We start from the raw sequence: 57671 nt of genomic DNA on the forward strand, positions 1-57671 counted from the left end.
TCAGAAAGAATAGTATGAGTATATCGCTAATGGGGAAGATGTGAAAGGATAAGAGCTATTTGTGAAAAGGTAAAAGCTAGACGGGGTTGTGAGAGTAGAATTTAACTTTACATTTCACATTCTTGAAAAATAATAGAAAAAAGTGTTGACATTTGTCCGAAGATATATTATACTACCGAAGTGCTGAGGCACAAAAGAGCAAACGGCCTATTGGTCAAGCGGTCAAGACGCCGCCCTCTCACGGCGGAAACCCGGGTTCGATTCCCGGATAGGTCACGAAAAAGGCTGTCGCAAAAGCAGGAGATTGCTGGAGCGGCGGCCATTTTGTTTTTGTGTCATGTCACAGGGCAAATCTGAAAGTCCAATATTACAATACCAGTATTTTTACATTTCAAAAAAATCCATTATAATCATCATAAAAGGAAATGAGGTGCATTCGTCAGTGTTTGCGGAGCGTTTAAAGCGACTGAGGCGTTCCAGGGAGCTGAATCAGGTACAGCTGGCCCAAAAGCTTGGTGTTCAGAAACAGAGCATCAGTAATTGGGAAAACGACAACATCATGCCATCGGTGGAGATGTTGGAGCGGGCAGCAGATTTTTTCGGAGTGACCACCGATTACCTGTTGGGCAGAGAGAAAAAAACGGAGAGCAGGTTTTTGCTGGACGTATCCGGACTGCGGCAGCGGGAGATCGACCATATCCGGCAGCTCATTGAGGATCTGCGGAGGCAGTGAGAAATTTTATCCATTCTGATTGATCTATTATTCTTTTATATCTATCTGATTTTATCATTTACAGGTCCGAGGATCGGGACCACAGTTCCAGGATGTGAGAAACGTAGGTTGCAAAGAGAAAAAGAGGTATTATGAGGCTGATTTTGTGGTTTGGAAAACTGGTTTCCGGGATCACGATGCTGGCTCTTTTGTTGGCATCCCTGTTTGTGGTTCCACGGCTATTTGGTGTGGAGCCCTATATTGTGATTTCCGGATCCATGGAGCCGGCCGTTCACACCGGCGCGGTGGCGTTTGTGAATACGGGAGACCGGGAGTGTCAGGTGGGAGACATCATCACCTACCGGCTGAATGGGGGCGATGGGGCGCCGGTGGTGACCCACCGCGTGGTTGGAGTGGAAAATGGGAGCTATATCACCAGGGGAGATGCCAATGAGGTGCCGGATCTGGCGCCGGTAGAGCCTTCGCAGGTGCTGGGCACATTTCTGTTTCAGATTCCGTGGATCGGGTATCTGGTGGCGTCTTGGCGGCCGTGGATGGCAGTGCCCGCATCCCTTTGGCTGATTTTTCTCAATGGGACAGCCATGGCGTTGGAGGCAGCGAGCTCCGGGGACGGGGCATCAGATAAAAAGAAAAAGGGAAAGGAGAGCGAAATGGAGGCTGCGGACGTTTCGCGGAAAAACATATGAAAACATACGGACGGAGGACGGCGGCGACAGCGGCTGTGTGCGCGATGATGGGAGCGCTGGCACTGGGAGGAACCATGGCTTATCTGACGGACAATGAGGCCCATGTCAACACATTTACGGTGGGAAAGGTGCAGATTGACCTCCAGGAGCCGGGCTGGGATCCGGGAGACGGCGAGGAGCTGGTTCCCAATGAACGCCTGGATAAAGATCCGAAGATCGAAAATACAGGGACGAATCTGGCCTATGTATTCGCGGAGGTGAAGATCCCGGCCAGGGATGTGGTGACGGCGGGCGCGGACGGGACCAAGAAGGCCAGCGCCGTCCAGGATCTGTTCACCTACGGCACAGTGAAACTGGAGGAGGAGAAGGAAATCTATACGGCGGGAGGCATCAATGAGGGCTGGAGCCTGCTGCGCTCCGACCAGGCAAAGACGGACGGGAGCTACAGCACCTATCTGTTTGGCTACAGCAGGCCGCTGGCGAAGGGGGAGGAGACTCCAGGAGTATTCGACCAGGTAAAGCTGATCAATCTGGTGGAAGGACAGCTGGACTCCCAGAGTTTGGAGATCCCGGTGAAGGGATATGCCATTCAGGCGGAGACCAATGGGGACGGACAGACCACCATTGAGGGCGTGGAGATTGAAAATCCAGAGCTCCTGACGGAGGAGGAGATGAAGGCGGTGTATGCCGTATTCGCTGGGCAGAACAGCACCTTTGCGGATCTGACGGACGTGGAGGACGGTCTGAAGGAGGCGGACACCAGCGGAGAAAAGGATCTGTCGGGAGGTTCCATCACCAGATGATCAGCATGAGGAGAGAGTATGAGGAAAACCGCAAAAGGGATGATGGCGGCCGGAGCCCTTCTGATGGCGGCGGCTCTCGGCTTTGAGGGGACGTACGCTTACTTTACGTATTTGCGGGAGGTTCGGAACCGTCTCTCGGTGGGGCACAATGAAATTACCATCACCGAGGACTACGATCCGCCGGAGGAGATCACGCCGGGGGAGGATACCTCCTTTTATAAGAAGGTTCAGGTGCGCAATACGGGGCCGGTGCCCTGCTATGTGCGGGTTCGGCTGGAATATTCCGATTCCCATATGAAACAGTTCTGCACCAATGTGCTGGAGGGAAACCGGGCGCCGGCGGAGGAGTGGGGAGCAGTCATAGAGGAGTTTTCCGGCGGTGCGTGGATTTTTGGGGACGATGGTTTTTACTACTGCCGGGATGTCCTGGAACCGGGAGAGACAACAGGGCTGTTGCTGGAGCAGGTGGAAGTCAGTGTTCCGGAGGAACAAAGCGATATGGTGACGGAATTTGAGATTCTGGTCTATGGCGAGTCGGTTCAGACTATGGTTCATGAATACGGGCCAAACGGGGAAGTGACGGCGGTGGAGGCTGCGGACTACCGGGAGGCGTGGGATCAGATTCTGGAGGGATTGGAGCAGAAAGGAGGGGCGTGATGGGAAAGAGAGAAGGAAGATGGCCGTTTTCTCTGGTGGTATCTGCGATGGCGGCGGTATCCGCGGCAGTTTGGTGCCCGATCCATCCCCTTTCTGCCGCGGCCGCCGTGCGCTCCTATTCCGTGGAGGCGGAAAACAGGATCGGAACGGGGGATGTGAATATCACCCTGGAGGAGTTTCAGCTGGACGAACAGGGAAGGGAGATTCCCTATGTGGACGGGAAACAGGTGGTACCCGGGCAAAAGGTGGACAAGCGCGTGCGGATCCGGAATGAGGCAGAACCAGCTTGGATTCGGGCGCGGGTGGAATACAGCACGGAGGATGGGCTGGAGGGGATGTCCGATGAGATGTTGGACGGAATGGATCCGGTCTGGAAAAAGTGCGGAGCCTACTTTTATTACAGGAAACCGGTGGAGACGGGAGAAGAAATTTCCCTGTTCCAAACCCTCACGGTACCGGCGGACTGGGATGAGAGTGCCGGCGGGAAAGGGTTTTCCGTGACGGTGACGGCCCAGGCTGTTCAGACGATCCATGTGTTTCCGGACTTTGAGACGGAAGATCCCTGGTTTGGGATCCCGGTGGAGGAATGTGTCCACAGCCCTTATGTCCTGGACGAGGAGGGAGAACGACAGGAATTTTCCGTAATTTTTGAAAATGGATCTGAGGGCTTTGTAAAGACGGGAGAGGATTTCTTCGACAATTTTTCCCGGCTGATGCCGGGAGATACGGTGCAGGATGAAGTGACAGTGGGGAGCCGCTACCGGGGAACGGTGGACATCTGGTTCCGGACGGAAACGCTGGAACAGTCAGAAGATGGGAAACGCCTGTTGGAACAGCTGCGGCTGACAGTCTGGAAGGGAGAAGATCTGCTCTATGACGGGCCTTTAGAGGGAAAGGAGCTGGAACCTGGGATTCTTCTGGCGGAGGGGTTGTCAGCGAATGAGCAGGAGGAGTTGGTTTACAGGATACATATGCCGGAGGAGCTGACCAATTCCTCGGCGGTAAAGCAGGCGAAGGTAAAATGGATATTCCGCGCGGAGTATGGAACTTCTTCCGGCGGAGGCGGAGGTTCTTCCGGTGGAAAGCCTTCCGGCGGGAACCAGGTTCCGAAACCGGGAAAAGAGGTGCCGGAGAGCGTTCCGGAGGTCATCCAGGAGTGGGTGGAGGCTCTGCTGCCGAAAATGGGCGACAGCAGCCGTCCGGAATTGTGGCTGTCTTTGTTGGCCGGCGGATTTCTGCTGCTGGCTGCCGCCATGCCGGGAAAGAAACGGTAGAAGGAGGGGAGAATGGGAAGAAAAGAGGAGAAAGGCCGGCGGAGCCTTCGGCTTTGCCGTCTGGGAAAACGGATCTTGGCGGGGGCATTGGCCCTCGCCCTGGCAGTGGTTCCGGTACCGGCGGTGAAGGCGGCGTCTGTGGCGGAGATTTCCGGCTTTAAAGTGTGGATTCAGTGGGCTAGCGGTTCTTCGGCAGATGTGCTGAACTGGAATGCCTCCAGAGAGGAAGAAAAGACGCTGGTTTTGCAGGTCCATTACCGGAGTGACGAAAACAGGAGCTTTGAGGGAATTCCCGCGAACAGCATCCGGATCCGCGTGCCGGGAATCGGTATGGCGTGTCGGGATTCCGTAAAAAGGGCGGAGAGCACGGCAGGCAGCGGGGAAGGGGAACGGATTTGGGGCTATACTTATGAGGCTACCACAGATACCTACGTATTTACCAATGAGAAGGCTGTGGAGGGAGAGACCAGTCTTGCGGGAGTATTCCAGCTGGTGTGGAATCTGAATTCCAGAGAGGTGACAGACGGCTACGGGCAGACCATACAGGCGGTGCTGGAGAGAGGAGGAGAGACGGCTCTCACCAATGGGATCCGTTTTTCGTTCACTTCCAGGGAGGACACCTTTGCGCTGGAGGCCCAGGCCAACGCCCTGGAAGGCCCGGATGGCCTTGGGGAAGATGCCAACAGCTACTATTGGGTACGCTACGGGGTAAAAGAAACCATTTCGGAGCGCTCCCGCGCCGCAAAGAACAAGTACTATACGGTAGAACTGCCGGAAGGGGCAGAGCTGAAACGGGTGGGAGACGGAACCTTTGAACGCTTGGGAGGGAATCGCTACCGGTTTTCCTACGGGGCTTATCAGAATGTGTATATTGCCTATCCCAAAGAAAAGTTTGGAGGAACAGAGGTGGAACAGACCTTCTCTCTGTACGGAACGTATCTGGACAGGGAAAAGGAGGTGCTGTTGGCGGAGGACAGGACGGCCGTCATTCCCAATGACTACGGCTTTGTCTATAACGGGAACCTCTACTGGGTAGGAAAAGGAGGGTGGGTTTTAGAAGGCGCCGATGCGGTGAAACGGGAGCGGCTGTATCAGGGTCAGGTTCTGGACTATACTTTGATGGCCATTGCCAGACATCCTGTCCAGACGGCGGCGTTTTCAAATGCTCTTTTCGCGACTGCCCCGGAGTGGGATCTGGAAGTGGCTAGCCCGTCGGAAAACAGGACGGCAGCCCTTTCGGAACGACTGGATGAGACGGAACCCCTGGGAAACATCTCACCGGTTCTGGAACTGTCCATGGCCAGTCCGTCACAGTGGGAGAGTTATGAGATTCCGGAGGAGGACGACGTACAGGGGGTGGAGCGGATGCTCTTTGCGGAGGGCCGGGCCCCGTCCATGGATCTGTACCTCTGCGACGATTTTATTGACATCACCGGGGCGGACGGATCCTTCCGCCAGCTGGGGGACGAGGAGTACGAGCTGGTGGATGTCACCATTCCCTCCCGAACGTCTTTCACCAATGCCAACGGATTTCCCGTGGAGAGCGGAAAGTACACAGTGGAGATCGTCCTGGGAACGGACCGCCACGCAGAGGCGGCAGCAGCGTTCCCCGTTGATGGAAATGCCCATACTTACCGTTTCCCCCAGGGGACTAACCGCTTTTTCATCCGCATCCGCGATGTGAAGGAGTCCCTCTATATCAACCAGTTCGACATCCGACTGAATGTGAAGTTTCACTTAAATCCCCGCAAACCGGTTATGGAGAGCGGCGTGATCCGCAACAATGATGGGCTGATCGTGGAATACGGAGGCGTTCATCATAATACGGTGTTTGATGATTCCTATCTGGGATCCGACGGGGAGCGAGTGCGGAAACGGGATCTGGACACCTATGGACTGCTGGTGCAACGGTGGTATTACGATTATCCCTACGAGTCTGACACCGTTTATCACGATGTGAAGGTTTCCGTGGGGGAGTTTGAAGGAGGCGAACAGGGGTATCAGGCCCAGGCCAGCTTTCGCTCGGAATTTTACCGGGCGGAGGATCTGAAGGGCTGGGAAGTGTATTCCCTTTTGCCTGCCGGAGTGACGGTGGACCGGACCCGGGACGGGACAGTGAGCCTGATCGGCGGGTTTTTCGACGAATTTGGCAGCCGCCTGGATCAGACGGCGTTAAAGGATGGATTTTCCCTTCAAATCACGGACAATTACAATCACACGGGGAGAACTCTGGTAAAAGGGCGGTTTGACTACGCTCATATACCGGTGAGCTGCCCGGATTCCACGGCTTACGCGGTGTTTCAGGTGCCGCTGCTGGTGGCCTTTGAGGATCTGGAGCAGTACGGAACCTCCTATGTGATCGGGGCAGAACAGCTGCTGGACAGCGACGGAAAAGGGAGCAGCGCTTACGGCACCGGCAAAAACGGCCTGGACGACGGTACCGCTTTCAGTGACGAGGCATGGAGCGACATCAACGGCGATGGAGAAACCGATCAGGCGCTTGTGTTTCACAGCTGTTCCGCGTCCATTGCCAAGGTAATGGCCACTCAGATCGAGCTGAAGAAGTTTGTGAGTACGCCCAGGACCTACGGAAACTATTGGACGAATATGGCGGAAAACGGGGAATACAGGGATCTTTGGGCGTATTTTCAGCACAGATATACCTACCGCCTGAATCTGAAAAATACGGGCACGCCGGCAGCCCATGTAGTGATTTATGACGAACTGGAGCGGGGAGTGGCCCAGGACGGGAGCCGCAGCCAGTGGAGAGGCGTTTTGGAAACGGTGGATACCTCCCGCGCGGAGGCGCTGGGATTGGGGCCGGTGGTCTGGTATTCCACGGCAGAGGTTCCCGGAACGCTGGACAGCGGAAACTGGAGCCGTGAGTTGCCTCCTGATCGGGCGGCGATTACGGCCGTTGCCGTGTCCTTTGAACAGGAGAGGATGAAACCTTCCCAGGATGTCTGGGTGGATCTGCACATGACGGCGCCGGAGGCGCAGGATGCCCTGGTGGGAAAACAGGCGGTGAACGGGTTTTCGATTACCTTTCAGGCTACGGGGCGGGAGGACGCCCTGGAATCCAATCCTGTCGCGGTGAAACTGGATCATCCCAAAGGGACGGCAGCCGTGGAAAAGGTGGACGAAGTGTCCGGGGAAAAACTGTCCGGATTTGAATTTGAGCTGCTGGAGAAAGATGGCAGCCGGGCGGCGGTCATCACGGAAAATGGAATGGCACCGGAAGATGTCAAGACGGGAACCTATACCCTGCGGGAGACAAAGGCGCCTCAGGGATATGAGAAAGCGCCGGATCAGGAAGTAACCCTGGAAGTGGGCCTGAACCGGATCACCGTGAAAGATCCCCGGATCCCAGGAGCCGTAAAGCTGATAAAAAAAGATGCCTCCGATTCTACGATCCGCTTGAGCGGAGGGGAATTTCGCCTTTGCAAAACCGACGGAACCCTTGTGGAGAAAGGGCTGAAAACGGATGAGAACGGGGAACTGACCGTAGAAAACCTGGAGTGGGGAGACTACTACCTGGAGGAGATAAAAGCTCCGGAAGGCCACTATCTCTACGGCAGCGCGAGACGGTATTTCACGGTGGGAGCAAAGTCTCTTGTTGTGAGGCTGGAGATGGAAAACAGAAGCTACGGAACGGTGACCTTGGAAAAGCGTGACGGGGATCAGCCGGAAAAGACTGTTTCAGGGGCTGTGTATGAGCTTTACGACAGCCTGGGAAACCTTCGGGGGACTTACACGACAGACAGGGACGGCAGGCTCACTGCGGAGAAACTGGAATGGGGATCCTACTACTTTCTGGAAAAAGAGCCAGCTCCCGGCTATGAGTTGAGGGAGGAGCGGATTGAGTTTACCGTATACGGCGGAAATGTCCTGGAGGAGATCCTGCTGGAGACCACAGACGAGGAGCAGACCGCGGCAGTCCGCCTCACAAAATCCGACCGGGAAAATGGCGAAAAGCTGGCTGGTGCCGTATACTCCCTGAAACGGGAAGGGCCGGATGGGGATGTGGACATGGGTATCTACAAGACGGACCGGACGGGAGAACTATTCATAGAAGACCTGAAATTTGGAGACTACAGACTGGAGGAGATCGGAGCGCCGGAAGGCTATCAGCTCCCGGAGGAGAACCAGGTGGAGTTTCGTCTGGATGCGGAGACTGCCGGGATGGTGCTGGAGCTGGAACACGAAAATGACCGAAAAAAAGGAGCCATTCTTCTGAAAAAGGTAGACGAGGAAGGGGTGCCGGTGGCAGGAGCTGTCTTTGATCTGTACAAGGACGGAGCCCTGTACATGGAAGGACTGGTGTCGGATGAATTTGGCTTGATTGAAGTGGGAAGTCTGCGAGAACCGGTTCTGGAGTGGGGAACCTATGAACTGCGGGAAACCGGAGCTCCGAAGGGCTATGAGCCGTCGGAGGAATCCCTTTCCTTTGTCATTGACGCCGGCCACGTGCGTGTCCCTGTGACGGTGACAGCAGTCAACTCCAGGGAAAAGGGAACGGTAAGACTGGTGAAATACAAAAAAGGCGACCGGGAGACGGTGATTCCCGGGGCGGTGTACGGGCTGTACAATGGGGAAGGCGTGTGCGTTCAGAAACAGACCACTGATGAAAAGGGAGAGGCGCTGTTTGAGGAAATTCCCTGGGGTTCCTATTATCTGCAGGAACTGTCTGCCCCGGAGCCCTATGGGGTTTCGGAGGAAAAACTGCGGTTTTCCGTGAACCGGGACAACTGCCACATTACGCAGCTGCTGGAGGGGGAGGACGAAGTCCGGCGGACTTCTCTGACCATTGTAAAGCAGATCGGAGCGGAGGATGTTTATCAGCCCTACGGAACCCCCACCTTTTTGTACCGCATTGAAGGAAAGGACGGGACTGGGGTCAAACATACCTGGTACCGGCAGATTGTCCTGGGAGAAGGGGAGCAGACCGGCTCTGTAACGCTCCAAAACATCGAGGCCTCTGACGAAAACGGATACCGGATCACGGAGCTGGATACGGTGCGCTATGAGCTGGAACATATATCGGGAACCCATATCCGGGATATAGACGTTGGCCAGGGAAGTGCCGTGGCAGATCTTTGCGGCTATACGGAGGCAGAGGCTGTGTTTGAGAACCATTTGACGGAGTGGCAGAAGGTTTCCCATACGGCAAATGCGGTGAATGTGGTGAAGAAAGAGCGAAGCCTCACCTATCTGGAGGTGGAGTACACCGGGCCGGAGGATGTGACGGAACTCTTTGCGGACGGCAGACTGCAGCTGGCGGGAAACCGGGATTTTCTGGAATCCTATCTGACTGTCACGGCATATTACGATGGAGAGGACTCTCAGGGGAACATTTCCAGAGTGCTTTCCTGGAAAGAATACCGCCTGGAGCCGGAATATCTGGAGGGGCAGGGAACGGCAGCTCCCTATGCCTATCAGGTACAGGTGTCCTACGAGGAAAAGGGGACGAGGCGGAGCGGCAGCTTTCAGGTGGAGGCCAGGGCGGACCGGGCCGTGTACACTATGGTGTATCACAATCCTTTTGGAAAGAATACGGAACCAGTGGAGGAACTGGTGCGGTATGGGACAACCTGGCTGTTGACGCCGGAGGAGCCGGCGGGGTACCAGTTTGACGGCTGGTACGAGACGGCAGATTTTGCGGGAACCGGTTATCAGCCGGGAGATTCCTATGAAAATCAGGACCGGCAGAAGGTGGATCTCTACGGGAAATGGACGCCCATTCCCTACCGTGTGACCTATCATTTGGAGGGAGGCACCCTGTCGGGTCAGAAAACCGAGTATACCGTGGAGACGGAGACCTTCTATCTTCCTCAGCCTCAGAGGGACGGCTATACCTTTGCCGGCTGGACAGGCTCCAACGGCGGGACGCCCCAGAAAACCGTGAGCGTTGAGCGGGGAAGTGTGGGAAATAAGGAGTTTACAGCCTGCTGGACCCCGGTCACCTATACCATTTCCTACCAATTAAACGGAGGAACCATAGCCGGGCAGAAAACGTCCTACACGGCGGAGACTGCCGATTTCCTGCTACCGACACCGGTGAGAGCGGGATACCGGTTCACTGGCTGGACAGGATCCAATGGCACGTATCCTCAGACGCAGGTCATAATCCGAAAAGGAAGTACGGGAAACCGCTCCTACACGGCCAACTGGCAGCAGCTCTACGGCGTGCTGATACCGGGGATGCAGTTTAACGAGACCGTAAAGGAACTGTCTACCGGAGTCTCCTGTTCCTTTGGTACGGCAAACACGGCGATCCGAAACATCGCCGTTGCAAATTCAGCCCCGGAAGGAGCCAAAACGGTACTGGTATCGGAGAGCGGCAGTCCGGCGGAGGTGCTGGCGTACTTCGAGGAGACATCGGGAACCCTCTATCTGGTATGTGAAAGTAATGACATTCGTCTGAATGCCAGAGCCAACTATGTGTTTAACAACATGGACGGCCTCACAAAGGTAGATCTGACCATGTTCAACACCTCTGAAATGACCAACACCGCCAGTATGTTCAACGGCTGTGAAAATCTGACGGAGATCCGGCTGACGGGAGTGGACACGTCAAATGTGACGATCATGTCCCGGATGTTCGCGGACTGCAAGAACCTGAAAACCTTGGATTTAAGCAGCTTTTCCACCCAAAAGGTCACCACCATGCAGGATATGTTTTCCAACAGCCAGAATCTTTCGGCCATCACTTACGGCAGCGGATTTGTGTATCCGGATTCCTGCAACACCGAGTTTATGTATTACAAGTGTCCGGCCAACAAACCTGCATGGAATGGCACATGGACTGCATACGGAAAGTTTACTCCTGCGTCATAAAATGGAGAAAAACCCCGTAAATACTGGATCAATTCCACTAAAACCCGTGAAAAATCTGTCAAGCTGTTTGCAAAAAAATGCAGAAAAATTGAATAAGCGCGGTTGCTGCCTCCTGCGAAATGTGCTATGATTGTAACAGAAACATATTGTATACAAAATACAAACAAAGTACAAGATTCAAGGAGGAGATCGCTATGGCAGTACACGTAATAGATGAGGCAAATCGCTGCTTGCAGTGTAAGAAACCACTGTGCCGGGAGGGATGTCCCGTTCATACCCCCATTCCGGATATGATCCGGGCTCTGCGGGAGGAACGGCTGGAAGAAGCAGCCTATATGCTGTTTGACAACAATCCCATGTCCCTGGTGTGTTCTCTGGTGTGCAATCATGAAAATCAGTGCGAAGGCCACTGCGTGTTGGGAAGAAAGGGTCACCCGGTTCACATCAGCAGCATTGAAAACTATATTTCCAACACCTACTTTGAGCGAATCCGCGTGGAATGCCAGCCCCGGAACGGAAAAAAGGTGGCGGTGATCGGCGCCGGCCCTGCCGGCATCACCATCGCCATCCTTTTAACCAAAAAGGGCTACAGCGTGACCATTTTTGACTCCAGGGAGCGGATCGGAGGAGTTCTTCAGTATGGAATCCCGGATTTCCGGCTGCCGAAAACCATTTTGGAGCGGTATCAGAAAAAATTGGAATCCATCGGCATCCGCATCCGCCCCAATACCACCATCGGCGGCGCCCTGGAAATCAGGGATCTGTTTCGGGACGGCTATGAGAGCATCTTTATCGGCACCGGAGTATGGCGTCCCAAAACTCTGGGGGTAAAAGGAGAGTCCCTGGGAAACGTCCACTTTGCCATCGACTACCTGGTAAATCCAGACGTCTACAGCTTAGGGGACCGTGTAGCCATCATCGGCATGGGAAATTCTGCCATGGATGTGGCCAGGACAGCCCTGCGCCACGGTTCCAGGGAGGTGACCTTATACGCCAGGGGAGAGGCCAGCAGCGCCAGCCAGCACGAAACGGACTACGCGAAACTGGAGGGGGCTATGTTCCGTTTCAACAAGGCGATACAGGAGATTAATGACGACGGTCCGGTGTTTCGGGAGATTTACCGGAACGAGGAGGGAAATATTGCGGGATACTCCCAGGAGACGGAGCAGGTGTACGCGGACTCTGTGATTATTTCCGTGAGTCAGGGACCAAAGGATAAGCTGGTAAACACCACGGAAGGTCTGAAGGCCACCTCAAACGGGCTGTTGGAAACTACGGAGAACGGCGAAACCACGGTAGAAGGAATTTTTGCCTCCGGAGATGTGGTTTTGGGGGCAAAGACGGTGGTGCAGGCTGTGGAATATTCCAAGAAAGTGGCAGATGCCATGGATTCCTATATGAAAGCCAAAAAACAGCAGAATCACAACTTTTAAGTTGTAGTTGATACAATTCCTTGACTTTAGCGTTTCTGTGTGATATAGTTTGGTCAATGGTTAGGAAAAGGTCGAAGGGGACGCTACTGGAGAAAGTGCGTCCTTTTTATTTAACAGGAAAGAGCGTTTCCTGTTAAATAAAAATGTTTCGCAAGGAGGCGCGCTCCGCGCAGCATGGAAATGGATTTCTTTACGGCTGCGGCTCAGTCCGAACGATATTTCCGGTGTATGGGAGATCTCGCCGGGGAGTGGACTTTTTCCAAATTCCAGCAAAATACTTCGTAAAACGGAGATCAATGAGGAGGAAAACGATTATGAAGAAATGGACAGCACTCACTTTAGCGGCAGTAATGGCAGCATCTATGGCAGGCTGTGGCGGCGGCACGGACGCCGGGACGACGGCAGCTCCGGCAGCGGACACCACAGCGGCAGATACGGCAGCAGAGAGCACGGAGGCTGCGGCAGATGATACCGAGGCAGCAGACGCCGCATCTGATAAAGTTTATCAGATCGCAACGGATATTACTTTCAAGCCTTTCGAGTTTGAGAATGAGAACGGAGAGATGGTGGGAATCGACCTGGATCTTTTAAAGGCAATCGCTGAGGATCAGGGTTTCACCTACGAGCTTCAGGTAGTAGGTTTTAACGCGGCAGTTATGGCTATGGAGACCGGCGCCGCTGACGCGGTGATCGCGGGAATGTCCATCACTCCTGAGAGAGAGGAGTTATACGATTTCTCTGATCCCTACTTTGAGTCCGGCGTAGGCTGCGCAGTTCTTTCCACCTCCGAGGCGACGGATTACAGCGATTTCGCAGGAATGCAGGTGGCTGCTAAGACCGGTACGGAGGGCTGCAAGTTTGCGGAGTCCATCGCAGAGGAGTACGGCTTTACGGTAGTACAGTTCGACACCTCCGCAATGATGTATCAGGATGTAATGGCAGGAAACTCTGTAGCCTGCTTTGAGGACTACCCGGTTATGGGCTACGAGATCAGCCAGGGCATGGATCTGAAACTGTTAGATAAGCTGGAGTCTGCCAATAACTACGGCATCGCAGTGATGAAGGGCCAGAACGCGGAGCTGATCGAGATGATCAACGCCGGCCTTGCGAACTTAAAAGAGAGCGGAAAGTACGACGAGATCATTGATACTTATATTAAGAAGTAATAAAAAGTGAATCTGAAGTCCGGCGGAGAGTTCGGGGGTACGGCCCCCGGACTTTCCGTGCGGTTTTCAAAAAATGGCCATGGGCAGCGGAGAGCGGAAACTGCGGATTTCGTTTTCCGGTGTTCACGGCAGAAAAACTGAGGAAAGCAGGTAAAGGACCATGATACAGATCGCAGATATTCTGGCGAAGAATTTCCCTGTGCTGCTGGCGGCGCTGGGAGAGACTCTGAAACTGACGGTGGTAAGCTTATTTTTTGCCACCATCATCGGTGTGATTTTTGGATTGCTTAAGGTGTCTGGAAAGAAACCGCTGAAGATCCTGGCAGATATTTACATCGACATTATCCGCGGCACGCCGCTGATGGTACAGACCATGATCATTTACTACGGCATCGGCCAGATGCTGCGTCCCATGGGATTTATGTGGGCGAACTACGGCGGCTCCTTTGCGGCGGCGGCAGTGACCCTGAGCCTGAACGCAGGCGCCTATATGGCGGAGATCATCCGCGGCGGAATCGAGTCCGTAGATAAAGGACAGATGGAGGCGGCCAGAAGCCTGGGAATGTCCTATGCGAAATCCATGCAGAAGATCATTCTTCCCCAGGCGTTCCGGACGATGCTCCCGTCCATTATCAACCAGTTTATCATCTCCCTGAAGGATACCTCCCTGGTATCTGTAATCGGAGTGTCCGAGCTTACGAAACGAGGAAATATCTTAACAGCGAATGCAGCGGCCCGCTCCATGGCAATCTGGGTGACGATCGCTCTGTTCTATCTGGTAATCTGCACCATTCTGTCCAGAGTGGCAAAAATCATGGAAAGGCGGGTGTCTTATGGCAAATAAGATCGTGGTAAAGAACCTGAAGAAAACCTTTGGCCATCTTGAGGTTTTAAAGGATATTAATATGGAAGTGGAAGAAGGAGAGGTGGTCTGCCTCATCGGTCCCTCCGGATCGGGAAAGAGTACCTTTCTGCGCTGTCTGAACCGTCTGGAGGACATCACGGACGGCGTGGTACTGGTGGATGGCCATGCCATGTCAGATAAAAAGATCAATTTAAATAAAATCCGGGAAAACATTGGAATGGTGTTTCAGCACTTCAATCTGTTTCCTCATCTGACGGTGCTGGATAATATCACCATCGCTCCGGTGGAGCTTAAGAAAATGACAAAGGCCGAGGCCAGGGACAAGGCCATGGAGCTTCTGGAAAAAGTAGGGCTGTCTGACAAGGCGTCCGCTTTCCCGGCCCAGCTTTCCGGCGGCCAGAAACAGCGTGTGGCCATTGCCAGGGCTCTCGCCATGAATCCGGACATCATGCTGTTTGACGAGCCCACCTCCGCTCTGGATCCGGAGATGGTGGGAGAGGTGCTGGAGGTAATGAAACAGCTGGCCGCGGACGGAATGACCATGGTGGTGGTGACCCATGAGATGGGCTTTGCCAGGGAAGTGGCGGACCGGGTAGTGTTTATGGACGGCGGTTATATTGTGGAGGAAGGCACCCCGGAGGAGGTATTCGGCCATCCCAAGGAGGAGCGGACCATCAGTTTCCTCAATAAGGTGTTGTAAGCAGCGGGACGAGGGCTGGTAAGGTTGGGAAGTTCCGGAGCAATTTCGGACATAGGGGCGTTTCGCGGGACTCCCGTGAAAGCGCCTGTCCCGAAACCTGGTGTGATAAAGGAAAAAGGCACAAAACGTCAAACCGAAAAATCCGGTTCCCGTAAAAGGTTTCGTAAAAATTGCCGCTGTAAAAAGCTAAGGTAAAAAGCTAAAGCTAAAAAAATCCGGCTCCCGTAAAATTCTGCTTGCCAAATCCGGATTTTATGGTATAATAAAAACTGTTCTTGAAACAGGCAGATGTAGTTCATCGGTAGAATATCAGCTTCCCAAGCTGAGGAGGCGGGTTCGATTCCCGTCATCTGCTTTCGAAATTATGAGAGGAACCCTTGAGCTATCAAGGGTTTTTTCTTCGTTTTACAGGAAGTTTTTGCCTTTTCCGGGTCTGTGGGAATGTCCGCAAGTCAGAGGGAATAGAGGAGATGTCTGCGAGCCAGAGGGAATCTTTGCAGACAAGAGGAAATCTCCGCAAGCCAGAGGGAATGCCGGCAAGTTAGAAGGGACCTTCGCAAACCAGAGAGAATCTCCGTCAACCGGAGAAAGCCTCTGTAAATTAGTAGAAGGAGCCTCCGCAAGCCAGAGGGAACCTTCGCCAACCAGAGGAAACCTCCGCAAGCGAGAAGGAATCCCGCAAGCTGGAGTGAACCTCCGCAAATAAGAAGAAGACTCCGCCAGCCAGTGGGAATGCCAGCCAGCCAGAGGGAACCTTCGCCAGCCAGAAGGAATCCCGCAAGCTAGAGGGAACCTTCGCCAGCCAGAAGGAATGCCCGCAAGCCAGAGGGAACCTTCGCCAGCCCATGCCCTCCCCCTTCGCCCCCTTCGCAGAAAAGCAGGAAAGAAAAGGCATCCTCCCTCCGCCCCCTCATCATCCCTACAAATTTCGCAGTACCCATTTGCTCTGCGGCATCCGTCGCAGCGTCAACCTCATACCTCAACCAAAGAAAGGAGGACAGCTCTTGCTGGCAGAAAATCGAAAGAAATGGAAAGAACGGTGGGATTCCTTCACCGCGGAATGTGGCCGCGGCCTCTGGCTGACGGTGTTTGCGGCAGTGTTTGTATACGGGATCCGGCTGGTGGAGGAAGACCTTTCCATCGACACGGAAATTATGCTCAATAACCAGCAGGAGATGCTGGACTCCTGGATCGGAATCGGGCGTTTTGGACTGGTATTTACGAAAAAACTGTTTGGTTTTCAGCGTCTGGTGCCCTTTACGGAAAATCTGATGATGTTGCTGGCGCTGATCGCCGCGGGAGTGGTGCTGTCCTTCGCCCTTTGGACCTGGTGCGGGGAAGACCGGCGTTACCGGACGTTTTGCGGGATTCTTCCCGCCCTTTTCCTCACTGGCCCCTGTTTTGCGGAGCAGTTTCACTTTACGCTGCAGGCGTTTCCAGTGGCCTTTGCCATGGGATTGGCGGCTGCGGCGGTATTCTCCATGGAACAGTGGGCCTGGGAGAGAAGGAAGGTCTGGTGGCTGGCGACAGGCGTTCTTTTAGGGGCGTGGGCGGCAGGCACGTATCAGGTGCTGGCCGCCATGGAGGTGGCCCTGTTTGCCATGGCGTATTTCCTGCGGGTGACAGAGGCGAAGGGAGAGAAAACATGGCTTGTTTCCGGGATTCGCTCGGCGGCGGCCTTCGGGCTCACCATGGCCCTCTATGCCGGTCTTTCCGCGGCGGTAAAGGCGGTGACCGGCTCCTACTCCGCCTATGTGGAGGGACAGATGCACTGGGGCGAGGGGATCCGGGTCTGCCTGCACTACATTTTAAATGACGTGACCAGGATCTTAAAGAGTACGGAGATTTTTTACCACCCGTGGACCGCGCCAGTGCTGGCGGTGTTTGCCCTGGCGGCGGGCTGGCGGATTGTCCGGCTGCCCGGATCCCTGGAGCGAAAGCTGTGCGCCTGGTTCAGCCTGGCGATGGTGGCGGCATCCCCCTTTTACCTGACAGTGGCCACCGGCTACTACCAGCCGGCCAGAGCGCAGCTGGTTTATCCCCTGGCCCTGGCCTTCTGGTGCAGCTACCTGACGGCCCCGTGGCCGGAACTTCGCGAAAAGGAATCCTGCGAAAAGGAGCCTTGTGAAAAGAGGGGAACGGAGGCAGAACCTGGGGATTCCGTGCCCAGATCAGCTGCAGCCGTTCCATCTTGCAAAGCCGGAACTGGGAAACGTCCTCCGGCCCTTCCCTGGCTGAAATGGGCAGCCTGCCTTCTCTGCGCGGTGATCGCCGTGGATCAGGCCCAGGTGACCACGGGATTGTTCCGCACGGCGGCGGAGGTGAGCCGAAACGATCAGCAGCTGCTGAACCGGATCTACAGCCGGGCGGAGGAAGTGGCGGACACGGAGGATATGTCCCAGGTGATGATCCTTCTGGTGGGCAAACGGGATCCCGTCCTGTCTCCGGACAGCCTCACAGGGGATACCATTGGCTATTCCTACTTTAACTGGGAGGACGACATCCTGGGAGTGACCGGCCGGATCTTTACGGAAAATGGCCTTGGCCGGGCCATGGGCCTAGAATACGGCCCGGTGAATACCCAGTCCTATGAAAACGCCGTGGCACAGGCAAAGGGCCGTCCCATCTGGCCGGCAAAGGACAGCGTCTGGGAAGTGAGCGAAGGCGTGGTGGCGGTAAAATTGGGGGAGGAATAGAAAATTTCCTTTAAAAGCGGCGCCTGCGCCCATTCCCCACAAGGTACAACCGGTCTTAAAGGCGGAACATTTCCCGTGGGCGGGCCGCAGGCCCTGTGCGCGGATTTCCGACTTTTGAGCCCGGTATCTTGCAAAACGAAAAAATTTATGCCATAATCAGGTGGCATATGAACGGATAGAATACGAGATTTGGAGGCATTACATGGCAAAGACACAGTATAATGCGGACAGCATCACCGTGCTGGAGGGCCTGGAGGCGGTGCGCAAGCGCCCTGGTATGTACATCGGGGACGTGGGCACCAAGGGGTTAAACCATTTGATCTATGAAATCGTGGACAACGCGGTGGACGAACATCTGGCGGGCTACTGCAACGAGATCTGGGTGACGCTGGAGGCGGACGGTTCCTGCACCGTAAAAGACAGCGGCCGCGGCATCCCGGTGGGAATGCACAAAAAAGGCATTTCCGCGGAGCGGGTGGTGTTAGCGACCCTCCACGCGGGAGGAAAATTTGACAATGAGGCCTACAAGACCAGCGGCGGCCTCCACGGCGTAGGCTCCTCTGTGGTAAACGCCCTGTCTGAGCGGATGGACGTGAAAATTTACCAGAACGGCGGCATCCATCACGACGCCTACGAGAGGGGAATCCCCACAGTCCAGCTGGAGAACGGCCTGCTGCCGGTGGTGGGAAAGACGAAGGCCACGGGAACGGAGATCAACTTCCTGCCGGACGGGGAAATCTTTGAAAAGACCAGGTTTAAGGACAAATGGCTGAAAAGCCGCCTGCACGAGACCGCTTACTTAAATCCGGCCCTGACCATTCATTACGAAAACCGCAGAGCCGGTGAGGAGGAGCAGGTGGACTACAGCGAGCCGGACGGAATCGTGGCCTACGTGCGGGAATTAAATGCTGGCAAGGAGACGGTGCACGAGCCGATTTATTATAAGGGGACGTCGGAGAAGATCGAGGTGGAGGTAGCCATCCAGTTTGTGGACGCCTTTGAGGAGAACACTCTGGGATTCTGCAACAACATTTTCACCCAGGAAGGCGGCACCCATCTCATGGGCTTTAAAACCCGTTTCACCCAGCTGATCAACGGCTACGCCAGGGAGTTAGGGATCCTGAAGGAAAAGGATAGCAACTTCACCGGAGCGGACACCAGAAACGGTATGACGGCCATCGTGGCGGTGAAGCACCCCGACCCCATTTTCGAGGGTCAGACCAAGACGAAACTGGCCAGCGCCGACGCCACCAAGGCCGTATTTTCCGTGACCGGGGACGAGCTTACCCGGTATTTTGACCGGAACTTAGAGGTGCTAAAGGGCATCATCGGCTGCGCCGAGAAATCGGCGAAGATCCGCAAGGCGGAGGAAAAGGCCAAGACCAATATGCTCTCCAAATCCAAGTTTTCCTTCGACAGCAACGGAAAGCTGGCAAACTGTGAGAGCCGGGACGCCTCCAAGTGCGAAATTTTCATTGTAGAGGGAGATTCCGCCGGCGGCTCCGCCAAAACGGCCAGAAACCGCCAGTACCAGGCCATCCTGCCCATCCGAGGAAAGATTCTGAACGTGGAGAAGGCTTCCATGGACAAGGTGTTGGGAAACGCGGAGATCAAGACCATGATCAACGCCTTCGGCTGCGGCTTTTCCGAGGGCTATGGAAACGATTTTGACATTGGAAAGCTGCGGTACAACAAGATCATCCTGATGACGGACGCGGACGTGGACGGGAGCCATATCGACACGCTGCTGCTCACCTTTTTGTACCGGTTCATGCCGGAATTAATCTACAACGGCCACGTGTACATCGCCATGCCCCCCCTCTATAAGGTGATTCCCAAAAAGGGGCAGGAGCAGTATCTGTTTGACGACAGGGAGTTGGAGCGCTACCGGAAAACCCATACGGGAGAGTTTACCCTTCAGCGGTATAAGGGCCTGGGAGAGATGGACCCGGAGCAGCTCTGGGAGACGACCCTGGATCCGGAGCGGCGGGTACTCAAGCAGGTGGAGATCGAGGATGCCCGCATGGCATCGGAGATTACGGAAATGCTCATGGGCAGCGACGTGCCGCCCAGACGGCAATTCATTTACGACCACGCGGACGAGGCGGAGATTGACGCCTAGGCGGCGGGCATGGAAATAAGCGAGGAGAATTCAAATGGCTGAAAAGATAATAAAGACGGAATATTCAGAGGAAATGCAGAAAAGCTACATGAATTATTCCATGAGCGTGATCACCGCCAGAGCCATCCCTGACGCCAGGGACGGCTTGAAACCGGTACAGCGGCGGGTACTCTACGATATGAGCGAGCTGAGGCTGAACCACGACAAGCCCCACCGGAAAGCGGCCCGTATTGTGGGAGATACCATGGGTAAGTACCATCCCCACGGCGATAGCTCCATCTACGACACCCTGGTGGTCCTGTCCCAGGGCTTTAAAAAGGGAATGCCTCTGGTGGACGGACACGGAAACTTCGGCTCCATCGAGGGCGACGGGGCGGCTGCCATGCGTTACACCGAGGCCAGGCTGCAAAAATTTGCGGAGGAGGTCTATTTAAAGGATCTGGACAAGACCGTAAATTTTGTCCCCAACTATGACGAGACGGACAAAGAGCCGGAGGTGCTGCCGGTGCGGGTGCCAAACCTCTTGGTAAACGGCGCCGAGGGCATCGCCGTAGGCATGAGCACCAGCATCCCCACCCACAACCTGGGAGAGGTGGTGGACGCGGTGATGGCCTACATCGACAACCCGGACATCTCCACGGCGGAGCTGATGGAAAAGCTGCCGGGCCCCGACTTCCCCACCGGCGGCATCATCGCCAATAAAAGCGATCTGCCCGCCATCTATGAGACCGGCTCCGGACGCCTGAAACTGCGGGGGCGGATCGAGGTGGAGCTGGGAAAACGGAAGGCGGACCGGGACAAGCTGGTGATCTCGGAAATCCCCTACACCATGGTGGGCGCCGGCATCAACAAGTTCCTGGTGGACGTGGCCGACCTGGTGGAGTCCAAAAAGCTGCCGGACGTGGTGGACATTTCCAACCAGTCCAACAAAGAGGGCATCCGCATCGTGCTGGAGCTGAAAAAAGACGCCGACGTGGAGAAAATCAAGGCCATCCTCTACAAAAAGACGAAACTGGAGGACACCTACGGCGTCAATATGCTGGCCATCGTGGACGGCCGCCCGGAGACCTTAAACCTGCGGGGGGTCTTAAAGAACTTCATGGACTTCCAGCACGAGAACACCACCAGGAAGTACAAGGCCCTGCTGGAGAAAGAGCTGGAGAAAAAGGAGGTCCAGGAGGGACTGATCCGGGCCTGCGACATCATTGACCTGATTATCGCCGTGCTCCGGGGCTCCAGGAACTTAAAGGACGCCAAGGCCTGCCTGGTAAACGGCGACATTTCCAATATCCATTTCCGCACTCCCGGTTTTGAGGAGGACGCCAAGCGCCTCTGCTTTTCCGAGCGCCAGGCCACGGCCATCCTGGAAATGCGGATGTACAAGCTCATCGGCCTGGAGATTCTGGCCCTGGAAAAGGATTACAAGGAGACGGTGAAAAAGATCGAGCGGTATCAGAAGATTTTAAAAAGCCGGAAAACCATGGATCAGGTCATCAAGGACGACCTGCTGGCCATCCGGAAGGAATTTGCCATTCCCAGGCGGACGGTCATCGAGGACAGCCGGGAGATCGCCTACGTGGAGACTCCCGCGGCGGAGCAGCCGGTGGTGTTTGTCATGGACCGGTTCGGCTACTGCAAGACCCTGGACCGGGCCGTGTATGAGCGGAACCGGGAGACGGTGGACGGGGAGCACACCCACGTGGTGCCCTGTATGAGCTCCGACCGGATCTGCCTGTTTACGGACATAGGCGCCCTGCACCAGGTCAAGCTGGCGGATGTGCCCGCGGGAAAGCTGCGGGACAAAGGCGTTCCCATCGACAACCTGAGCCGGTTTGACGGCACGAAGGAGGAGATTGTTTACCTGGTGAACGGGGAATCCCTCTATGAGAGCACCCTGCTCTTTGCCACAAAGCAGGCTATGGTGAAACTGGTGCCTGGCAGCGAGTTCTGCACCAACAACCGCACCGTGGTTTCCACAAAGCTCCAGGAGGGAGACAGCCTGACGGCGGTGGTGCCTGTAAACGGGGAGCACGACGTGATTCTCCAGACGGACGGCGGCGTATTCCTGCGGTTTTCCATGGAGGAAATCCCTGTGATGAAGAAGGCGTCCAAGGGCGTCCGGGGCATGAAACTGGCCGACGGAGAAAATTTAGAAAAAGTTTATTTATTAGGAGACGATCCTGTAGTAGAATATAAGGGAAAAGACGTCCATCTGAACCGGCTGAAACTGGGAAAGAGGGACGGAAAAGGAACCCGGGCGAGGCTTTAATCCCGCCCGAAACAAAGGAGAAGGAGGAAATTTTATGCCAACACTGACAATTCCCACACCTCATATGACTGCGAAGGTAGGAGACGTAGCGGAGACCGTGCTGCTGCCGGGTGATCCCCTGCGGGCCAAATTTATTGCGGAGACGTTCTTAGAGGACGCCGTACAGTTTAACGCCGTGAGAAATATTTTCGGCTACACCGGAACCTACAAGGGAAAGAGAGTATCCGTTATGGGTACCGGCATGGGCTGCCCGTCCATCGGAATCTATTCCTACGAGCTGATCCACGGCTACGGCTGCAAAAACCTGATCCGCATCGGCTCCGCCGGCGCCTTAAATCCCAACGTAAAGGTGAAAGACCTGGTATTTGGAATGGGCTCCTGCACCACGTCCAACTACGTGAGACAGTTCCGCCTTCCGGGAGATTACTCCTGCATCTGCAGCTATGAGCTGCTGGAGAAGGCCGTGGCAGCCGCCAAAGAGAAGAATCTGCGGTACCACGTAGGAAACCTGCTCTGCTCCGATATGTTCTACACCCCCAATATGCCGGAGATCGGCACGTCCTGGAGCGACATGGGCGTCCTGGCGGTGGAGATGGAGTCCGCAGCCCTTTACAGCAACGCGGCCGCGGCCGGCGTGAACGCCCTCTGCATCGTGACCATCTCCGATTCCGACATCACGGGAGAGGCCATGACGGCACAGGAGAGGCAGGAGAGCTTTACCGACATGATGGAGGTTGCTCTGGCCCTGGCCTGATGTTTGCGTAGTGCGGACATTTGTTTGCATATCGGCAAAAAACACTTGAAATTTTCCTCGTCTTGTTATAGGATAGGAGAAAAATGTCGGCAAGACAGCGAAAGAGGAGAATGATTATGGAAAAGAAACTGAGAGTAGGCGTTCTCGGCGCCACGGGTATGGTGGGACAGCGGTTCATTTCCCTGCTGGCGGATCACCCCTGGTATGAGGTGGTAACTGTGGCGGCCAGCCCCCGTTCCGCGGGAAAGACGTATGAGGAGGCTGTGGGCGGACGGTGGAAAATGGCCGTTCCCATGCCGGAGGCCGTAAAAAAGCTGGTGGTGATGGACGTGAATCAGGTGGAGGCTGTGGCCGCCACTGTGGATTTCGTGTTCAGCGCCGTGGATATGACGAAAGAGGAGATCAAAGCCATCGAGGAGGCTTACGCCAAGACGGAGACTCCCGTGGTATCCAATAACAGCGCCCATCGCTGGACTCCCGACGTGCCCATGGTGATTCCGGAGGTGAATCCGGAGCACTTCGAGGTGATCGCCGCCCAGAAGAAACGTCTGGGAACGGAGAGAGGCTTTATCGCCGTAAAGCCCAACTGCTCCATTCAGAGCTATGCCCCGGCCCTGGCCGCCTGGAAAGAATTTGAGCCCTACGAGGTGGTGGCGACCACCTACCAGGCTATTTCCGGAGCGGGGAAGACCTTTAAGGACTGGCCGGAGATGGTGGAGAACATCATTCCCTACATCGGCGGCGAGGAGGAAAAGAGCGAGCAGGAGCCGTTGCGCATCCTGGGCACTGTGGAAAACGGGGAGATTGTGAAGGCGAAGGAGCCGGTGATCACCTGTCAGTGCATCCGCGTGCCCGTGCTGGACGGACATACGGCGGCGGCGTTCGTGAAGTTCCGGAAGAAGACGACGAAGGAGGAGCTGGTGGAAAAGCTGGTGAGCTTTAAAGGCCTTCCCCAGGAGCTGGATCTTCCCAGCGCTCCGAAACAGTTCATCCAGTATATGGAGGAGGACAACCGCCCCCAGGTAACCCTGGATGTGGACTTTGAGAAGGGCATGGGCATCTCCATCGGCCGTCTGAGAGAGGACACGGTCTACGACTGGAAATTTGTGGGACTGTCCCACAACACCGTCCGCGGAGCGGCGGGAGGAGCTATCCTCTGCGCAGAGCTGCTGACGGCGAAGGGATATATCAGCGCGAAATAAGCGGAGGATAACGCGATGGCTTACAGCAAAACTTTATTCGGCGAAATGCCGGACGGGCGTCAGGTATACGCCTACACTCTGGTAAACGGCCATGGGACGGAATGTACCTTCCTGGACCTGGGCGCCATCTGGAACCGGATGGTGGTGAAGGATAAAAACGGAAAGAGCCGGGATGTGATCCTGGGCTATGACCGGCCGGAGGACTATCTCCAGGACGATTCCTTCTTCGGGGCGATCGTGGGCAGAAATGCCAACCGCATCGCCGGCGGCCGCTTTACCTTGGAAGGAACAGAGTACCAGCTCACCGCCAACAACGGCCCCAACAATCTCCACAGCGGCCTGGATTTTTACCGGAACCGCCTTTGGGAGGCCCAGGCCGGAGCGGACGAGACGGGGACCTATGCCGAGTTCTCCCTCTGGAGTGAGGACGGCGACCAGGGATACCCCGGAAAGGCCAGAATCGAAGTGCGCTACACCCTGGGAGAGGATGACAGCGTCTCCATCTCCTACACCATGGTGGCCACCAAAACCACAGTGGCCAACTTTACCAACCACGTGTATTTCAACCTGGCCGGACAGGAGACCGGGACCATTCTGGATCAGAAGGTGCGGATCCTGGCGGAACAGTTTACCCCCACGGACGCCACGTCCATCCCCACCGGGGAGATTCTTCCGGTGGAGGGAACTCCCATGGATTTCCGGGAGTTTAAGGAGATCGGACGGGAGATTGGCGCCAGTTATGACCAGCTGATCATGGCCAAAGGCTACGATCACAACTGGGTGCTGGACGGCTACGACGGCAGCCTGCGGCTGGTGGCGGAGGCGGTGGACGAAAAGACCGGCATCGGCGTGGAGGTCTACACGGACCTTCCCGGCGTGCAGTTCTACACCGGCAACTACATCGACGGCACCCGTCCCGGAAAGGGCGGGGCGAAGTACCAGGAGCGGGCGGGTTACTGCTTTGAGACCCAGTACTATCCCGACGCCGTCAATCACCCTCAGTTCCCGTCCCCCATTCTGCCGGAGGGGAAGGAATATCACACCGTCACGGTGTACAAGTTTACGGTTCGGTAAACCGGCCGTGCACCGGCGTGAGCGTGCACCAGCAACGCACATTTAATACAATATTTAATAGAAGAAACAGCTTGCCCCAAAAGGGCAGAGTGGGCCCCGGCGCGGGATTCTCAAAAGAGAGTTCCGCGCCGGGGCTTTTTGTGATCCCGGGCTGCCAGGGGCAAAGCGCTGTTTATCCCTTCATTATTATAGGAAGTATTATAGGAAGTTTCACGTTTGGCAAAACGAAAGCCGGAAGCGGAAACGCGCTCCAGGCAGAGGAACACGGCTGCTGCCCAGAGTCTCTCGGCAGAAACGTACCACTTCCAGTCCACTGGCAACTGGAAAAAATACCCATTTTTACGGAGTGCAGCGGAAAATAGCCGCGCAGACTGTGAAAATCCCACAACGTGTGCAGGAAGAACAATAAAAACATCTGAAAATACCAATATTTTGAGATAAATACAAAATTGATACAAATTGTGAAAAACGAAATCGACACATCCCACCAATATTGTACAGAAAAACAAAATTGGTACAGTTTTGCTATGTACAAATATCAAATTGGTACTTATTTTCTCAAAAAAATTGGAATAAAAGTAAAAAAACATGGGCAGAAAATACAAACGCTGTATTGACAAACCTGGCGGCATGATGTACAATTTGACCATAAGATAAAGACGGACAAAAAACAGAACAGGCATAATGACAAGAACTTCTGAGTTGTCCCGGGGCCGAACTGGTCATTATCTGAAAAAGTAAAAAAGAGGCAAACTTGTATTTACAAGTTGCACTCAAAATAAAAAGGAGGAAGAAACATGAAAAAAAGATTATTCAGTGTAGCCCTTGCTACGGCCATGGCATTCTCCGTGGCAGCCTGCGGAAGCAATGAGACCGCTACCACAACGGCAGCGCCGGCAGGTGATACGGAGGCGGCAGCAGATGCAGCTGACACGACCGAGGCGGCAGAGGCGTCCACCAGCGCGGAGGGAAAGAGAATCGGTATCTGTATGCCGACCCAGTCCGCAGAGAGATGGATCAACGACGCAGCCAACATGAAGAAGCTGCTTGAGGAGAAAGGCTACGCTGTAGATGTGCAGTTCGCGGAGGATGATCCTCAGGCTCAGGTTACCCAGGTTGAGAACTTTGTAGCTCAGACTGTGGACTGCCTGGTTATCGCGGCTGTTGACTCTGACGTTCTGGTAAACGCAGAGGCTCAGGCAAAATCCGCAGGCATCCCGATCGTAGCTTATGACCGCCTGCTGATGAACACCGACGCAGTTTCTTACTACGCAACTTTCGATAACGTAGGCGTTGGCCGCGTAATCGGTAACTACATCAAGGACAACAAGGATCTGGAAGGCGCCAGAGCAAACGGCGAGTCCTACACCATCGAGTTCTTCATGGGCTCCCCGGATGACAACAACGCGCTCCTTCTTTACAACGGAATCATGGAAGTTCTCCAGGAGTACTTAGACGACGGCACTCTGGTTTGCAAATCTGGCAGAACCAGCTTTGACGACACCTGTATCCTCAGATGGTCTCAGGAGACCGCTCAGGCGAACTGTGAGAACATCCTCACTGCTTACTACGCAGATGAGAAACTTGACATTGCCTGCTCCGCATACGACGGATTCTCCTACGGCATCAAGGCAGCTTTAATGGCAGCTGGCTACACCGTTGGCGGAGAGGACTGGCCGATGATCACCGGACAGGATTCCGACGCGATGGCAGTAAAGAACATCATCGAGGGTTCTCAGACCATGTCCATCTTCAAGGATACCCGTATCCTTGCTGACAAGTGCGCAAGCATGATCGACGCGGTTCTGGCCGGAGCTGAGCCGGAAGTAAACGACACCGAGCAGTATGACAACGGCGTATTCGTAGTTCCCACCTATATGTGTGAGCCGCTGGCCGTTGATCAGAGCAACTATCAGGAGCTCCTGGTAGACAGCGGATACTACACTGCTGAGGATCTTGGCTTATAATTTCTAGCGGATCATATCTTTGTTTAACAGGAAACTTCGTTTCCTGTTAAACAAGAATGCTCCGCAAGGAGGCACACTCCGCGCAAAGGAAAATGGCTGCTGGCGTAGCCGCGCTCCGGCGCGAGTGTGCGCCAAGCGCACACTGTTTTAAGACAGAATGACAGACTGATAAGGGCGGCGGCAGAAAACCGTCGCCTTTGTTATACGCAATCGCCGGCCGGAAGGGGGGATTGCGGTGGAACCATACCCGCGAGGAGGCGGGAGAGAGGAGAGGCGCAAGAATGGCAGAATTAATTCTGGAGATGAACCACATAACCAAGAAGTTCTCCGGCGTCAAAGCTCTGGACGATGTGAACCTGAAGGTGGAAAAGGGAGAGATCCACGCGCTCTGCGGCGAGAACGGAGCGGGTAAATCCACGCTGATGAATGTTCTGTCCGGAGTGTACCCGGCGGGAACCTACGAGGGAGACATCGTCTACAAGGGCGAGACGTGTCACTTCAAAAACATCCGCGACAGTGAGGAAAAGGGAATCGTTATCATCCATCAGGAGCTGGCGTTAAGCCCGTACCTGTCCATCGCCGAGAACGTGTTCATGGGCAACGAGCAGGTTTCCATGAAGGGCGTGATCGACTGGACGATGACGAAGAAGAAGGCAAAGGAAGCGCTGGAGAGCGTGGGCCTGGGTCACGAGAACGTGAACGCGCCGATCAATACCCTGGGCGTAGGAAAACAGCAGCTGATTGAGATCGCCAAGGCCATGGCAAAGAACGTGGATCTGCTGATCCTGGACGAGCCGACGGCGGCGTTAAACGACGAGGAGTCCGCTCACCTGCTGGAGCTGATGCTGGAGTTTAAGAAACGCGGCGTGACCTGTATCATTATTTCCCATAAGTTAAACGAGATCAGCTATGTGGCGGATTCCATCACCGTAATCCGTGACGGCCACACCATCGAGACCTTAAAGAAGGGCGTGGACGAGTTTACGGAGGACCGCATCATCAAGGGAATGGTTGGACGTGAGCTGAGCAACCGCTATCCGGAGAGGAAGGACTGCCCCATCGGAGATGTGGTAATGGAAGTGAAGAACTGGACGGTATACCATCCGGAGATCGCCGACAAGAAGGTGATTGACAACATCAACATCAAAGTGCGGGCCGGAGAGGTGGTAGGCCTGGCAGGCCTGATGGGCGCCGGCCGTACCGAGTTTGCCATGAGCCTGTTTGGACACTCCTACGGCCAGAAGATTTCCGGCCAGGTGTTCATGCACGGCAAGGAAGTGAGCACTAAGACGGTGCAGGATGCCATCAAGAACAAGATCGCCTACACCTCCGAGGACAGAAAGACCTACGGACTGGTGCTGATCGACGACATCAAGCACAACACCACCATGGCCGCTCTGGGGACTTACTTCTCCAAGCACGGCATTGTGAATAAGAACGAGGAGATCCTGGCGGCTGAGGACTACAAGAAAAAGATGAACACCAAGGCTACCTCCATCAATCAGGCGGTAGGTTCTCTTTCCGGCGGAAACCAGCAGAAGGTGGTTCTGGCCAAGTGGATGGCCACGCAGCCGGATGTCCTGATTCTGGATGAGCCTACGAGAGGTATCGACGTAGGCGCCAAGTACGAGATTTACTGTGTCGTCAATGAGCTGGCACAGTCGGGACACGCGGTGATCATCATTTCCTCAGAGCTTCCGGAGCTGATCGGAACCTGTGACCGGGTGTACGTGATCAATGAAGGAAAGATCGCCGGCGAGGTGAGCCGGTCTGAGCTGACCCAGGAAAATGTTATGAAGACGATTATGGAACACAATAAGGAAAAGGGAGGAGAGCAGTAATGGAAAAAAAGAAATATATCAACATGGATATGAAATCCTATGCCATGATTCTCGCGCTGGTCGTGATCTTTGGCCTGTTTTACGTTCTGTCAAAGGGGGCAAACGCCACTCCGGTAAACATCAATAACCTGATCATGCAGAATGGTTACATCATCATCCTGGCTACCGGTATGCTGCTCTGCGTACTGACCGGTAACATTGATCTGGGCGTTGGCTCTGTAGTAGCTCTCAGCGCCGCCTGCGCAGGCAAGCTGGTGATGGAGCAGGGCTGGTCCGTACCGGCCTCCTGGGCAGTTGCCCTTGGCATCGGCCTGGTGATGGGCGTATTCGCCGCCGTATTCATCGCCTACCTGGACATCCCGCCTTTCGTTGTAACCCTGGCTACCCAGCTGATGGGCAGAGGACTTACATATACCTTACTTGCATCCAAGACCGTTGGACCCCTTCCCACCAGCTACACACAGGTGGGCGCCGGTTTCCTTCCTTCTATTAAAGTGGCCTTCGGCAGCGGGCAGATCGACCTGCTGAGCGTGGCCGTGGCCGTGGTTGCCACCGCGTGCATCCTCCTTTCCGAGCTGCGCACCATCAAGACGAATAATAAGTATGGTTTCCCGAACATCACTCCCTGGCAGATGGTTGTGAAGAATGCCATCTTCATCGTACTGATCTGGTTCATTATGACCAGCCTTGGCAGAAACAACGGTATCCCGCTGCAGCTGCTCATCGTGGGCATCATCGTGGCCATCTACCACTTCATCACCAGCCAGACCGTTGCAGGCCGTCAGATTTACGCCCTGGGCGGTAACCAGAAGGCAGCCCGCCTCTCCGGTATCAATACGAGAAGGGTATTCTTCTGGATCTATGTAAACATGGGACTGCTTTCCGCCATCGCCGGAATCATTCTTTCCGCCCGTCAGGGCGCTGCCAACCCGAAGATGGGTGACGGCGTAGAGCTGGATGCCATCGCGTCCTGCTACATCGGCGGCGCGGCTGCGGCCGGCGGCGTTGGTACTGTTACGGGAGCCGTGGTTGGAGCCCTGGTTATGGGCGTTCTGAACAATGGTATGTCCATGATCGGTCTTCCTACGGACTTCCAGAAGGTAGTTAAGGGCGCGGTTCTGCTGGGCGCCGTTACCTTCGACGTGCTGAGCAAGAGAAAGAAAAACTAAAGCTATTGCATTTTGTTTCCCGATGTATTAGGATAAGGACGAAATAGCGAACGAAAAGGAAACGGTGTAAAAATGGCAAAGTATCTGGAAATCGTGAGATGGGTGGAGAACAGGATAAAAAACGGGGAGCTGGCAGACGGCGATAAGCTGCCGCCGGAGAACGAGCTGGGGGCCATGTTCGGCTACAGCCGTCAGACCGTGCGCCACGCCCTCTCTGTGCTGGGCAAAAAGGGGATCCTGGAGTCCAGGCAGGGAAGCGGCAACTATATCCGGAGCGGCCAGTCTGCGGTTTCCGAGGATACGAGAGAGAAACGGATCAAGGTCATCAGTACCTATATCAACAGCTATCTGTTCCCGAGGGTGCTCCAGGGAATGACAAGGACCCTGGAGGCGCACGGGTGCAGCGTCGGCATCGCCTTCACCTACAATCACATCGACGATGAGAAACGGGTGCTGGAGGAGGTGCTGGGAGAGGATGTGGACGGCGTCATCGCCGAGCCGGTGATGAGCGGAATCCCCAATGTAAACTGTGATCTCTATGAGAAAATACGGGAAAAAGGGATTCCGGTGCTGTTCTTCCACTCCTATTATCCCGGCCTTGGCATTCCCCACGTGTCTTTAAATGACGTGGAGGCGGGAAAGGCGGCCGCGGAATACCTGATCAGTCTGGGACACCGCAGGATCGCGGGAATCTTTAAGAGCGACGACGGTCAGGGACAGCGCCGCTACCAGGGCTATGTGGAGGCGCTCCGCGCCCATGACATCCCCATCCGGGAGAGCCGGGTGGTATGGCTGGACACGGAGGACGAGAGAAACTTCACCTACTCCAGAGACCGGATTTTAAATAGGATGAAGGGCTGCACCGCCTGCGTCTGCTACAATGACGAGGTGGCCCACGCCCTCACCGGCCTGCTCCAGGAGGAGGGGATCGCCGTACCAAACGAAGTATCCCTGGCCAGCGTGGACAATTCCGAGCTAGCCAGGCTCAACGCCGTGCCCCTCACCTCGGTGATCCATCCCATGGAGAGCCTGGGGGAACGGGCGGCGGAAAACCTTCTGGCTATGATCCGGGAACCGGATTTTGACGGGACCTACGAGTTTCCCGTGGAGATCAAGGTGCGGGAGTCGGCGGTGCGCTGCAGAGCGCGGGGATAGAGCGCCGAAACTGCGTACAGCGACAACAATGAAAAGGAGAGAGCGCTATGTTAAATGCAAAAAAATATAAATTCTGGTTTTGTACCGGGTCTCAGGACCTGTATGGAGACGAGTGCCTGGCCCATGTGGCGGAGCATTCCCACATTATCGTAGACGAGTTAAATAAGAGCGGCAAGCTGCCGTTTGAGCTGGTATGGAAACCGACCCTGCTCACCAACGAGATGATCCGCAGAACCTTCAACGAGGCAAATCAGGACGAGGAGTGCGCCGGTGTGATCACCTGGATGCACACCTTCTCTCCGGCAAAGAGCTGGATCCTGGGCCTTCAGGAGTACAGAAAGCCCCTGTGCCATTTACATACCCAGTTCAACCGGGAGATCCCCTATGACACCATCGACATGGATTTCATGAACGAGAACCAGTCCGCTCACGGCGGCAGAGAGTACGGCCACATCGTAAGCCGTATGGGCATTGAGCGCAAGGTGGTGGTAGGCCATTGGGAGGATGAGGATGTGATCGCGTCCCTGGCCTCCTGGATGAGAACGGCCGTAGGCGTGGCAGAGTCCTCCCACATCCGCGTCATGCGTGTGGCGGACAACATGAGAAACGTGGCCGTAACCGACGGCGATAAGGTAGAGGCTCAGATCAAGTTTGGCTGGGAGGTAGACGCTTACCCGGTAAACGAGATCGTGGACGCTGTGAACGCCGTTTCCAAGGCAGACACCGACGCTTTAGTGGAGGAGTATTACAGCAAGTACACCATCCTCTTAGAGGGACGGGACGAGAAGGAGTTCAGAGAGCACGTAGCCGTACAGGCACAGATCGAGCTGGGCTTTGAGCGGTTCTTACAGGAGAAAAACTACCAGGCCATCGTGACCCACTTCGGCGATCTGGGCGGCTTAAAACAGCTTCCCGGCCTGGCCATCCAGAGACTGATGGAGAAGGGCTACGGCTTTGGCGCTGAGGGCGACTGGAAGACGGCAGCCATGGTGAGACTGATGAAGATCATGGCGGAGGGAACTCCCAACGCTAAGGGAACCACCTTCTTTGAGGACTATACCTACAACTTAATCCATGGCAAGGAAGGCATCCTGCAGTCTCATATGCTGGAGGTCTGCCCCACCATCGCGGACGGCGAGATCTTTATCAAAGAGCAGCCTCTGTCCATGGGCGATAGAGAGGATCCGGCCAGACTGGTGTTTACCGCCAAGGAGGGCAAGGGCGTTGCCACCTCCCTCATCGACCTGGGAGACCGTTTCCGCCTGATCATCAACGATGTGGACGTAAAGAAACCGGAGAAGGATATGCCGAAACTTCCGGTTGCGAAGGCATTCTGGACGCCGCAGCCGGATCTGAGAACGGGTGCCGCAGCCTGGATCTACGCCGGCGGCGCACATCACACCGCATTCTCCTACGATCTGACCGCAGAGCAGATGGGAGACTGGGCGGCCTGCATGGGCATCGAGGCGGTCTACATCGACAAGGACACCACGATCCGCAACTTCCGCAACGAGCTTCGCTGGAATGAGGCTTACTACAAATTCCGCTAAGACGGAGGAGGGGAGCACCTATGGCTGAGGAAAGAGAAAAAATCATACAGGATATTCGCGAGGGCCGGACGGCCATCGGAATTGAATTTGGTTCCACCAGAATCAAGGCGGTGCTGGTGGGGGAGAGCCTGGAGCCGGTGGCTCAGGGCAGCTATGAATGGGAAAATCATCTGGAAAATGGTATCTGGACCTATCCTCTGGATGAGATCATAAAGGGACTTCAAACGTGCTATGCCGATTTAAAGCAGGAGGTTCTAAATCTCTACGGAGAGGAGCTGACGACAGCCGGCTCCATCGGGGTCAGCGCCATGATGCACGGGTATATGGCTTTCGACGAGGCGGGGGAGCTTTTGGTTCCTTTCCGCACCTGGAGAAATACCATCACCCAGGAAGCGGCAGAAAAGCTGACTCAGATGTTTTCCTACAACATTCCCCAGAGGTGGAGCATCGCCCATCTGTACCAGGCTATGTTAAACAAGGAGGAGCACCTGCCCAGACTGTCCTACCTGACCACCCTGGCCGGTTTCATTCACTGGAAACTGACCGGTGAGAAGGTACTGGGCGTAGGGGATGCCTCCGGAATGTTCCCCATTGATACGGAAAAGGGCTGCTATTACGAGAGAATGGCAGACCAGTTTGACAAGCTGGTGGAGGAGGACGGGTACTCCTGGCGCCTTCGTCAGGTACTCCCTGCCATCCTCATGGCAGGAGAGCCGGCCGGCCGGCTGACAGAGGAGGGAGCGCGTCTTTTGGATGTGTCAGGCTCCTTAAAGGCGGGAATCCCCTTCTGTCCGCCGGAGGGAGACGCGGGTACGGGAATGGCTGCCACCAACAGTGTGGCGGTCCGCACCGGAAACGTGTCGGCAGGTACCTCCGTATTCGCCATGGTGGTGCTGGAGAAGGAGCTCTCCAAGGTCTATCCGGAGATCGACCTGGTTACCACTCCTTCCGGCCATCTGGTGGGAATGGTTCACTGCAACAACTGTACCTCAGACTTAAACGCCTGGGTATCCTTATTCGGCGAGTTCTGCGAGCTGATGGGAATGCCGGCGGACAAGGGAAAGCTGTACGGAGCCCTCTATAACCACGCCATGACGGGAGACCCGGACTGCGGCGGACTGCTGTCCTACTGCTACTTATCCGGCGAGCCGGTGACGGGCTTTGAGGAGGGACGCCCCATGTTTGTGCGTACCCCGGACAGCCGTTTCACCCTGGCGAACTTCATGAGGAGCCACCTGTACAGCTCTCTGGCCACCTTAAAGATCGGCATGGATCTGATGTTAAAGGAGGAGGGCGTGAAACTGGATCGCCTCATGGGCCACGGCGGACTCTTTAAGACAAAGGGCGTGGGCCAGAAGATCATGGCCGCGGCCGCGTCTACCCCGGTTTCTGTGATGGAGACGGCGGGAGAGGGCGGCGCCTGGGGAATCGCCCTGTTGGCTGCCTACACCGTGAGAAAGGCGGAGGGGGAGACCCTGGAGGACTTCCTGGCAAACAAGGTGTTTGCGGATGCCGTTTCCGTTTGTGAGGACGCGGACGAGAAGGACGCTGAGGGCTTTGGAGTGTTCGTGGAGCGCTATAAGGCCGGGCTGGCGGCAGAGAGAGCTGCCGTGGAGCACATTGAGCTGTTGAGCTGATGGAGGGAAACCAGATGCTGGAGGAATTAAAAAAGGAAGTATATGAAGCAAATATGAAACTGCCGGAGTATGGGCTGGTGACCTTTACCTGGGGCAATGTCTCCGGGATCGACCGGGAGAAGGGGCTGTTTGTGATCAAGCCGTCAGGGGTGGATTACGACAAGCTCCGCCCGGAGGATATGGTGGTCATGAACCTGGCGGGAGAGAAGGTGGAGGGAGACTTAAATCCCTCCTCCGACACCAAGACCCATGTGGTGCTCTACAACCGTTTTCCGGATATTGGGGGAGTTGTCCACACCCACAGTCCCTGGGCTACGTCCTGGGCGCAGGCGGGAAGGGACATTCCCAGCTACGGCACCACCCACGCGGATTATATCTACGGACGGGTGCCCTGTGTGCGGAATCTGACGGCAGAGGAGCTGGAGGAGTACGAGAAGAACACGGGAGTGCTGATTGCCGATCACTTTGAGGCGCACGGTCTGGACCACATCGCGGTTCCCTGCGTGCTCTGCAAAAATCACGGCCCCTTCACCTGGGGCAAGGACGCCCACGAGGCGGTTCACAACGCCGTTGTACTGGAGGAGGTGGCCAAGATGGCTGCCAGATGCGAGTGGATCAACCCCCATGTGGAGGAGACCCCTCAGTGCCTGCAGGACAAGCACTATCTGAGAAAACACGGCGCAAACGCGTACTACGGACAGAAATAAGAAGGAGGTTCCGGTATGAGATTTTTTATTGATACAGCGAATGTAGATGAGATCAGAAAAGCAAATGATATGGGAATTATCTGCGGAGTTACCACCAACCCGTCCCTGATCGCCAAGGAGGGCCGTGATTTTAAGCAGGTGATCTCCGAGATCGCCTCCATCGTGGACGGCCCCATCAGCGGTGAGGTAAAGGCTACCACCACCGATGCCGAGGGCATGATCGCCGAGGGCCGGGAGATCGCCAAGATCCATCCCAACATGGTGGTAAAGATCCCCATGACCGTGGAAGGCTTAAAGGCTGTAAAGGTGCTGTCCGCTGAGGGCATTGCCACCAACGTGACTCTGGTATTCAGCGCAGCCCAGGCTCTGTTAGCCGCCAGAGCAGGCGCCACCTACGTTTCCCCGTTCTTAGGGAGACTGGACGACATTTCCATGCCGGGCATTGACCTGATCAACGACATCACGGAGATCTTTGGAATGCACGACATTCAGACGGAGATCATCGCTGCCAGCGTGCGTCATCCCATCCACGTGATCGACTGCGCGAAGGCCGGCGCGGACATCGCCACCGTTCCCTACAAGGTACTGGTGCAGATGACGAAACACCCGCTGACGGATCAGGGCATCGAGAAATTCCAGGCGGATTATAAGGCTGTATTCGGGGAGTAATGGGCTGAGAGATCCCATTCCTCTGTGAAATAGGAATCCAGGCCGGACCTTTGGATTGAGGGTCCGGCCTGGATTTTTTGTGTCAGAAACTGTGTTCCCTATGACACAAAAGTCTCCGGCGGGAGGCGCACTCCGCGCAGAGGAATAAGGCTGCTGACGCAGCCGTGTTTCGGCGCGAGTGTGCGCCAAGCCGTACACTGTTTATGTGCTACAGATACCCGTACTTCCTGCGATTAGCGGCCAGGAAGATCAGGGAGACGGCGAAGGCCAAAAGCTCTGCCACGGAGATGGAGTACCAGATGCCGTCCAGGCCCAGAACCAGGGGCAGGAGCAGGACGGAAAACACCTGGAACACCAGGGTCCGCAGGAAGGAGATGGCCGCTGAGACAGCCCCGTCGTTTAAGGCGGTGAAAAAGGAGGAGGCGAAAATGTTGGCTCCGGACAGCAGGAAGGAGAAGGCGAAAATCCGGAAGGCGTGCTTTGTCATGGCAAACAGCTCCTCATCGTAGCCCACGAAGATTCCGGCCAGAGGGCCGGCGAAGGCCCAGGCCAGGGCGGTCATGCCCACACCGGCAGCCGTCACCAGGAGAAAGCTTTTCTTTAACAGGTTGGTCAGCTCTCCCGTGTTGCCGGAGCCGTAGTGGTAGCCGATGATGGGGGCGGTGCCGATGGTGTAGCCGATAAATACGGCGATAAAGATAAACTGGATGTACATCAGGGTACCGTAGGCGGCCACGCCGTTTTCCCCGGCGAACTTCAGCAGCTGGAGGTTGTAGAGGACGCTGATCAGGGAGGTGGAAATGTTACTCATCAGCTCGGAGGAGCCGTTTACACAGGCCTTGATCAGGGGGCGGGCCTCCAGCTTTGCTTTGGCGAACCGCAGGCGGCTGGTGTTTGGTCGCAGGAAGTAGATCAGGGGCAGGAGGCCGCCGATGCACTGGCCGATGCCGGTGGCGATGGCAGCCCCGGCCACGCCCCACCGGAAGACGGCGATAAAAAGGGCGTCCAGCAGGATGTTTGCCAGCCCGGCGGTGGTGGTCACTGCCAGGCCCAGCTTTGGCTTTTCCGCGGTGGCCAGAAAGGTCTGGAACACGTTTTGCAGCATAAACGCCGCGTTAAAGGCCAGCACGATCCTTCCGTAAATCACGCAGTCCTCCAGCATAGCCTCCGTGGCGCCCAGCAGCAGGGAGATGGGGCGGATCAGGGCAATGCCTACCAGGGAGAGGATCACACCCAGGATGGCGGTGAGCTTTACCAGCATGGTGAGGTAGCGGTTGGCCAGGTCCTGTTTCCCCTCGCCCAGGGTCTTGGCGATCAGGGCGCTGCCTCCGGTTCCGATCATAAATCCCACGCCGCCCAGAATCATGAGGAAGGGCATGACGATGTTGACGGCGGCGAAGGGGGTTTTTCCCACGAAATTGGACACGAAAAATCCGTCCACCACGCCGTAAATGGAGGTGAACACCATCATAATAATGGGGGAGATGCAGAAATAAAACAGTTTCTTGTAGGTAAAATGGCTGGATAACGTAATGCTCATGTTTTCCTTCCTTTCTCGTCGTTCTGGTCTGTTTTTTATCCGGTTTGGCCGGGGGCATCCGGGATTTGCGGTTCCGGCTCCTCCGTCTGTTTCGTTTTGCTCAGCACAAGTTCCTCAAACCCGGCGTTTAAGCGCTGGCTAAAATATTCCAACGCCTCCACAAACTCCGGGGAAAAGTTTTGCAGGGTGTCCAGGATGGCCTGTTCCTCCGCCTGGTAGACGTCGTTTAACAAGCGGCGGGCGAGCTGGCGGCCCTGGTCCGTGAGCACCATGGCCTTTTCTTTGGTGTGCTGTCCGCCGTCAAAGACCAGGTTGCCGTCGGCTATCATGTGTTTGACGATGGAGTTTACGGTGGTGCGGGGGATCAGCCACTGGTCGCTGATTTCCTTCTGGGAGTGGGGCCTTTCGTCGTCCAGGGCATAGAGGAAGGCCAGGGTGTTTTCATTGACCCCGTAGTGTCTGCCCAAAAGGTAGTACAGGCCGTCGATCTGGTTGATGGCAAGCATGATGCGCCGGATGGTTTCATAGGGATGGTCCAAAAGAAAGCCTCCTTTTTTGTTTTTATAAGGTGAAAATGGTTCTGTTCTGATATTATAATACGAAATCGTACTGATGATTATAATACGAAATGGGATTAAAGTCAACAGGGGAAATAGGCGGATGAAGGCTGGAAGATAGACGGATGGAGGCGGAAAATGGGCGGACGGAGGCAGAAGATGGGCGAGCGGAGGCGGAAAATGGGCGGACGGAGACGGGAAATGCGCCGCGGTTTGGGATTGGAGAGGGGAAAAACCGGGGAAAGCACGAAAATTTTCACAAAAACTTCCCCGCCCTGTATGGGCAAACTTTCACAAATCGGGAAAAAACAGGAGATGGGGCCTTACACGGGGATCGGTTTTTGTATTAAAATAGAAGGAACAGGATAATCGTGTTTTAGAATTGGAGATGAGAGGAATGTTTCAGGCTGGAGATGTGATCGTTTGCGGAACCCATGGCGTGTGCCGGGTGGAATGTGTGGGCCCCCTGGATGGGGGCGGGATTTCCAGGAGCGGAGTGGAGAAAGGCCGGATTTACTACACCCTGGTGCCGGTCTATGAGAAGGAGAGCGTGGTGTTTACCCCGGTGGACAATCAGAAAATAGTGATCCGTCCAGTGCTCTCCAGGGAGAAGGCCCTGGATCTGATCGACGGGATGCCCACGGCGGAAATGCTGACGATCACCGACGAGAAACGGCGAGAGACGGAGTACCGGGAGGCCCTTTACGCCTGCCAGGCGGAGGCGCTGGTGAAGGTGTTAAAGACCATTTACGCCAGGCGGCGCACCCGGCTGGCCAGAGGGAAGAAAGCCACGGACGCGGACAGCCGGTACATGAAACTGGCGGAGGACTGCCTCTACGGGGAGCTGGCCGTTTCCCTGGGGCTGGAGCGGGATCAGGTGCGGGGATTTATCCGGGACCGGATTGGGACGGCGGAGTAGGTTCCAGGTTTCCCCAGAGCAGCTGGTGCTGGCGGCACACCCGTTCCCGCACCTGGGCTAAAAAGGGCTCCGGGCCCAGCACCTCCACCACCGGTCCGAAGGAGAGAATGTCGATGAGCAGCTCCGTCTCGTCAGCGGTGTCGTAGTAGATAGAGCAGAGCCAGCGGCCCTGTTCCTCGTCGTACTCCGTGTGCTTTTCGTAGTTGGCGAAGTGGAGCATACACCGCTCCAGGGAATTGCGCTCTCCCCCGATGGAGAGCAGTACCGGCTCCTTTGCCCGTTTCACCGGACGGAAACGGAAACGGCCGGGGGAGACGGCGGGGCGCTCCGAGGAGAGGCGGCAGTCCCGGACGCGGCTTATATTCAGGATGGATTTGCGGGAGAAGAAACCGCGAAACCGGGCCAGTCCCAGAAGGCGCAGCTTGTCGTTTTTGGAGGAGAACTGAATCTGACAGGGAAAGATTTCAAAATGGCGGATCCGTCCCCCTTTTCCCTCGTAGGAGATCAGGAGAACCTGGCCCTCCTCCAGGGCGGTGAGGATGGTGTGGAACCGGGAGCGGTAGCCAGGATCTTCGTAGGGATCGCCGTCGGCAAACCGGTCGAAGTAGCGGAAATCCTCCTCCCGGTAGAGAGGTTCCACCCCGGAGAGGGACTGACGGAGCAGGGCGATTTCATCATCGTCGAAAAACAGGGCAAAGCGGCTGTCCTCCAAAAGGGCCCGCAGCCAGGCCTTCTGCAGGCTGGTGAGAGGGAGCTTTGGAGGCGGAGAGGCAAGGACGGAGCGGAATCCGTCTTTTTCTTTTTTTAAAAGGGGAACGGGGCCGCCGGTGAGTTTGGGAATCAGGGAGAGAAAGGTCTCCTGAAACCCGTAGGAGCGGCAGAGGTGTTCCATTTCCTGCCGTCCCACCGGGCGGGAGGCGGCGGCCTCTAAAATGTGGCGGGCGGCGGTATAGTAGCAGTTGTAGAGCTTGTCAAACAGTTCCATGGAGTTCCTCCTCATGGGGTATGGGGGCCGTACATCCGGTACATCCGTTCCCAGTCCCGGATGAGTTTCTGGATGTCGGTTTCGTTGGTGCCCTGGATGTCCAGAATGCGGCCGGTGAAGGATTTGATCCAGGATAGCATTTCATTGGTGTCGAAGAAGGTGGCGTAGTAGAGGTACTCGCCGTCGCGGATTTTGGAAACCTCGCCGCCCCGGCCCTCCCGCTCCAAACGGTGCAGGATGTGGCCTTCCGTGGCCTCGTCGATGGCAATGCGGATGGCCACCGTTTCCTGGCGGCCGGTCTGCTTTCCAAAGGATACGCCCCAGCAGCGGGATTCGTTGCGGTGCAGGGCGGCCATGGCTTGTTCAAAGGCGGGTGCGGGACCGGTGACGGTGACGGAGACAATGCCGTCCAGGCGGGCGGTGTTCAGCCGCCGGAAGTCGGGCTGGTAGTAGCAGAGGTAGCGGCGCCCTGTCTGGGTGCTGACGAAAATTTTTAATGGAATGCCGGAAAGGGAGGCGCCCCGCCCTGTCCGGCTGCTTTTGTATTCGCAGGTGATCTGGGAGCGGCTTTGGATGGCGTCCAAGAGCTGGGCCAGAATGCCGTCCTCCAGGGTGTGGACGATGAACTGGTGCTTGAACTGGAACAGGCGGTTGGAGGCGTTTTCCCGGTCCAGAAGGGTGCTGCCGATGAATCCGAAGGGGGCGGCGCCCTGGAAGAAGGAAAGGGCGGCCGTCATCCGTTTCCAGAGAGGGGTCGTTTCCGCCTCTAAGGGCTGGGCCAGGCGGTAGGTCACCCGCTTTCCCTCTCTGGAGGAGAGGAACATCCCGGCGGTCTCGTACTCCCGGCATTTCAGGCGGACGGTCTGGCTGTCAAACAGGGCCCCGTATTCTGCCGCCAGGAAGTCGCAGAGCTGGCTCACCGCCAGGCCCTGGGGGTGGGAGGTCAAAAGGTCCGGGAGAAGGAAGTGGAGGGCTAAGTCGTTGTCGGTGAATCCTTTGGATTTCCAGGCGGCGTAGAGGGGATTTTCCGGCACCTGCATACTGTCCACGGTGATGGAAACCTGCTTTCCCCGGGCGGTGTAGCCGGAGGCCACCCAGGGGGAGAGCCAGCTCTCGATCCTGCGGCGCTCGTTGTCGTAGGTTCGAGAGCTTTTTTCGCCGAAATCGGCCCTGGATTTGAATCCATAGATGAAAAACTGACGCATATAGTCCCGGACACGGCTGAAGTTTTTGATCAGTTCCTGGAATTCCTGCATGGTTTGGCCTCCTTTTGGAGTGTAGGATGTTTTCATTATCCCATCTCGACTGCGTCTCGATGGAGTTTCTCGTCAAACGCGGATTCGTGCAAGCACGATCCGCGCTTTCCTCGTCATTATACCATGTGCACTAAATTCGTAAAATACCTCATTAAGTGCACAGGCATATGTTCTCACTAGGCTCGTGAAAAACCTCGCCAAGTGTTCACATTATACCACATTTTCCAGTGCGCAACATTTTTTAAATGATTTTCTGGAAAAAATGGGATATTTTGGGAGTGTAACCAAGATACAGACGCAGACAGAAGACGGAAAGGAAGTGGAAAAGAATGTTTGTGATGTATGAGAAGGACAGCATGAAGGTTCCGGTGCGGATATGGCTGGAGGATGAGAGAGAGCTTGAGGAGACCTGTAAGGAACAGGCGATACATCTGGCAAATCTTCCGTTCCTGCACCGGTGGGTCTGCCTGATGCCGGACACCCACACGGGTATGGGAATGCCCATCGGCGGGGTGATTGCGGCAAAAGACGTGGTGATCCCCAACGCGGTGGGGGTGGACATCGGCTGCGGCATGGCCTACACGGAGACCAATATCCCGGCGGCTCTCCTGCGGGAGACGGAGACGGGAAACGGCAATCTGCTCCAGGCCATCATCGGGGATGTGATGCGAAATGTCCCCGTAGGGTTCGCCCACCACAAGACGGTGATGCCCTGTTATACCATGGACCGGGCCATGGAGGAGTTTGACCGCTATGAGCGGGACGGAGAGCTTTTGGGGCAGCTGGAGGCGGGATATTTTCAGATCGGAACCCTGGGCGGCGGCAACCATTTCATCGAGCTCCAGGAGGACGGAGAGGGAATGGTGTCGGTGATGATCCATTCCGGCAGCCGTCACGTGGGAAAATCGGTGTGTGACTATTTCCACCGGATCGCCAGGGAGTTAAATGGGAAATGGTACAGCCAGGTTCCCGACGAGTACCGGCTGGCCTTTCTGCCCACAGATACGGACGAGGGAAAGCGGTATCTGGCCTGGATGCAGCTTTCCATGGATTTTGCCAAAGAGAACCGGGAGAAGATGATGCTGGCGGTAAAGGCGATCCTGGAAAAGTGGATCGGGAAGTACACCAGTCTGAATCTGGAGTTTTCCGGGGACATCAACTGCCACCACAACTACGCGGCCCTGGAGACCCACTACGGCGAGGAGGTGTGGGTTCACCGGAAGGGCGCCATGCGGGCGGGAGAGGGAGAGCGGGCAGTGATTCCCGGCGCCATGGGCTCCTTCAGCTACGTGGTGGAGGGAAAGGGAAATCCAGAGAGCTTTTGCTCCTCCTCCCACGGGGCAGGCAGAAGGTATTCCAGAAAGGGCGCCATGGCGGTGTTTTCCTGTGAGGAGGTCATGGTGGATTTAAAAGCTCAGTCCGTGGTCCTGGGAAAGAAAAACAAGGCGGACGTGGCGGAGGAGAGCCGGTTTGCCTACAAGGACATTGAGGGGGTCATGGAGCGCCAGAAGGATCTGGTCACCCCTGTGAAACGGTTGAAAACCATCGGCGTCGTAAAGGGATAGCCGAAGGATTCTGAATATTGGCAGGCAGCCTAAGGGCGAGGCGTTCTTCCTGCGCCTCCCGGCGCCGCCCCCTCTGGCGGGAAGGTGTTCCGGCGGTCTGCAAATTCCCTGTAAAGGAAAAAGACACGATTTTCGTGGGTTCAAATCCCACCGCATCAGGAATGCGTAGCTAAGCTTGGTATAGCAATCGTAAGGCATTGCACCACAGTGCCCCATCTATCAGGAAGGGAAGGAAAGCGCCCCAGGCTCCGGCCGGAACCAGACGAAAGGAAGGGAACGGCAGCCCTCCTGCCGGCCTGCGCCGCCTTAGTCACGGCCGTTTCCACGGCAGGGCAGACGGAATTTCCCTCCGGACAGCACCATCGTCCGGAAGAAATCCCGTTCCCCCTGTCCGGGAGGAAACGGCCCGCGGGACGGCCCCCGGCAGAGGGTGGAGCGGGGCACGTTCCTTTCTGTGACAGGAAGGAAAAGAAATGCCGGTGAAACGCGGCGCCTGTTCCCTGGAAGAATGACGGGACATGGTTCAGGAGGAAGAATATGATAAAGAAAGTGATTATGAAGGATCAGGAATGTGGATATTTGTTGAGAAACGGGAAATATGAGCGGCTTTTGACGGCGGGGGTCCACTGGATTTTCCCGGCCTGGGGCTGCGAGGTGAAGAAGGTTTCCATGAAGGGGGAGGTGGACAGAAAGGGCATTCCGGAGGATGTGCTCATGAAGGATCCGGAGTTTGCCTCCAGGGTGGTGAAGACAGTGCTGCCGGACACCTCCATCGCCATCCGCTTTGTAAACGGCGCCTTCCACGAGGTGCTCACCAAGCCGGAAAACCTGTTCTGGAACGTGTTTGAGCGGAACGAGTTTCAGACGCTGGACATCACCGCCACGGATATGGAGGAGGTGCTGCCGCGGATGTACCTGGAGCTGATGCCGCCGAAGTTTTACAAGCGGTTTACGGTGAAGGAGGGAGAGGCGGGCCTGCTCTACATAGACGGCCGGTATGAAAGGCGGCTGGAGACGGGAACCTACTATTTCTGGAACTACGGCAGGGAGGTCACCATGCGTACCGTGGACCTGCGGGTGCGTCAGATGGAGATCGCCGGTCAGGAGATCCTGACAGCGGATAAGGTAGGAGTGCGGCTGAATGTGGTGTGCAGCTATCAGTTCACCGACCCGGAGCGTCTGGTAGCCACCATGGAAAACCCGGAAACGCAAGTTTACGCCTTTGTCCAGCTGATCCTGCGGGAGTATGTGGGAAATTACCGGCTGGATGAGCTGTTAGCCAGGCGGGAGGAAATCGGCCGTCTCGTCTGGGAGCGGATGAAAGAGCAGGGAGAGCGGTACTGCGCCAGGTTCCTCCTGGTGGGAATCAAGGACATCATCCTGCCGGGGGAGATTCGGGAGATTATGAACACGGTGCTGGTGGCGGAGAAAAAGGCCCAGGCCAACGTGATCATGCGCAGGGAGGAGGTGGCGTCCACCAGGAGCCTGTTAAACACCGCCAGACTCATGGAGGAGAACCGGGTGCTGTACCACTTAAAGGAAATGGAATACTTAGAGCGGATCTGCGATAAGGTGGGTTCCATCTCTGTGGCCGGCGGCCGGGGAATCCTGGAGCAGCTGGGAGAGATGATGGGAACGAAGGAAAATGTAAAAAAACTCTTGACATTTTGCGGCCTCTTTGATACGATGAAAATGTAAAAACATTTTGACATTGTAGAAAGGAGGCTGCTTTTTATGAGGACAGCAACCAGTGTGATCGCGGTGGTGCTTTTTGTATTTTTGGGGATTTTTCTGGCCTGTGTCATTTCCATCTGCGCCATGCTCATTTCCCTGAGCCGCCAGGGGGATGAGAGGCGCCAGCTCATCCTTTCAAAGGCCAGCAGCCAGACTCTTTATATCACCGTCGGATTCCTCCTTCTCTCCAATATCGGGCAGATCGTGGGGATCGCCATGGGAGAGGGGACAGCGGAGGGGATCAATCCCTTTGTGATGCTGGCGGTGATTTCCCTGATCTTCGCGGTCTGCCTGCGGTTTTATAAGAGGAGGTTTGGAGACTGAGATGGAGAACCGGATCCGGGAGTTTCGGAAGGAGCTGGGCCTGTCCCAGGAGGAGCTGGCCGCACGCTGCGGCGTATCCAGGCAGACGGTGAACGCCATTGAAAACAATAAATACGACCCCACCCTCGCTCTGGCTTTTGCCCTGGCAAGGGAGCTGGGGGTGACGGTGGACGGGTTGTTTTTGCCGTCCTAGGGAGGCTGTTTTGGCAGCTGCCCGTCTGTTCTGAGGGAGAGGAACAGAGGAACAGAGGAACGGGAAGGGAAATTTGCGGGGATTTTGGGCATGATAAGGATAGGAGCCGGCCTGTAGGGCCCGAGTTCGCGGCGGCGCAGGGAAAAGGTTGCAGCATATCCTGTCAAAACCGGCGGGGCGCAGGATGGTTTTGACAAGTCCGGCAGGTTTCGGTAGAATAGAGGCAGTTGAGAATGGACGCAGGCGGGAATTGCCGCTGCCGGAAGGATATTCCCGAAAGGGAAGAACGGGCAAAGGCACCCCATGAGACAGGAGGATGACAGGATGCAGGAGGAAAACACCAGAAGGAGCAGAGGGGAAATGGGGGAATCCAGACGGCCCCGGCAGGCGGGGCAGGTAGGAACTGTTTCCCGCGGCCGCAGCAGAGGGAGGGCAGTTTCCCGGAGGAGGAAAAAACGGGGGCCGTCTGTCCTGGCGCTGGGCCTTCTTCTGGCGATTTTATGTGTCGGCGGCGTGGGGGCTGCCGCCCTGCTTTCCCGCTCTCAGGGGCAGGGAGAGGAGGAACCTGGGAAAAGGATCCAGGGAGAGACCTTTCCGGGAGATCCGGGTGTTTCCGGCGAGAATGACGGTTCTGGAGCGGATCCGGCAGAGGGCGTCTCCGGCGGGCACGAAGGCGGGGAGAGCGGCGGAGACAGCAGCCAGAGAGCGGACACCTCCGGCACGGGCCGTTCCACCCCTCAGGAGCAGCTGGCAGCTATGACCCTGGAGGAGAAGGCGGCCCAGATTTTCCTGGTGACGCCGGAGGCCCTCACCGGCTACTCCCAGGTGACTCAGGCGGGAGAGGCCACCAGGGAGGCTCTGGAGACCTATCCCGTAGGCGGCCTGATCTATTTTTCCCAGAACCTTCAGTCCCCGGAGCAGGTGAAGGCCATGACGGCGGGAGTCCAGGAGTACGCCAGGCAGATCCAGGGGCTGCCTTTATTTTTGGCCATTGACGAGGAAGGGGGAACAGTGGCCCGCCTGGGGAACCATCCGGCCTTCGGCCTTCCGAAAATCGAGAATATGGCAGAGATCGGGGCGAAAAAGGACGGAGAGCGGGCCTATGAGGTGGGAACGGTAATCGGTTCTTATTTAAAAGAATACGGGTTTAACATGGATTTTGCCCCGGACGCGGATGTGCTCACGGAGCCGGGAAACAGGGCCATCGGCTCCCGCTCCTTCGGAGACGATCCGGAGCTGGTGGCAGAGCTGTCCGGCCAGGTGGCTAAGGGGCTGCGGGAGCAGGGGATCATGCCGGTGTATAAGCATTTTCCAGGTCACGGGGCCACGGCGGGGGACACCCATGAGGGGTTCGCGGAGGCGGACCGGACGTTAGAGGAGCTGAAAGCGGCGGAGCTGATTCCTTTTCAGGCGGCGGCCCAGTCCGGGGCAGAGTGCATCATGGCGGCCCACATTTCCCTTCCCCAGGTGATCGGGGACGGGACGCCGGCGTCTTTGTCGCCGGTGATGCTCACGGAGGTGCTCCGGGGCGATCTGGGCTTTGACGGGCTGATTGTCACAGACGCCCTGAATATGGGGGCCATCACGGAGCACTACACCGCCGGTGAGGCGGCGGTAAAGGCCTTCCAGGCAGGAGCCGACCTCCTTCTCATGCCGGAGGATCTGCCGGCGGCTTACGAGGCCATTCTCCAGGCAGTGCGGTCGGGCAAGATCAGCGAGGAGCGGCTGGATCAGTCGGTGGGGCGGATTTTGGAGAGGAAGGCGGAGATGGAATGGTGAGAGCAGGAGCGAAATTTGTGAAAGACATACAAATTTTGCTCCTGTTTTTTGTTATAAATCACGTTGTTATACAGTGGAAAATTTGATATGATGATAACAGATTTTGAAAGCGCTTTCAAAATACACAAAAGGAGCAGAATCAATGGCAGCATCCATCTACGATGTGGCGAAACGGGCGGGAGTATCCATCTCCACCGTGTCCAGAATTTTAAACAACAGTGCAAATGTAAATGAAAAAAAGGCGGAGGCCGTCCGGGAGGCTATGGAGTATTACCAGTTTGTTCCCAACCAGTTCGGGCGGGGGCTGGCAAAGCAGCAGTCGGAGATGGTTGGCGTCTACTTTCCTTATCAGCCGGATTCCATGTTTGAGAACGCCTACACCTTAGAGCTGTTGAAGGGGATTGAGAAGGTCCTGTCCGCCTGCGGCTACAGTATGGTGCTGATCGGCGAAAATCTGGACTATAAGAGCCGGAAGGCCTCTGAGCCTAAGTTTCTGGAATTTATCCGCCAGAAAAAGATCGACGGGCTCATCCTCAGCGGCGTATCCGACGAGGATCAGCTGAAACGGATCTGGCAGTGCATGGATGAAGATTACCCCATTGTGTACGTGGGACGAAAATTCCACGAGCGGGGGATGAACGTCTACGCCCAGCTGGAGACCTACATGGTGGAAATGCTCCAGGTGCTCTATGAAAAGGGGCATCGCCGGATTCTGTTTTACACCTCTTCCCTGCATCGGATCTATTTGGACAGCATTCTGAAACGGGCGAAGGAAACGATGGGAGATCTGAATATCTTTCCGGTGGAAGGGGCTGATCAGGACTATCCCAGGGAGATGGTGCTGGCCGATTTAAAGGAGTATGTGGTGAAGAAGGGCTGTACGGCCATCTGCACCTCTTTGATGGGCACAGCCCAGGGCATTTTAAACAGCTGCACGGAACTGAAACTTTCCGTGCCGGATCAGGTGTCCATTCTGGCGGTAGAGCACCGTCTGGGGGCGGGAAGATTATTCTATCCTCAAATTTCAGCTTTTTACGTCCCAGCTCAGGATATGGGGCAGGGAGCGGCGGAGCTTTTGGTACGCCACATGGAAAAACGGGAGTTAAAGGAGACCTCCAGGGAATACATTACGAAATTTATAGAACGGGAGTCAATAAGGGCCATGGTGTAACAGCCGGAAACCCTTTTGATTATCCCATTTTTGAAAGCGCTTTCTGAAAGCGCTTTCAAAAGAAGAAAGCAGAGAAGAAACGAGGCAGAAACAGGCGGGCGGCCGCCCTGAAAAGCCGCAAATATAAAACGAAAGGCAGGAACCTTATGAAAGCAATCATGGTGATGTACGATTCCCTGCGGAGAGATCTGCTGGAATCCTACGGCTGTGACTGGACCATCACGCCGAACTTTAAGCGTCTGGCGGAAAAGAGCGTCCAGTTTGAGCAATGTTATGTGGGAAGTATGCCCTGTATGCCGGCCCGCAGGGAGCTCCATACGGGAAGGGTAAATTTCTTTCACCGCAGCTGGGGGCCCATGGAGCCCTTTGACGACTCTATGCCGGAGATCTTAAAAAAAGGCGGGATATACACCCACCTGGTGAGCGATCACCAGCACTACTGGGAAGACGGCGGATGCACCTATCACAACCGATACAGCTCCTGGGAGTGTGTACGGGGACAGGAGGGGGACCTGTGGAAGGCGGATCTTAGCTGCCGCTATGACAAAAAGACCGTATTTAAAAACAAGGAGGTCATGCTGGAATATCCCCCTTATTCCCGGATGATGGCCCAGGATCTGGTAAACCGCAGCTACATGGACACGGAGGAGAAAACCTCCCAGGCGGTGACGTTCCAGGGAGGTCTGGAGTTCATAGAAAAGAACCACGGAGAGGATGGTTGGTTTCTTCAGATCGAGACCTTTGATCCCCATGAGCCTTTTTACAGCTTAAAAGAGGACAAGGCCCTCTACCCCCACACGTTTTTGGGGGACGGGGAGATGGAGGCGGACTGGCCGCCCTATGCGCCGGTGGCGGAGGATGAGAACACCATCCAGCACGTGCGGTGTGAGTACGCCGCCCTTCTCACCAAATGCGACCGCTATCTGGGAAAGGTGCTGGACCTTATGGACCGGTACAATCTGTGGGAGGACACGATGCTCATTGTAAACACCGACCACGGGTTCCTGCTGTCGGAGCACGGCTGGTGGGGGAAGACCAATATGCCCATTTATGAGGAGATCGCCCATATTCCCCTGTACGTATACGATCCCAGGAGGAAAGAGCTGGCGGGAGCAAAGCGGCATTCCATCGTGCAGACCATTGACTTAGCCCCCACCCTGCTGGAGTTTTTCGGAATGGAGATCCCGAAGGATATGGAGGGAAAACCGCTGTGTCAGGTAATGGACCGGGATGAGCCCATCCGGGAATATGCAGTGTTCGGCTACCATGGGAGCCAGGTGGACGTGACCGACGGACGGTATTACTACCTGCACGCGGCCAGCCATCCGGAGGCTCCGGTGTACGAGTACACTCTGATGCCCACCCATATGCGCTGTATGTTCCAGCCGGAGGAACTGGCGGACATGGAGTTAGCGGGCCCATTTTCCTTCACGAAAGGCTGCAAGGTGATGAAAATCCTTTCCAAAAACCGCATGGGGGACACCACTTCCTTCGGATCGGCCCTTTACGATCTGGAACAGGATCCGGGCCAGAGCTATCCCATAGAGGACGAGGCTGTCCGAGCCAGGATGATGGGCTATATCCGGGAGTATATGGAGAAAAACGAGGCTCCTGAGGAGCTGTATGACCGGTTGGGACTCTAAGGGCGAGAACGAGAACGGAGGAAACCAGATATTGCCAGGCTGTCAAAAATGTGGTTCCATTTGAGATGGATGTCAGGATGGGCCTGGAATTGAAAAAATGGTCCTGCAGGGACCGGGAAAGAAGGTATTTATGGAAGTAAAGTATGCAAAAGCGAAGTTTGTGGATGTGTTTAAGTATTCCTTTGGTGGGTTGGGATCCAATCTGGCATTTTTCCTGACTATGTCCTACCTGACATTTTTCTACACGGATATTTTTGGCATCAGCAGTATGGTGGTATCCGGCCTGATGCTGGTATCCCGGTTTATTGACGCCTTTACCGATCCGGTTATGGGTATGATTGGCGATCACACCCGTTCCAAGCTGGGCAAATACCGCCCCTGGATCATTTACGGGGCTCCGGTGCTGGGGGTGCTTGTGTTCCTGCTGTTCACGGCGCCGGACCTGTCCCCCAACATGAAAATCGTGTATGCCTACGTGGTTTACATCGCCTATTCCCTGGCATCTACGGTGGTAAACATTCCTTACCACTCCTTGACCCCAGTGATGTCCCAGGATCCCGATCAGAGAACGGTGATTGTTTCCTGGAAACAGGGGATGGGAACGGTTTCCCAGTTCATCGTTACCGTCCTGGCTCTGCCGTTAGTGGAGCTGTTCGGCGGCGGGAAACAGGGCTGGGCCATTTACGGCGCCTTCATCGGCATCCTCACCACCGTGGCCTTCTGGATCTGCGCCTGGGGAGGCAAGGAGTACGATCTCTGTGACATGGAGGAGGAGAAAAAACCTTTCAATATGCTCCATGACCTGAAACTGCTGATGAAAAACCGTCCCATGCTCATGCTGATGATCGCCTTCGGAACGGACGTGTTGGCCAACGCCACTTACAGCGCCGTCAATATGTACTATTTTAAATACGTACTCCACAGAGAGGACCTGGTGGCTCCGGTGGCATCTGCCATCCTTTTTGCCGGCATTGTCTCCATCCCCCTTCTGCCCGTCCTGTCGAAGTGGATGGGAAAGAAAAAGCTCTACTGGCTGGGCAGTTTCTTCTCTATTTTCCCGCTGGTAGTGATGTGGCTGCGGCCCACCGCCGGGGTGTCCGTTCTCATGAGCATGATGGCTGCCTTCGGTTTTATTTCCAAAATTCCCTCTAACCTGGGCTGGGCCATGCTGCCGGAATGTTCCGACTACGCGGAGTGGAAATTTGGTCAGAGGGCGGACGGGCTGATGTCTTCCTCCCTCACCTTTATCAACAAATTCGGCATGGCCATCGGCGGTTTCATCGCCAGCTTTTTCTTAGGGCTGGTAAACTTCGTGCCCAACCAGGAGCAGACGCCCGCCGTCCTCTCCATGATCGTGTTCCTGCGGTTTGGAATGCCGGTGTTAGGCTATGTGGCATCTCTGATTTCCATGGTGTTTTATGACATTACCAGCGAAAAGTACGCCCAGATCCGCAGCGAGCTGGACGAGAGAGCCAGGAAGGGGGCCGGAAGATGAGAAGGTTTCTGGCGGTAGACATTGGCGGCACGGCGGTAAAATGGGCGGTGATGACCGAGGAGTTTCAGATCGGGGACCGGGGAGAATTCCCCACCCCCTACACCGACGCCCAGGATCTGGCCGGCCGCATCGCCGATCTCTGTAAAGAACGGCAGGGACAGCTTTCCGGTGTGGGCATCAGCGTGCCGGGGACGCTGCAGGATGAGCCGGACGGCATCATTGACGGGGGAGGCGTCCTCCGCTACCTGCACCAGGTGCCCTTTGGGAAATTGGTGCGGGAACAAAGCGCCCTTCCCTGTTTCGTGGAAAACGACGGGAAAAGCTGCGCCCTGGGAGAATACGTGGCAGGCGCCTTAAAGGGCTGCCGCGTGGGCGTGGTCATGGTACTGGGAACGGGAGTGGGAGGCGGAATCGTCATCGACGGCCAGGTGTTTAAGGGCGTTCACGCCTTTGCTGGAGAATTCAGCTATTTATTTTGCCGGCCGGGGACCCGCCTGGGCTTTGGGGAGGATATTTTCGGATTTCAGGGAGGCTGGAAAAACGGCCTGTTATCTCTGATGCTAAAGAAAAAAGGGCTGCCGGCAGATACAAAGATGGACGGCCGGGAAATGTTCCGGCTGATTAACGGAGGAGATCAGGAGGGCATCGCTGCTCTGGAGGAGTATTGTCAGGGCATCGCTGTCCAGATTCACAATCTGCAGGCGATCCTGGATCCGGAGCTCTTTGCCATCGGCGGCGGCATCAGCAATCAGCCGGTACTCATGGAAAAGCTTGAGAAGGCCCTGGACGCCCTTTACGAGGGCACTGTGTTTACCCAGTTTCCCATCCCGAAGGTGGTCCGCTGTAAAAACGGCAGCGATGCCAACCTGCTGGGAGCCGTTTACCAGTGTATACAGAGAATGGAGAGGTGAGAGATGAGCGTTTATTTTCCGAAAAATTTCCTCTGGGGCGGGGCTACAGCCGCCAACCAGTATGAAGGCGCCTACCGGGAGGATGGCAAGGGCCTTTCCGTCCAGGATGTGATGCCGCGGGGCATTATGGCCCCGCCTACGGCGGAGCCCACGGAGGACAATCTGAAACTTCAGGGGATTGATTTTTACCACAGATACCGGGAGGACATCCGCCTGTTTGCGGAGATGGGCTTTCGGGTTTACCGAACCAGCATCGCCTGGAGCCGCATTTTCCCCAATGGGGACGAGGAGGAGCCCAACGAAAAGGGGCTGGAGTTTTACGACCGGGTGTTTGACGAATGCCTGAAATACGGGATCCAGCCCATGGTGACCATCAGCCACTATGAGACGCCCCTCCATCTGGCCAGGACCTACGATGGCTGGGTGGACCGGAGAATGATCGGTTTTTACTGCCGGTACGCCGAGACCATTTTCCGCCGTTACCGGGGAAAGGTGAAATACTGGCTCACCTTCAACGAGATCAACAGTGTGCTGGAGGCCCCGTTTATGAGCGGCGGCATCGCCACTCCGAAGGAGGAGCTGACGGACGGGCAGCTTTATCAGGCCATTCACCACGAGCTGGTGGCCAGTGCCATGGCCACGAAGATCGGCCATGAGATCGACCCGGAAAACAAGATCGGCTGCATGGTGTTAGGGATGCCCACCTATCCCCTCACTCCCAACCCGGAGGACGTGTGGTATAACCTTCAGGAAGACCGGAAAAATCTGATGTTCAGCGACGTCCACGTCCGCGGCTACTATCCCGGATATATGAAACGGATGCTGCGGGAAAAAGGGGTGGAGATCGCCATGGAGCCAGGGGACGAGGAGATGCTGCGGGAACACACGGTGGACTACATCGGGTTCAGCTACTACTCCAGCCTCTGCCAGAGCGCCGACCCAGAAGCAGAGGCAGCAGGGGGAAACCTCATGGGCGGCTGCAAAAATCCCTACTTAAAAAAGACAGACTGGGGCTGGGCCATTGATCCCAAGGGCCTGCGCATCCTGTTAAACACCCTCTACGACCGCTACCAGAAACCGCTGTTCATCGTGGAAAACGGCCTGGGGGCCGCGGACCTGCTGGTGGACAGCCCGGACGGTCCCACAGTGGAGGATGACTACCGGATCCAGTATCTGAAGGAACACCTGCTGGAGGTGAGTCAGGCCATCCAGGACGGCGTGGAGCTGTGGGGCTACACCACCTGGGGCTGCATTGACCTGGTGAGCGCGTCCACGGCGGAGATGAAAAAGCGCTACGGTTTCATCTACGTGGATCGGAACAACGACGGCACGGGCACCCTGGCCCGTTACCGGAAAAAGAGCTTTTTCTGGTACAAAAACGTGATTGAGACAAACGGACAGTGTCTGGAAGAATCATAATAATGAAGGCATGGCCCCGGAGACGCGACAGGAGAGCAGGCGTTTCCGGGGCCGCGTCCGTCTGGAAACATACTTTTCCAAAAACCATGTTGATTTCTGAAATATTCTTTAGTATAGTATGTATAGATTATCGTGAGGCCAGAAGGCAGAAGGAGTATCAGACATGATAAGAATAGCAGTTGACGCCATGGGCGGGGACTACGCGCCGGGAGAAATCGTAAAGGGTGCCGTCCAGGCGGCAGGCAGGAGAGACGACATCCAGATCGTCCTGATCGGTCAGGAGGCTGTGGTGGCGGAGGAGTTAAAAAAACACACGTACCGGGAAGGCCAGATTGAGGTGAGAAACGCCACAGAGGTGATCGCCACCGAGGAGCCGCCGGTAAACGCCATCCGCAAAAAGAAAGATTCCTCCCTGGTGGTAGGGATGAACATGGTGAAGAAGGGAGAGGCCGATGCCATCGTGTCCGCCGGCAGTTCCGGGGCCATCCTGGTGGGCGGCCAGGTCATCGTCGGCAGGATCAAGGGCGTGGAGCGCCCGCCGTTAGCCCCCCTTATTCCCACGGAGACCGGTGTGTCCCTGCTCATCGACTGCGGGGCCAATGTGGACGCCAGGCCGTCCCATCTGGTCCAGTTTGCCAGAATGGGCTCCATCTATATGGAGAACGTGGTAGGCATCAAAAACCCCAGGGTCGCCATTGTAAACATCGGCGCCGAGGAGGAAAAGGGAAATGCCCTGGTGAAGGAGACCTTCCCCCTCTTAAAAGCCTGTGAGGACATCAATTTCATCGGCAGCATCGAGGCCAGGGAGATTCCTCACGGCGGGGCGGACGTGGTGGTCTGCGAGGCCTTTGTGGGCAATGTGATCCTGAAACTCTACGAGGGCGTGGGGGCTACCCTGATCTCCAAGGTGAAGGAGGGAATGCTCACCAGCCTGCGCAGCAAAATCGGCGCCCTCCTGGTAAAGCCTGCCCTGAAGGAGACCTTAAAATCCTTTGACGCCAGCAAGTACGGCGGCGCCCCCCTTCTGGGATTAAACGGCCTTGTGGTCAAGACCCACGGTAATTCCAAAGCAACGGAAGTGTGCAATTCCATCATCCAGTGCGTGACTTTTAAAGAGCAGGGCATCAACGAAAAGATCAGAGAGAGCCTTGGCACGGAAAAAACAGAGTAAGGAAAGGAATGAGGTCATGGAATTTGAGAAATTGCAGACGATTATTGGAGAGGTATTAAACATCGAGCCGGACGAGATCACCATGGAGTCCACCTTTGTGGACGATCTGGGGGCGGATTCCCTGGATGTATTCCAGATCATCATGGGCATTGAGGAAGAATTTGACATTGAGATCCCCAGCGAGGAGGCGGAGAAGATCGTTTCCGTGGGCGATGCGGTAGAGCAGATTAAAAATGCGCTGAACTGAAATTTAGGGGAGGCGTTGAGATAAAAGCCCTGACCCAGGGCTTTTTATGTTGTGTTGTAGAAAACAGCGTTCCCTATGGCACAACAGCCTCCGGCGCGGGTGTGCGCTGCTGCGCACACTTGTGCCATAGAAAACAGCATTCCTTATGGCACAACAGCCTCCGGCGGATGCACACTGCGCGCAAAGGGAAATAGCTGCTGACGCAGCTGCGCTCCGGCGCGGGTGTGCGCAGTAGCGCACACTTTTTAAAAGAAGGGCCGGGCCAAAGCGGGGCCGCGGCCCTTCGGGGAGAGAGGAGAATTATGAATCGTAAATTGGAAAAGCTGGAGCAGGTTATCGGGTACCGGTTTCGGGACAAAACCCTTTTGTCCCATGCCATGACCCACAGTTCCTACGCCAACGAGAGACACTGGGAAAAAGCGAGAAACAACGAGCGGCTGGAGTTTTTAGGCGACGCCGTGCTGGAGCTGGTCTCCAGCGACTTCTTATTTCAAAAAAGCGGACAGATGCCGGAGGGCGAGATGACCAGGACGAGGGCCAGCATGGTCTGCGAGCAGGCCTTAGCCTACTGCGCCGGGGAGATCCATCTGGGAGAGTACCTGCTTTTAGGCCGCGGTGAGGAGGCCACGGGAGGACGGGAGAGAAGCTCCGTCGTGTCAGACGCCATGGAAGCGCTCATCGGCTCCATCTATTTGGACGGTGGTTTTGCTAGTGCAAAAGAGTTCATCCACAGATTCATCCTGAACGACTTGGAGAACAAGCAGCTCTTTTATGATAGCAAGACTATTCTGCAGGAAATGGTGCAGGGAATGGGAAAAGAGACCCTCACCTACGAGCTTTTGGGAGAAGAAGGGCCGGAGCACAACCGCGTCTATGAGACCTGCGCAAAGATCGGCGGCCGGGAGATCGGCCGCGGCCAGGGACGCTCCAAAAAAGCGGCGGAGCAGATGGCGGCCTACAAGGGCATTTTAAAGCTCAAGGAGGAAGGCGCCAGGGAGCCGGAAGAATAAAAGGGGAATCTATGTATTTAAAAAGTATTGAAATCCACGGTTTCAAGTCATTTGCCAACAAGATCGTATTTCAGTTCCACAACGGCATCACCGGCATCGTCGGCCCCAACGGCAGCGGAAAGAGCAACGTAGCCGACGCCGTCCGCTGGGTGTTAGGCGAGCAGAAGGTGAAACAGCTGCGGGGTTCCAGTATGCAGGATGTAATCTTTGCCGGTACGGAGCTCAGAAAACCTCAGGGCTTTGCCTCCGTGGCCATCACCCTGGACAACTCCGACCACAAGCTGCCAGTGGAATACGACGAAGTGACCATCACCAGGCGCATTTACCGGTCCGGGGAGAGCGAGTACCTGATGAACGGCAGCGTCTGCCGCTTAAAGGACATCAACGAGCTGTTTTACGACACCGGTATCGGCAAGGAGGGCTACTCCATTATCGGCCAGGGCCAGATCGACAAGATCTTAAGCGGAAAGCCGGAGGAGCGCAGAGAGCTGTTTGACGAGGCCGCCGGTATCGTCAAGTTCAAGCGCCGCAAGGTGGTGGCCCAGAAAAAGCTGGAGGACGAGAAACAGAACCTGGTTCGCGTGACGGACATTCTCACGGAGCTGGAAAAGCAGGTAGGCCCCCTGGCCAGACAGTCCGAGACGGCCAAGGAGTACCTGCGGTTAAAGGAAGAATTGAAACGAAGCGACGCCAACGCCTTCCTTCTGGAGACAGAGGAAATCCAGACCCAGAAACGGGAGCTGGAGGAAAAGGAGTCCATCGTCTCCGGCCATCTGGCGGATGTGAAACAGGCCTCCGAGGACTTAAAACAGGAGTATGACCGCCTGACGGAGTCCATCGCCGCCCTGGACCAGGAGCTGGCGAAAAAGCGGGAGGAGCACACCAGCGCCGGGATGCTAAAGGGCAATTTAGAAGGCCAGATCGGCGTGCTGCGGGAGCAGATCAACACCGAGCGGATGAACGCGGAGCACATCGCCTCCCGGGTGGCCGCCATCGACGGGGAGCTGGCAGAGAAAAACACCCAGATGGCAGGCTACGAGGCGGAGCGGGACGAGGTGGCCGCCGAGGCGGAAACCTGCGTAAAGCGCCAGGAGGAGGCGGAGGAAACCCTGCGCCGCACCGAGGAGTCCATCATGGTGCTGGACCAGCGCATCGAGGAGAACAAGGCCGCTATTATCACCAACTTAAATGAAAAGGCGTCCTTAGCCGCCAGAAAGCAGCGGTACGCCACCATGCTGGAGCAGGCCCAGGTGCGCCGCTCCGAGGTGGCCCAGCGCTTACTGAAATTTAAGAGCGACGAGTCCGTCCAGGACGAACAGCTGAAGGTGGAACGGGCGGCCCTTTCCGCCATTGAGGAGGAGCTTTCCAGTCTGGCGGAGCGTCAGGCGGCGTCGGAAGGCCGCATCGACGAGCTGGAGCAGGAAGTGCGCCGCTTAAACCGCAATTTAAACAACACCCAGCAGCAGTACCACACCAGCCACACCAAGTTAGACTCCCTCCGCAACCTGGCGGAGCGCTACGAGGGCTACGGCGGCAGCATCCGCCGGGTCATGGAAGTGCGGGACCGGGTGCGGGGCATCCAAGGGGTGGTGGCGGACATCATCACCACGGAGAAAAAATACGAGGTGGCGGTGGAGACGGCCCTGGGAGGTAGCATCCAGAACATTGTCACCGACTCGGAGCAGACTGCCAAGCAGCTCATCGAGTATTTGAAGAAAAATAAATACGGCCGCGCCACCTTCCTTCCCCTCACCAGCGTGAGCGGAAAAGGCGGATTCCATCAGGA

General features: G+C 55.9%; 44 protein-coding genes and 2 tRNA genes (1 of these 46 running past the window's edge). 41 read left to right on the forward strand and 5 right to left on the reverse strand.

Annotation, left to right across the window (positions count from 1 at the left end):
• Positions 1-204 precede the first annotated feature (204 nt).
• The 18 genes from B5E84_RS09090 to B5E84_RS09175 all read left to right on the forward strand — a co-directional run bounded on the left by B5E84_RS09090 (position 205) and on the right by B5E84_RS09175 (position 25271).
• Positions 205-276 (forward strand) — tRNA-Glu (locus B5E84_RS09090).
• 166 nt (positions 277-442) lie between these two features.
• The gene (locus B5E84_RS09095; protein ID WP_087222099.1) at positions 443-733 is read left to right on the forward strand and encodes a helix-turn-helix domain-containing protein; all 291 of its coding nucleotides are present in this window, start codon (positions 443-445) and stop codon (positions 731-733) included.
• Between the two features lie 131 nt (positions 734-864).
• On the forward strand, positions 865-1419 hold the full coding sequence (locus B5E84_RS09100; RefSeq protein WP_087221925.1) for a signal peptidase I: 555 nt from the start codon (positions 865-867) through the stop codon (positions 1417-1419).
• Complete coding sequence (locus B5E84_RS09105; protein ID WP_087221927.1) at positions 1416-2222, forward strand: SipW-dependent-type signal peptide-containing protein; 807 nt, start codon at positions 1416-1418, stop codon at positions 2220-2222. The genes B5E84_RS09100 and B5E84_RS09105 overlap by 4 nt, the downstream gene beginning before the upstream one ends.
• Before the next feature lie 18 nt (positions 2223-2240).
• Positions 2241-2879 (forward strand): hypothetical protein, encoded by a 639-nt coding sequence (locus tag B5E84_RS09110; RefSeq protein WP_087221929.1) that lies wholly within the window; start codon positions 2241-2243, stop codon positions 2877-2879.
• Positions 2879-4153, forward strand: coding sequence for a hypothetical protein (locus tag B5E84_RS09115; RefSeq protein WP_087221931.1), 1275 nt, complete (start codon positions 2879-2881; stop codon positions 4151-4153). Before B5E84_RS09110 ends, B5E84_RS09115 begins: the two co-directional genes overlap by 1 nt.
• Before the next feature lie 12 nt (positions 4154-4165).
• On the forward strand, positions 4166-10990 hold the full coding sequence (locus B5E84_RS09120; protein ID WP_087221933.1) for a SpaA isopeptide-forming pilin-related protein: 6825 nt from the start codon (positions 4166-4168) through the stop codon (positions 10988-10990).
• Between the two features lie 194 nt (positions 10991-11184).
• Entirely contained in the window at positions 11185-12423 is a 1239-nt protein-coding gene (locus B5E84_RS09125) for an NAD(P)-dependent oxidoreductase (RefSeq protein ID WP_087221935.1), read from the forward strand.
• A gap of 314 nt (positions 12424-12737) precedes the next feature.
• The gene (locus B5E84_RS09130) at positions 12738-13589 is read left to right on the forward strand and encodes a transporter substrate-binding domain-containing protein (RefSeq protein ID WP_087221937.1); all 852 of its coding nucleotides are present in this window, start codon (positions 12738-12740) and stop codon (positions 13587-13589) included.
• 163 nt (positions 13590-13752) lie between these two features.
• A complete protein-coding gene (locus tag B5E84_RS09135) occupies positions 13753-14433 on the forward strand; it encodes an amino acid ABC transporter permease (protein WP_087222101.1) in 681 nt (226 codons plus the stop codon).
• Positions 14423-15154, forward strand: coding sequence for an amino acid ABC transporter ATP-binding protein (locus B5E84_RS09140; protein ID WP_087221939.1), 732 nt, complete (start codon positions 14423-14425; stop codon positions 15152-15154). The genes B5E84_RS09135 and B5E84_RS09140 overlap by 11 nt, the downstream gene beginning before the upstream one ends.
• 284 nt (positions 15155-15438) lie before the next feature.
• A tRNA-Gly gene (locus tag B5E84_RS09145) sits at positions 15439-15509 on the forward strand.
• Positions 15510-16158: 649 nt separating this feature from the next.
• Positions 16159-17850 (forward strand): glucosyltransferase domain-containing protein, encoded by a 1692-nt coding sequence (locus B5E84_RS09150; RefSeq protein WP_162612834.1) that lies wholly within the window; start codon positions 16159-16161, stop codon positions 17848-17850.
• Positions 17851-18052: 202 nt separating this feature from the next.
• Complete coding sequence (locus B5E84_RS09155) at positions 18053-19972, forward strand: DNA gyrase/topoisomerase IV subunit B (protein ID WP_087221943.1); 1920 nt, start codon at positions 18053-18055, stop codon at positions 19970-19972.
• 34 nt (positions 19973-20006) lie between these two features.
• Positions 20007-22241, forward strand: a complete 2235-nt coding sequence (locus B5E84_RS09160; protein WP_087221944.1) for a DNA gyrase/topoisomerase IV subunit A — start codon at positions 20007-20009, stop codon at positions 22239-22241.
• A 34-nt stretch (positions 22242-22275) separates the two neighbouring features.
• Positions 22276-22995: a purine-nucleoside phosphorylase gene (deoD, locus tag B5E84_RS09165; RefSeq protein WP_087221946.1), complete on the forward strand. Its 720-nt coding sequence runs from the start codon at positions 22276-22278 to the stop codon at positions 22993-22995.
• Positions 22996-23111: 116 nt separating this feature from the next.
• The gene (asd, locus tag B5E84_RS09170) at positions 23112-24197 is read left to right on the forward strand and encodes an aspartate-semialdehyde dehydrogenase (protein ID WP_087221948.1); all 1086 of its coding nucleotides are present in this window, start codon (positions 23112-23114) and stop codon (positions 24195-24197) included.
• Positions 24198-24212: 15 nt separating this feature from the next.
• Complete coding sequence (locus tag B5E84_RS09175; RefSeq protein ID WP_087221950.1) at positions 24213-25271, forward strand: aldose epimerase family protein; 1059 nt, start codon at positions 24213-24215, stop codon at positions 25269-25271.
• Positions 25272-25381: 110 nt separating this feature from the next.
• Here the strand turns inward: B5E84_RS09175 and B5E84_RS09180 are convergent, their stop codons facing one another.
• A complete protein-coding gene (locus B5E84_RS09180; protein WP_087221952.1) occupies positions 25382-25954 on the reverse strand; it encodes a hypothetical protein in 573 nt (190 codons plus the stop codon).
• A 114-nt stretch (positions 25955-26068) separates the two neighbouring features.
• On the opposite strand from B5E84_RS09180, the gene B5E84_RS09185 reads away from it, so the two are divergent.
• The 8 genes from B5E84_RS09185 to fsa all read left to right on the forward strand — a co-directional run bounded on the left by B5E84_RS09185 (position 26069) and on the right by fsa (position 35966).
• A complete protein-coding gene (locus B5E84_RS09185) occupies positions 26069-27238 on the forward strand; it encodes a substrate-binding domain-containing protein (protein WP_087221954.1) in 1170 nt (389 codons plus the stop codon).
• Between the two features lie 281 nt (positions 27239-27519).
• On the forward strand, positions 27520-29079 hold the full coding sequence (gene mmsA / locus B5E84_RS09190) for a multiple monosaccharide ABC transporter ATP-binding protein (protein WP_087221956.1): 1560 nt from the start codon (positions 27520-27522) through the stop codon (positions 29077-29079).
• Entirely contained in the window at positions 29079-30248 is a 1170-nt protein-coding gene (locus B5E84_RS09195; RefSeq protein ID WP_087221958.1) for an ABC transporter permease subunit, read from the forward strand. Before mmsA ends, B5E84_RS09195 begins: the two co-directional genes overlap by 1 nt.
• Positions 30249-30320: 72 nt before the next feature.
• Positions 30321-31403, forward strand: a complete 1083-nt coding sequence (locus tag B5E84_RS09200) for a GntR family transcriptional regulator (protein ID WP_087221960.1) — start codon at positions 30321-30323, stop codon at positions 31401-31403.
• 47 nt (positions 31404-31450) lie between these two features.
• Positions 31451-32953 (forward strand): L-arabinose isomerase, encoded by a 1503-nt coding sequence (gene araA / locus B5E84_RS09205; protein ID WP_087221962.1) that lies wholly within the window; start codon positions 31451-31453, stop codon positions 32951-32953.
• 20 nt (positions 32954-32973) lie between these two features.
• Positions 32974-34590: a xylulokinase gene (locus B5E84_RS09210; RefSeq protein ID WP_087221964.1), complete on the forward strand. Its 1617-nt coding sequence runs from the start codon at positions 32974-32976 to the stop codon at positions 34588-34590.
• A gap of 14 nt (positions 34591-34604) precedes the next feature.
• On the forward strand, positions 34605-35297 hold the full coding sequence (locus tag B5E84_RS09215; protein WP_087221966.1) for an L-ribulose-5-phosphate 4-epimerase: 693 nt from the start codon (positions 34605-34607) through the stop codon (positions 35295-35297).
• A gap of 15 nt (positions 35298-35312) precedes the next feature.
• The gene (gene fsa, locus B5E84_RS09220; protein ID WP_087221968.1) at positions 35313-35966 is read left to right on the forward strand and encodes a fructose-6-phosphate aldolase; all 654 of its coding nucleotides are present in this window, start codon (positions 35313-35315) and stop codon (positions 35964-35966) included.
• Between the two features lie 208 nt (positions 35967-36174).
• On the opposite strand, the gene B5E84_RS09225 is transcribed toward fsa, so the two are convergent.
• Together B5E84_RS09225 and B5E84_RS09230 are read right to left on the reverse strand one after the other, a co-directional pair.
• Positions 36175-37506 (reverse strand): MATE family efflux transporter, encoded by a 1332-nt coding sequence (locus B5E84_RS09225; RefSeq protein WP_087221970.1) that lies wholly within the window; start codon positions 37504-37506, stop codon positions 36175-36177.
• Positions 37507-37541: 35 nt separating this feature from the next.
• Positions 37542-38045: a MarR family winged helix-turn-helix transcriptional regulator gene (locus B5E84_RS09230; protein ID WP_204248568.1), complete on the reverse strand. Its 504-nt coding sequence runs from the start codon at positions 38043-38045 to the stop codon at positions 37542-37544.
• Positions 38046-38460: 415 nt separating this feature from the next.
• Here B5E84_RS09230 and B5E84_RS09240 point away from each other — a divergent pair, with 415 nt between their 5' ends.
• Positions 38461-38982, forward strand: coding sequence for a CarD family transcriptional regulator (locus tag B5E84_RS09240; RefSeq protein ID WP_087221973.1), 522 nt, complete (start codon positions 38461-38463; stop codon positions 38980-38982).
• Here the strand turns inward: B5E84_RS09240 and B5E84_RS09245 are convergent.
• Positions 38951-39967: a WYL domain-containing protein gene (locus tag B5E84_RS09245; protein ID WP_087221975.1), complete on the reverse strand. Its 1017-nt coding sequence runs from the start codon at positions 39965-39967 to the stop codon at positions 38951-38953. The genes B5E84_RS09240 and B5E84_RS09245 overlap by 32 nt on opposite strands.
• A gap of 11 nt (positions 39968-39978) precedes the next feature.
• Positions 39979-41223: a WYL domain-containing protein gene (locus tag B5E84_RS09250; protein ID WP_087221977.1), complete on the reverse strand. Its 1245-nt coding sequence runs from the start codon at positions 41221-41223 to the stop codon at positions 39979-39981.
• Positions 41224-41552: 329 nt separating this feature from the next.
• Between B5E84_RS09250 and B5E84_RS09255 the strand changes: the two genes are divergently transcribed.
• From B5E84_RS09255 to smc, 14 genes are all read left to right on the forward strand, one after another.
• Positions 41553-42788, forward strand: coding sequence for an RtcB family protein (locus B5E84_RS09255; protein WP_087221979.1), 1236 nt, complete (start codon positions 41553-41555; stop codon positions 42786-42788).
• Positions 42789-43325: 537 nt separating this feature from the next.
• Positions 43326-44486, forward strand: a complete 1161-nt coding sequence (locus tag B5E84_RS09260) for a slipin family protein (protein ID WP_087221981.1) — start codon at positions 43326-43328, stop codon at positions 44484-44486.
• Between the two features lie 36 nt (positions 44487-44522).
• Positions 44523-44846: a DUF2178 domain-containing protein gene (locus tag B5E84_RS09265; protein WP_087221983.1), complete on the forward strand. Its 324-nt coding sequence runs from the start codon at positions 44523-44525 to the stop codon at positions 44844-44846.
• A gap of 1 nt (position 44847) precedes the next feature.
• Complete coding sequence (locus B5E84_RS09270; RefSeq protein WP_087221985.1) at positions 44848-45039, forward strand: helix-turn-helix transcriptional regulator; 192 nt, start codon at positions 44848-44850, stop codon at positions 45037-45039.
• A 324-nt stretch (positions 45040-45363) separates the two neighbouring features.
• The gene (locus B5E84_RS09275; protein WP_242963332.1) at positions 45364-46818 is read left to right on the forward strand and encodes a glycoside hydrolase family 3 protein; all 1455 of its coding nucleotides are present in this window, start codon (positions 45364-45366) and stop codon (positions 46816-46818) included.
• Positions 46819-46960: 142 nt separating this feature from the next.
• The gene (locus B5E84_RS09280) at positions 46961-47989 is read left to right on the forward strand and encodes a LacI family DNA-binding transcriptional regulator (RefSeq protein WP_087221987.1); all 1029 of its coding nucleotides are present in this window, start codon (positions 46961-46963) and stop codon (positions 47987-47989) included.
• Between the two features lie 146 nt (positions 47990-48135).
• On the forward strand, positions 48136-49632 hold the full coding sequence (locus B5E84_RS09285) for a sulfatase (RefSeq protein WP_087221989.1): 1497 nt from the start codon (positions 48136-48138) through the stop codon (positions 49630-49632).
• Positions 49633-49762: 130 nt separating this feature from the next.
• Positions 49763-51127 (forward strand): MFS transporter, encoded by a 1365-nt coding sequence (locus B5E84_RS09290; RefSeq protein WP_087222105.1) that lies wholly within the window; start codon positions 49763-49765, stop codon positions 51125-51127.
• Positions 51124-52038: an ROK family protein gene (locus tag B5E84_RS09295; RefSeq protein WP_087221991.1), complete on the forward strand. Its 915-nt coding sequence runs from the start codon at positions 51124-51126 to the stop codon at positions 52036-52038. Before B5E84_RS09290 ends, B5E84_RS09295 begins: the two co-directional genes overlap by 4 nt.
• A gap of 3 nt (positions 52039-52041) precedes the next feature.
• A complete protein-coding gene (locus B5E84_RS09300; protein ID WP_087221993.1) occupies positions 52042-53457 on the forward strand; it encodes a 6-phospho-beta-glucosidase in 1416 nt (471 codons plus the stop codon).
• Between the two features lie 163 nt (positions 53458-53620).
• Complete coding sequence (plsX, locus tag B5E84_RS09305) at positions 53621-54628, forward strand: phosphate acyltransferase PlsX (protein WP_087221995.1); 1008 nt, start codon at positions 53621-53623, stop codon at positions 54626-54628.
• Positions 54629-54644: 16 nt separating this feature from the next.
• Entirely contained in the window at positions 54645-54875 is a 231-nt protein-coding gene (gene acpP / locus B5E84_RS09310; RefSeq protein WP_087221997.1) for an acyl carrier protein, read from the forward strand.
• Positions 54876-55177: 302 nt separating this feature from the next.
• Positions 55178-55885: a ribonuclease III gene (rnc, locus tag B5E84_RS09315; protein WP_087221999.1), complete on the forward strand. Its 708-nt coding sequence runs from the start codon at positions 55178-55180 to the stop codon at positions 55883-55885.
• An 11-nt stretch (positions 55886-55896) separates the two neighbouring features.
• Positions 55897-57671, forward strand: partial view of a chromosome segregation protein SMC gene (gene smc, locus B5E84_RS09320; protein WP_087222001.1) — the start only. Its footprint extends 1786 nt past the window's final position; only the first 1775 of its 3561 coding nucleotides appear in the window; the start codon lies at positions 55897-55899; its stop codon lies off the right edge, out of view.

The sequence above is a fragment of the Lachnoclostridium sp. An14 genome (assembly GCF_002160755.1).
Taxonomy (GTDB): Bacteria; Bacillota; Clostridia; order Lachnospirales; family Lachnospiraceae; genus Lachnoclostridium_A.

Excerpts from the sequence above, each read along its gene's own strand:
- B5E84_RS09100 (WP_087221925.1), top strand. The coding sequence starts at position 865 with ATGAGGCTGATTTTGTGGTTTGGAAAACTGGTTTCCGGGATCACGATG.
- B5E84_RS09105 (WP_087221927.1), top strand. The coding sequence starts at position 1,416 with ATGAAAACATACGGACGGAGGACGGCGGCGACAGCGGCTGTGTGCGCG.
- B5E84_RS09110 (WP_087221929.1), top strand. The coding sequence starts at position 2,241 with ATGAGGAAAACCGCAAAAGGGATGATGGCGGCCGGAGCCCTTCTGATG.
- B5E84_RS09115 (WP_087221931.1), top strand. The coding sequence starts at position 2,879 with ATGGGAAAGAGAGAAGGAAGATGGCCGTTTTCTCTGGTGGTATCTGCG.
- B5E84_RS09120 (WP_087221933.1), top strand. The coding sequence starts at position 4,166 with ATGGGAAGAAAAGAGGAGAAAGGCCGGCGGAGCCTTCGGCTTTGCCGT.
- B5E84_RS09125 (WP_087221935.1), top strand. The coding sequence starts at position 11,185 with ATGGCAGTACACGTAATAGATGAGGCAAATCGCTGCTTGCAGTGTAAG.
- B5E84_RS09130 (WP_087221937.1), top strand. The coding sequence starts at position 12,738 with ATGAAGAAATGGACAGCACTCACTTTAGCGGCAGTAATGGCAGCATCT.
- B5E84_RS09140 (WP_087221939.1), top strand. The coding sequence starts at position 14,423 with ATGGCAAATAAGATCGTGGTAAAGAACCTGAAGAAAACCTTTGGCCAT.
- B5E84_RS09155 (WP_087221943.1), top strand. The coding sequence starts at position 18,053 with ATGGCAAAGACACAGTATAATGCGGACAGCATCACCGTGCTGGAGGGC.
- B5E84_RS09160 (WP_087221944.1), top strand. The coding sequence starts at position 20,007 with ATGGCTGAAAAGATAATAAAGACGGAATATTCAGAGGAAATGCAGAAA.
- deoD (WP_087221946.1), top strand. The coding sequence starts at position 22,276 with ATGCCAACACTGACAATTCCCACACCTCATATGACTGCGAAGGTAGGA.
- asd (WP_087221948.1), top strand. The coding sequence starts at position 23,112 with ATGGAAAAGAAACTGAGAGTAGGCGTTCTCGGCGCCACGGGTATGGTG.
- B5E84_RS09175 (WP_087221950.1), top strand. The coding sequence starts at position 24,213 with ATGGCTTACAGCAAAACTTTATTCGGCGAAATGCCGGACGGGCGTCAG.
- B5E84_RS09180 (WP_087221952.1), bottom strand. The coding sequence starts at position 25,954 with ATGCCTGTTCTGTTTTTTGTCCGTCTTTATCTTATGGTCAAATTGTAC.
- B5E84_RS09185 (WP_087221954.1), top strand. The coding sequence starts at position 26,069 with ATGAAAAAAAGATTATTCAGTGTAGCCCTTGCTACGGCCATGGCATTC.
- mmsA (WP_087221956.1), top strand. The coding sequence starts at position 27,520 with ATGGCAGAATTAATTCTGGAGATGAACCACATAACCAAGAAGTTCTCC.
- B5E84_RS09195 (WP_087221958.1), top strand. The coding sequence starts at position 29,079 with ATGGAAAAAAAGAAATATATCAACATGGATATGAAATCCTATGCCATG.
- B5E84_RS09200 (WP_087221960.1), top strand. The coding sequence starts at position 30,321 with ATGGCAAAGTATCTGGAAATCGTGAGATGGGTGGAGAACAGGATAAAA.
- araA (WP_087221962.1), top strand. The coding sequence starts at position 31,451 with ATGTTAAATGCAAAAAAATATAAATTCTGGTTTTGTACCGGGTCTCAG.
- B5E84_RS09210 (WP_087221964.1), top strand. The coding sequence starts at position 32,974 with ATGGCTGAGGAAAGAGAAAAAATCATACAGGATATTCGCGAGGGCCGG.
- B5E84_RS09215 (WP_087221966.1), top strand. The coding sequence starts at position 34,605 with ATGCTGGAGGAATTAAAAAAGGAAGTATATGAAGCAAATATGAAACTG.
- fsa (WP_087221968.1), top strand. The coding sequence starts at position 35,313 with ATGAGATTTTTTATTGATACAGCGAATGTAGATGAGATCAGAAAAGCA.
- B5E84_RS09225 (WP_087221970.1), bottom strand. The coding sequence starts at position 37,506 with ATGAGCATTACGTTATCCAGCCATTTTACCTACAAGAAACTGTTTTAT.
- B5E84_RS09240 (WP_087221973.1), top strand. The coding sequence starts at position 38,461 with ATGTTTCAGGCTGGAGATGTGATCGTTTGCGGAACCCATGGCGTGTGC.
- B5E84_RS09245 (WP_087221975.1), bottom strand. The coding sequence starts at position 39,967 with ATGGAACTGTTTGACAAGCTCTACAACTGCTACTATACCGCCGCCCGC.
- B5E84_RS09250 (WP_087221977.1), bottom strand. The coding sequence starts at position 41,223 with ATGCAGGAATTCCAGGAACTGATCAAAAACTTCAGCCGTGTCCGGGAC.
- B5E84_RS09255 (WP_087221979.1), top strand. The coding sequence starts at position 41,553 with ATGTTTGTGATGTATGAGAAGGACAGCATGAAGGTTCCGGTGCGGATA.
- B5E84_RS09260 (WP_087221981.1), top strand. The coding sequence starts at position 43,326 with ATGATAAAGAAAGTGATTATGAAGGATCAGGAATGTGGATATTTGTTG.
- B5E84_RS09265 (WP_087221983.1), top strand. The coding sequence starts at position 44,523 with ATGAGGACAGCAACCAGTGTGATCGCGGTGGTGCTTTTTGTATTTTTG.
- B5E84_RS09270 (WP_087221985.1), top strand. The coding sequence starts at position 44,848 with ATGGAGAACCGGATCCGGGAGTTTCGGAAGGAGCTGGGCCTGTCCCAG.
- B5E84_RS09275 (WP_242963332.1), top strand. The coding sequence starts at position 45,364 with ATGCAGGAGGAAAACACCAGAAGGAGCAGAGGGGAAATGGGGGAATCC.
- B5E84_RS09280 (WP_087221987.1), top strand. The coding sequence starts at position 46,961 with ATGGCAGCATCCATCTACGATGTGGCGAAACGGGCGGGAGTATCCATC.
- B5E84_RS09285 (WP_087221989.1), top strand. The coding sequence starts at position 48,136 with ATGAAAGCAATCATGGTGATGTACGATTCCCTGCGGAGAGATCTGCTG.
- B5E84_RS09290 (WP_087222105.1), top strand. The coding sequence starts at position 49,763 with ATGGAAGTAAAGTATGCAAAAGCGAAGTTTGTGGATGTGTTTAAGTAT.
- B5E84_RS09295 (WP_087221991.1), top strand. The coding sequence starts at position 51,124 with ATGAGAAGGTTTCTGGCGGTAGACATTGGCGGCACGGCGGTAAAATGG.
- B5E84_RS09300 (WP_087221993.1), top strand. The coding sequence starts at position 52,042 with ATGAGCGTTTATTTTCCGAAAAATTTCCTCTGGGGCGGGGCTACAGCC.
- plsX (WP_087221995.1), top strand. The coding sequence starts at position 53,621 with ATGATAAGAATAGCAGTTGACGCCATGGGCGGGGACTACGCGCCGGGA.
- acpP (WP_087221997.1), top strand. The coding sequence starts at position 54,645 with ATGGAATTTGAGAAATTGCAGACGATTATTGGAGAGGTATTAAACATC.
- rnc (WP_087221999.1), top strand. The coding sequence starts at position 55,178 with ATGAATCGTAAATTGGAAAAGCTGGAGCAGGTTATCGGGTACCGGTTT.